The organism is Vibrio sp. J1-1 (assembly GCF_021728395.1).
Taxonomy (GTDB): domain Bacteria; phylum Pseudomonadota; class Gammaproteobacteria; order Enterobacterales; family Vibrionaceae; genus Vibrio.
In genome coordinates, this window is sequence record NZ_JAKKCM010000008.1 from 1 (window position 1) to 57,671 (window position 57,671).

At 43.8% G+C, this 57,671-nt stretch carries 52 protein-coding genes and 1 pseudogene (1 of these 53 running past the window's edge); 28 read left to right on the forward strand and 25 right to left on the reverse strand.

Annotated elements, in window-relative coordinates; all coding sequences use genetic code 11:
• Positions 1–274 precede the first annotated feature (274 nt).
• Positions 275–520: a hypothetical protein gene (locus L3V31_RS13955; protein WP_237316621.1), complete on the forward strand. Its 246-nt coding sequence runs from the start codon at positions 275–277 to the stop codon at positions 518–520.
• A gap of 109 nt (positions 521–629) precedes the next feature.
• On the opposite strand, the gene L3V31_RS13960 is transcribed toward L3V31_RS13955, so the two are convergent.
• Positions 630–1,514 (reverse strand): LysR family transcriptional regulator, encoded by an 885-nt coding sequence (locus tag L3V31_RS13960; protein WP_237316623.1) that lies wholly within the window; start codon positions 1,512–1,514, stop codon positions 630–632.
• 117 nt (positions 1,515–1,631) lie between these two features.
• On the opposite strand from L3V31_RS13960, the gene L3V31_RS13965 reads away from it, so the two are divergent.
• The gene (locus tag L3V31_RS13965) at positions 1,632–2,303 is read left to right on the forward strand and encodes a type 1 glutamine amidotransferase domain-containing protein (RefSeq protein WP_237316624.1); all 672 of its coding nucleotides are present in this window, start codon (positions 1,632–1,634) and stop codon (positions 2,301–2,303) included.
• 198 nt (positions 2,304–2,501) lie between these two features.
• On the opposite strand, the pseudogene L3V31_RS13970 reads toward L3V31_RS13965, so the two are convergent.
• Positions 2,502–2,874 (reverse strand): annotated as a pseudogene (locus tag L3V31_RS13970) (ISNCY family transposase); the annotation flags it as partial.
• Positions 2,875–3,514: 640 nt separating this feature from the next.
• On the opposite strand from L3V31_RS13970, the gene L3V31_RS13975 reads away from it, so the two are divergent.
• Both L3V31_RS13975 and L3V31_RS13980 read left to right on the forward strand, forming a co-directional pair.
• On the forward strand, positions 3,515–3,994 hold the full coding sequence (locus L3V31_RS13975; RefSeq protein ID WP_237316626.1) for an Hsp20 family protein: 480 nt from the start codon (positions 3,515–3,517) through the stop codon (positions 3,992–3,994).
• A 390-nt stretch (positions 3,995–4,384) separates the two neighbouring features.
• Positions 4,385–4,570 (forward strand): hypothetical protein, encoded by a 186-nt coding sequence (locus tag L3V31_RS13980; RefSeq protein ID WP_237316629.1) that lies wholly within the window; start codon positions 4,385–4,387, stop codon positions 4,568–4,570.
• Between the two features lie 357 nt (positions 4,571–4,927).
• On the opposite strand, the gene L3V31_RS13985 is transcribed toward L3V31_RS13980, so the two are convergent.
• Positions 4,928–5,542 carry a 3'-5' exonuclease gene (locus L3V31_RS13985; protein ID WP_237316631.1) on the reverse strand — a complete coding sequence of 205 codons (615 nt, stop codon included), beginning with the start codon at positions 5,540–5,542 and terminating at the stop codon, positions 4,928–4,930.
• Between the two features lie 481 nt (positions 5,543–6,023).
• On the opposite strand from L3V31_RS13985, the gene L3V31_RS13990 reads away from it, so the two are divergent.
• From L3V31_RS13990 to L3V31_RS14000, 3 genes are read left to right on the forward strand one after another with little or no spacing between them, the layout of a single operon-like run.
• The gene (locus L3V31_RS13990; RefSeq protein WP_237316633.1) at positions 6,024–7,442 is read left to right on the forward strand and encodes an SLC13 family permease; all 1,419 of its coding nucleotides are present in this window, start codon (positions 6,024–6,026) and stop codon (positions 7,440–7,442) included.
• Between the two features lie 3 nt (positions 7,443–7,445).
• Positions 7,446–8,783, forward strand: coding sequence for an ATP-binding protein (locus L3V31_RS13995; RefSeq protein WP_237316635.1), 1,338 nt, complete (start codon positions 7,446–7,448; stop codon positions 8,781–8,783).
• Positions 8,770–9,243: a response regulator gene (locus L3V31_RS14000; protein WP_237316637.1), complete on the forward strand. Its 474-nt coding sequence runs from the start codon at positions 8,770–8,772 to the stop codon at positions 9,241–9,243. Before L3V31_RS13995 ends, L3V31_RS14000 begins: the two co-directional genes overlap by 14 nt.
• A 722-nt stretch (positions 9,244–9,965) precedes the next feature.
• Here L3V31_RS14000 and L3V31_RS14005 read toward each other — a convergent pair.
• Positions 9,966–10,904: a LysR family transcriptional regulator gene (locus L3V31_RS14005; RefSeq protein WP_237316639.1), complete on the reverse strand. Its 939-nt coding sequence runs from the start codon at positions 10,902–10,904 to the stop codon at positions 9,966–9,968.
• Positions 10,905–11,264: 360 nt separating this feature from the next.
• Between L3V31_RS14005 and L3V31_RS14010 the strand changes: the two genes are divergently transcribed.
• The 4 genes from L3V31_RS14010 (at position 11,265) to L3V31_RS14025 (ending at position 15,148) form a co-directional block, all read left to right on the forward strand.
• Entirely contained in the window at positions 11,265–11,867 is a 603-nt protein-coding gene (locus tag L3V31_RS14010; RefSeq protein WP_237316641.1) for a 2OG-Fe(II) oxygenase, read from the forward strand.
• Positions 11,868–12,257: 390 nt separating this feature from the next.
• Positions 12,258–13,463, forward strand: a complete 1,206-nt coding sequence (locus L3V31_RS14015) for an aromatic amino acid transport family protein (RefSeq protein ID WP_237316644.1) — start codon at positions 12,258–12,260, stop codon at positions 13,461–13,463.
• Between the two features lie 246 nt (positions 13,464–13,709).
• Positions 13,710–14,822 carry an HD domain-containing phosphohydrolase gene (locus L3V31_RS14020; RefSeq protein WP_237316646.1) on the forward strand — a complete coding sequence of 371 codons (1,113 nt, stop codon included), beginning with the start codon at positions 13,710–13,712 and terminating at the stop codon, positions 14,820–14,822.
• 107 nt (positions 14,823–14,929) lie between these two features.
• Positions 14,930–15,148, forward strand: coding sequence for a hypothetical protein (locus L3V31_RS14025; protein WP_237316648.1), 219 nt, complete (start codon positions 14,930–14,932; stop codon positions 15,146–15,148).
• A gap of 74 nt (positions 15,149–15,222) precedes the next feature.
• On the opposite strand, the gene L3V31_RS14030 is transcribed toward L3V31_RS14025, so the two are convergent.
• From L3V31_RS14030 to L3V31_RS14045, 4 genes are all read right to left on the reverse strand, one after another.
• A complete protein-coding gene (locus L3V31_RS14030; protein WP_237316650.1) occupies positions 15,223–15,771 on the reverse strand; it encodes a hypothetical protein in 549 nt (182 codons plus the stop codon).
• A 266-nt stretch (positions 15,772–16,037) separates the two neighbouring features.
• Positions 16,038–17,816, reverse strand: a complete 1,779-nt coding sequence (locus L3V31_RS14035) for an ABC transporter transmembrane domain-containing protein (protein WP_237316652.1) — start codon at positions 17,814–17,816, stop codon at positions 16,038–16,040.
• Positions 17,817–17,819: 3 nt separating this feature from the next.
• Positions 17,820–19,559, reverse strand: a complete 1,740-nt coding sequence (locus L3V31_RS14040) for an ABC transporter transmembrane domain-containing protein (RefSeq protein ID WP_237316654.1) — start codon at positions 19,557–19,559, stop codon at positions 17,820–17,822.
• 386 nt (positions 19,560–19,945) lie between these two features.
• Positions 19,946–20,632 carry a DNA-3-methyladenine glycosylase I gene (locus L3V31_RS14045; protein ID WP_237316656.1) on the reverse strand — a complete coding sequence of 229 codons (687 nt, stop codon included), beginning with the start codon at positions 20,630–20,632 and terminating at the stop codon, positions 19,946–19,948.
• Between the two features lie 86 nt (positions 20,633–20,718).
• Here L3V31_RS14045 and L3V31_RS14050 point away from each other — a divergent pair, with 86 nt between their 5' ends.
• Positions 20,719–20,913: a hypothetical protein gene (locus L3V31_RS14050; protein WP_237316658.1), complete on the forward strand. Its 195-nt coding sequence runs from the start codon at positions 20,719–20,721 to the stop codon at positions 20,911–20,913.
• A gap of 86 nt (positions 20,914–20,999) precedes the next feature.
• Here L3V31_RS14050 and L3V31_RS14055 read toward each other — a convergent pair whose 3' ends face one another.
• The 3 genes from L3V31_RS14055 to L3V31_RS14065 are packed head-to-tail and all read right to left on the reverse strand — an operon-like array spanning position 21,000 to position 26,459.
• The gene (locus L3V31_RS14055) at positions 21,000–23,825 is read right to left on the reverse strand and encodes an Hsp70 family protein (protein ID WP_237316659.1); all 2,826 of its coding nucleotides are present in this window, start codon (positions 23,823–23,825) and stop codon (positions 21,000–21,002) included.
• A 55-nt stretch (positions 23,826–23,880) separates the two neighbouring features.
• Positions 23,881–25,827, reverse strand: a complete 1,947-nt coding sequence (locus L3V31_RS14060) for an Hsp70 family protein (RefSeq protein ID WP_237316661.1) — start codon at positions 25,825–25,827, stop codon at positions 23,881–23,883.
• Entirely contained in the window at positions 25,827–26,459 is a 633-nt protein-coding gene (locus L3V31_RS14065; protein WP_014231770.1) for a DUF2760 domain-containing protein, read from the reverse strand. The genes L3V31_RS14060 and L3V31_RS14065 overlap by 1 nt, the downstream gene beginning before the upstream one ends.
• A 438-nt stretch (positions 26,460–26,897) precedes the next feature.
• Here L3V31_RS14065 and L3V31_RS14070 point away from each other — a divergent pair, with 438 nt between their 5' ends.
• A complete protein-coding gene (locus L3V31_RS14070; RefSeq protein ID WP_237316663.1) occupies positions 26,898–27,428 on the forward strand; it encodes a 3'-5' exonuclease in 531 nt (176 codons plus the stop codon).
• 182 nt (positions 27,429–27,610) lie between these two features.
• On the opposite strand, the gene L3V31_RS14075 is transcribed toward L3V31_RS14070, so the two are convergent.
• The 3 genes from L3V31_RS14075 to L3V31_RS14085 all read right to left on the reverse strand — a co-directional run bounded on the left by L3V31_RS14075 (position 27,611) and on the right by L3V31_RS14085 (position 30,508).
• Positions 27,611–28,051 carry a TerB family tellurite resistance protein gene (locus tag L3V31_RS14075; RefSeq protein WP_237316665.1) on the reverse strand — a complete coding sequence of 147 codons (441 nt, stop codon included), beginning with the start codon at positions 28,049–28,051 and terminating at the stop codon, positions 27,611–27,613.
• 162 nt (positions 28,052–28,213) lie between these two features.
• Complete coding sequence (locus tag L3V31_RS14080) at positions 28,214–30,154, reverse strand: alkaline phosphatase D family protein (protein WP_237316667.1); 1,941 nt, start codon at positions 30,152–30,154, stop codon at positions 28,214–28,216.
• Between the two features lie 9 nt (positions 30,155–30,163).
• The gene (locus L3V31_RS14085; RefSeq protein WP_237316669.1) at positions 30,164–30,508 is read right to left on the reverse strand and encodes a hypothetical protein; all 345 of its coding nucleotides are present in this window, start codon (positions 30,506–30,508) and stop codon (positions 30,164–30,166) included.
• 445 nt (positions 30,509–30,953) lie between these two features.
• Here L3V31_RS14085 and L3V31_RS14090 point away from each other — a divergent pair, with 445 nt between their 5' ends.
• Positions 30,954–31,268 carry a hypothetical protein gene (locus L3V31_RS14090; protein WP_237316671.1) on the forward strand — a complete coding sequence of 105 codons (315 nt, stop codon included), beginning with the start codon at positions 30,954–30,956 and terminating at the stop codon, positions 31,266–31,268.
• A 117-nt stretch (positions 31,269–31,385) separates the two neighbouring features.
• On the opposite strand, the gene L3V31_RS14095 is transcribed toward L3V31_RS14090, so the two are convergent.
• A complete protein-coding gene (locus L3V31_RS14095) occupies positions 31,386–31,970 on the reverse strand; it encodes an FMN-dependent NADH-azoreductase (protein ID WP_237316673.1) in 585 nt (194 codons plus the stop codon).
• Between the two features lie 186 nt (positions 31,971–32,156).
• On the opposite strand from L3V31_RS14095, the gene hrpA reads away from it, so the two are divergent.
• The 6 genes from hrpA to L3V31_RS14125 all read left to right on the forward strand — a co-directional run bounded on the left by hrpA (position 32,157) and on the right by L3V31_RS14125 (position 40,966).
• Complete coding sequence (hrpA, locus tag L3V31_RS14100) at positions 32,157–36,128, forward strand: ATP-dependent RNA helicase HrpA (protein WP_237316675.1); 3,972 nt, start codon at positions 32,157–32,159, stop codon at positions 36,126–36,128.
• Positions 36,129–36,312: 184 nt separating this feature from the next.
• Positions 36,313–36,792 carry a porin family protein gene (locus L3V31_RS14105; protein WP_237316983.1) on the forward strand — a complete coding sequence of 160 codons (480 nt, stop codon included), beginning with the start codon at positions 36,313–36,315 and terminating at the stop codon, positions 36,790–36,792.
• A gap of 215 nt (positions 36,793–37,007) precedes the next feature.
• A complete protein-coding gene (locus L3V31_RS14110) occupies positions 37,008–37,523 on the forward strand; it encodes an outer membrane beta-barrel protein (protein WP_237316677.1) in 516 nt (171 codons plus the stop codon).
• A gap of 348 nt (positions 37,524–37,871) precedes the next feature.
• A complete protein-coding gene (locus L3V31_RS14115) occupies positions 37,872–39,455 on the forward strand; it encodes a BCCT family transporter (protein ID WP_237316678.1) in 1,584 nt (527 codons plus the stop codon).
• 119 nt (positions 39,456–39,574) lie between these two features.
• Positions 39,575–39,964 carry an ATP-binding protein gene (locus tag L3V31_RS14120; RefSeq protein ID WP_237316680.1) on the forward strand — a complete coding sequence of 130 codons (390 nt, stop codon included), beginning with the start codon at positions 39,575–39,577 and terminating at the stop codon, positions 39,962–39,964.
• Positions 39,965–40,123: 159 nt separating this feature from the next.
• Positions 40,124–40,966 (forward strand): DNA ligase, encoded by an 843-nt coding sequence (locus L3V31_RS14125; protein WP_237316682.1) that lies wholly within the window; start codon positions 40,124–40,126, stop codon positions 40,964–40,966.
• Positions 40,967–40,979: 13 nt separating this feature from the next.
• Here the strand turns inward: L3V31_RS14125 and L3V31_RS14130 are convergent, their stop codons facing one another.
• Both L3V31_RS14130 and L3V31_RS14135 read right to left on the reverse strand, forming a co-directional pair.
• Positions 40,980–41,987, reverse strand: coding sequence for a DUF3080 domain-containing protein (locus tag L3V31_RS14130; protein WP_237316684.1), 1,008 nt, complete (start codon positions 41,985–41,987; stop codon positions 40,980–40,982).
• 111 nt (positions 41,988–42,098) lie between these two features.
• Positions 42,099–43,469: an MATE family efflux transporter gene (locus L3V31_RS14135; protein WP_237316686.1), complete on the reverse strand. Its 1,371-nt coding sequence runs from the start codon at positions 43,467–43,469 to the stop codon at positions 42,099–42,101.
• Between the two features lie 284 nt (positions 43,470–43,753).
• On the opposite strand from L3V31_RS14135, the gene L3V31_RS14140 reads away from it, so the two are divergent.
• Positions 43,754–44,374 (forward strand): riboflavin synthase subunit alpha, encoded by a 621-nt coding sequence (locus tag L3V31_RS14140; protein ID WP_237316688.1) that lies wholly within the window; start codon positions 43,754–43,756, stop codon positions 44,372–44,374.
• A gap of 51 nt (positions 44,375–44,425) precedes the next feature.
• Here L3V31_RS14140 and L3V31_RS14145 read toward each other — a convergent pair whose 3' ends face one another.
• A complete protein-coding gene (locus L3V31_RS14145) occupies positions 44,426–44,620 on the reverse strand; it encodes a CPXCG motif-containing cysteine-rich protein (protein WP_237316690.1) in 195 nt (64 codons plus the stop codon).
• Between the two features lie 231 nt (positions 44,621–44,851).
• Positions 44,852–45,718, reverse strand: a complete 867-nt coding sequence (locus L3V31_RS14150) for a fructosamine kinase family protein (protein WP_237316692.1) — start codon at positions 45,716–45,718, stop codon at positions 44,852–44,854.
• Positions 45,719–45,942: 224 nt separating this feature from the next.
• Here L3V31_RS14150 and L3V31_RS14155 point away from each other — a divergent pair, with 224 nt between their 5' ends.
• The 3 genes from L3V31_RS14155 (at position 45,943) to L3V31_RS14165 (ending at position 48,389) form a co-directional block, all read left to right on the forward strand.
• Positions 45,943–46,917, forward strand: coding sequence for a response regulator (locus L3V31_RS14155; RefSeq protein WP_237316694.1), 975 nt, complete (start codon positions 45,943–45,945; stop codon positions 46,915–46,917).
• A complete protein-coding gene (locus L3V31_RS14160; RefSeq protein WP_237316696.1) occupies positions 46,917–47,879 on the forward strand; it encodes a diguanylate cyclase in 963 nt (320 codons plus the stop codon). The genes L3V31_RS14155 and L3V31_RS14160 overlap by 1 nt, the downstream gene beginning before the upstream one ends.
• A gap of 165 nt (positions 47,880–48,044) precedes the next feature.
• Positions 48,045–48,389 (forward strand): DUF3802 family protein, encoded by a 345-nt coding sequence (locus tag L3V31_RS14165; protein ID WP_237316698.1) that lies wholly within the window; start codon positions 48,045–48,047, stop codon positions 48,387–48,389.
• Between the two features lie 52 nt (positions 48,390–48,441).
• Here the strand turns inward: L3V31_RS14165 and L3V31_RS14170 are convergent, their stop codons facing one another.
• On the reverse strand, positions 48,442–48,933 hold the full coding sequence (locus tag L3V31_RS14170) for an NlpC/P60 family protein (RefSeq protein WP_346014853.1): 492 nt from the start codon (positions 48,931–48,933) through the stop codon (positions 48,442–48,444).
• A 140-nt stretch (positions 48,934–49,073) separates the two neighbouring features.
• On the opposite strand from L3V31_RS14170, the gene L3V31_RS14175 reads away from it, so the two are divergent.
• On the forward strand, positions 49,074–51,080 hold the full coding sequence (locus L3V31_RS14175) for a methyl-accepting chemotaxis protein (protein ID WP_237316700.1): 2,007 nt from the start codon (positions 49,074–49,076) through the stop codon (positions 51,078–51,080).
• Positions 51,081–51,393: 313 nt separating this feature from the next.
• Entirely contained in the window at positions 51,394–51,774 is a 381-nt protein-coding gene (locus L3V31_RS14180) for a hypothetical protein (protein WP_237316702.1), read from the forward strand.
• Positions 51,775–51,809: 35 nt separating this feature from the next.
• Here L3V31_RS14180 and L3V31_RS14185 read toward each other — a convergent pair whose 3' ends face one another.
• Positions 51,810–52,643 carry a sterol desaturase family protein gene (locus tag L3V31_RS14185; RefSeq protein ID WP_237316704.1) on the reverse strand — a complete coding sequence of 278 codons (834 nt, stop codon included), beginning with the start codon at positions 52,641–52,643 and terminating at the stop codon, positions 51,810–51,812.
• 139 nt (positions 52,644–52,782) lie between these two features.
• Between L3V31_RS14185 and L3V31_RS14190 the strand changes: the two genes are divergently transcribed.
• Both L3V31_RS14190 and nagK read left to right on the forward strand, forming a co-directional pair.
• Positions 52,783–53,532, forward strand: a complete 750-nt coding sequence (locus L3V31_RS14190) for a tRNA-uridine aminocarboxypropyltransferase (RefSeq protein ID WP_237316987.1) — start codon at positions 52,783–52,785, stop codon at positions 53,530–53,532.
• 175 nt (positions 53,533–53,707) lie between these two features.
• A complete protein-coding gene (gene nagK, locus L3V31_RS14195; protein ID WP_237316705.1) occupies positions 53,708–54,616 on the forward strand; it encodes an N-acetylglucosamine kinase in 909 nt (302 codons plus the stop codon).
• 81 nt (positions 54,617–54,697) lie between these two features.
• On the opposite strand, the gene L3V31_RS14200 is transcribed toward nagK, so the two are convergent.
• The 4 genes from L3V31_RS14200 to L3V31_RS14215 form a co-directional block, all read right to left on the reverse strand.
• Complete coding sequence (locus L3V31_RS14200) at positions 54,698–54,964, reverse strand: DUF2960 domain-containing protein (protein ID WP_237316707.1); 267 nt, start codon at positions 54,962–54,964, stop codon at positions 54,698–54,700.
• 147 nt (positions 54,965–55,111) lie between these two features.
• Complete coding sequence (locus L3V31_RS14205; protein WP_237316709.1) at positions 55,112–56,890, reverse strand: bifunctional molybdopterin-guanine dinucleotide biosynthesis adaptor protein MobB/molybdopterin molybdotransferase MoeA; 1,779 nt, start codon at positions 56,888–56,890, stop codon at positions 55,112–55,114.
• Positions 56,887–57,474 (reverse strand): molybdenum cofactor guanylyltransferase MobA, encoded by a 588-nt coding sequence (mobA, locus tag L3V31_RS14210; protein WP_237316711.1) that lies wholly within the window; start codon positions 57,472–57,474, stop codon positions 56,887–56,889. Before mobA ends, L3V31_RS14205 begins: the two co-directional genes overlap by 4 nt.
• Positions 57,452–57,671, reverse strand: partial view of an energy-coupling factor ABC transporter ATP-binding protein gene (locus tag L3V31_RS14215; RefSeq protein WP_237316713.1) — the end only. Its footprint extends 500 nt past the window's final position; only the last 220 of its 720 coding nucleotides appear in the window; the start codon falls outside the window, past its right edge; its stop codon occupies positions 57,452–57,454. Before L3V31_RS14215 ends, mobA begins: the two co-directional genes overlap by 23 nt.

The following is a 57,671-nucleotide window of genomic DNA, read 5'->3' on the forward strand; positions in this document are numbered from 1 at the left end:
GATTTGAAGAACATTTTTAGCTAAGTCTATAGCAATAACATTGTTGGTTAGCATGTTGGAATCCTCAGGTTTTATCTCATCCCACTAAGTTTAGGTTGGCTGGGGAAGAGTGGATTCCATACATCAAGGTAAGCCGTACCTGATTAGATGCCATTGGATTACTGTATTTGCATTGGCTTTTTATGGTTAAAATGCCTTATGTTATAAACGATGAAATTATAAATACTTGCGGCCTTGCCACAGAGATTCCCGATTTTAAACGAAAAGACTTACTATGAATTTTGATATCAATGCACTGAAACACCACCAACTGGTCGAAGATGGTCAACTAGAGGGGTATTACATTCATCAGCCTGTCCAGGGCAGTCAACAAGACGACGAAGCTGTTTTGGCAGAGCGTCAAGCGCTGGAAAAGATGGGGTATAAGGTGTTACAGGTTCAAGCTAAAGGCGGGATAACAACGTTTTCCGAGGCTATGCAGAAGCTTGCGAAGAAGACTGGTCACCTGCCCAAGGAATAAGCGAAGGGGTAGAGGAGGTTATAAAGTTCGGTTCGGGTTTTACGAACTGAAAAGCTCTTGTCTCATTCCAAACTTGGGTACCCGCTACTTATTATGTAAATGAGAGGTGTCACTCCTGCCATTCTGCAAAGTGCTCGAGTAGAAAGTCGATGGCCAGTCTCGCTCTTAATGGCAGAAAGTGGCGATTTTGATAAACAATCCAACTGCTGTTGCCGCTCCCCCAATAAGGCTCAAGGACTGGGATTAAACGACCGGACGAAATGGCATCGTTAAAGCTGCTTTTGGGTAGGTACGCTATGCCTAACCCCTCTGTACAAGCTTGCAAAACGGTGTGGACATTATTGCTCTTCCATCTTCCTTGTACTTTTACACCATCTAAGGGCTTCCCATCCTTTTCAAACAACCAGACATCTTTGTTGGCGATAATACAGCTGTGCCGCTTTAACTGCCTAGGGTGAGTCGGCAGACCATGCTCATCAATGTAGTTCTGACTAGTAGCCGCTGCCATTGGACGGTCTACGATCTTTCTCGCGACCAAGCCTGAATCGCTTAATCTTCCGTAACGGATAGCAAAATCAAAACCATCTTCAATAAAGTTCACCATGCTAGTGTTGAAGTTGATTTCTACCGTGAGGTTGGGGTGTTGTTTGGCGAATTCCATCAAAGCTGGCGCTACGTATTTTTCAGAAAATGCGCCAGCCGCGCTCACTCTTAACGTGCCACTCAATTGTGTTTGCCGCGTTGTAAGTTGCTCATTGGCTTGTTGAAGCCCAATCACTAACTCTTTGCACTGCTGGTAATACGCTTGTCCAGCTTCCGTTAAGCTCACCATCCTTGTCGAACGCGCTAATAAGGCGACGCCTAATCGCTCTTCTAATCTTGTAACTTGGCGACTAACGTGACTGGTGCTGCAACCTAATTGTTTTGCCGCTGCGGAGAACCCTAGGCTCTCAGCAACCGTAACAAACTCGTTGATGCCTTCAAAACTGTCCATAACCACCTTTGCTATATAGCAATAATATTTTGTCAATTTGGTGTATTGTCACTTATTTGCTTAGCAATTAGTATGGAGGTGTTCAACAAATATACATAAGCCAATAAGGAAACCATCATGAAGAAAGTACTCATTATTGTGACAAATCATGCGACACTTGGTGAAACGGATCAAGCGAACGGAACTTACGCGCCAGAGCTAACTCATGCGCTTAGCGAACTGCTTGTTGCTGGCTTCGATTACGACATTGCTTCTATCAAGGGTGGTCAGGCACCACTCTACGGAATGGACATTGAAGGTGATGTGATAAACAATAGAATCTTAGCTGATGATGATTTTCAGAACCGCATTAACAATACGATTCCAGTCTCGCAAATCAACGGTGACAAATACGATGCGATCTTCTATCCGGGTGGTTTTGGTCTTCTTTCAGACCTAGCGAGCAACGAAGATTTCGCAAAAATCTCAGCAAAACATTATGAAGATGGGGGCATTGTGGCGGCTGTTTGTCATGGTCCGGCTGCTCTTCTTCCTATCACGCTAAGCAATGGCGAGAAGCTGCTTGCGTCTAAATCGGTGACAGGTTTCACTCGTGAGGAAGAAATCGATTTTGGCACTATCAAAGACATCCCGTTCCTATTAGAAGAGTCTCTTGCACGTGGCGCAGCGCGCTACTCTAAAATGCAACCATGGAAAGAGTTTGTGATTGTCGATGACCGAGTAATCACAGGTCAAAACCCAACCAGCGCACACGGAGTCGGTAAAGCCATTGTGGATCTATTGGCCTAAGCGATAATTAGGACCAAACTCCTATCTCACAACGGAAATAAGTCTGCCAAGGATTTGTCCAGTACCTTTACGGTTGGTACTTCGTAACTCACGAGTATCCAATGACGAATCAGAGCGATCTGCTTGTGATTACCAAGGGAGCTTGACGGGATAAATCCCAAGCGACTTTGCCGTTCACCTTTAAGTCTAGCCCACAGGCTAGGCTTCTTTATTTAATGCCACTGAGCGTTGTATTCTCAGCTCTCTGGTATTCAGAGCCTCGCGCTTTCAGATATTTCGTATCGTGCAACTGCTGACGGTGATGTTGTACTCATTCTTTAGCATGGTTCTCAACTGTACTGAGGTTTGATACGTCAGCTCGAAAATTTTGTGTTCGGTTTCTTCAGGTATGCTGTTTTTGCTTAGGTGCAGCGGTTTGTTAATGCGCTTAAGGCCAAGTATGCCTTCCTCGGCTAATACCTTTTGATAGTTATAGATACTTCGGCGTGAGCAACCGGTAGTCCGAGTCATAACCTAAGCGTTCGGCAACATCCAATTTACGCTGGACTCCCATCTCATACTCACTTCGTCTTAAACGCTTTGTTATGGCTGTTCTGATAGTTGTAGAAAACATGTGCCACATCAATACCCGAGTGTTTCACTAAAGTATTATCTAATTGTATTGAGCTAACCCATTCCATAATTAAGGAACTTACCAATGACTTTCTCAATAAAGAAAATTTTCAGCAAAAAAGACTCTGATTCAAAATCAGCCGGAAACAATACTACAAAAAATAACGAAGAGTCTCAAAGCCGCTCACCAAAACAAGAAAAGCACGATAGTCCTACTGGTTGCTGTGGTTCGTGCTCATAAGCCCGCTTATCAATAGCCAATCTTACTCTAAGGTTGGCTATACCTTCAAAAGCCATAACGCTTGTTAGGCAGTGGTTTCAGAACGTGAAAAAGATAAAGAGTTGACTGATCAGTTCTAACTAAGACCATAAATGAGTTATCAAGTGCCCGCTTATTTCCAAGATGTTCGAGAGTGACACTAACAATATGGTTTTATAATAAATCGATATTTTAACATTATGGTTAATAAACATCTTTTATATAAATTCAGTTGAAATCGTCGCTCTGAAATACTATTAAAAATTGAAAGGTTGTCTGAATAGAGACCTTTTTATAAATATTGTTTTTGTTATATGTTGCTTCTTATGGAGGATATATTATGAACTCAATTGACCTATCTCCACTATATCGCAGTAGTATTGGTTTTGACCGTTTGGCATCGTTAATTGATCATGCCTTAACCAGCGAAACCGCTGTGAGTGGTTACCCACCATATAACATTGAAGTTCTTAGTGAGAGCCGCTATGCCATTACCTTGGCAGTAGCCGGGTTTGTCCAAGAAGAACTTGATATTCAAGTAGAAAAGGGTGTGCTGACGGTGAGCGGCCATAAGAACACTGATGAAGAGCGTACTTATCTTTATCAGGGGATTGCCAATCGTACATTCGAGCGTAAGTTCAATTTAGCGGACTATGTGGAAGTTATTGACGCAGACCTTTCTAATGGATTGCTAACGATTACTTTGGTGAAAGAAATTCCTGAAGCTATGAGGCCTAAATCCATTGCCATTAACCAAAATGGTCAGGTTTTAGAGCATAAAGTTGAAAAGGCTAACACCAAAGATGGCGAAGCTGCCTAAATTGCATGAGGGTGTGAATCCGCACCCTCTTGATTAATGCTTATGAATATCACCCATATATGGGAGGATTTTTATGAACATCGAAAAATTGAAACCCTGAAACTGGTTTAAACATGAAGATGACTCAGAAAACCTAATTCCGGTATCTAAAAATGAAGTTTCTTCTAAAACTCGTGCTGGCGGCAATACCATCATATCACCACAGCAAAGTGCGGGAGCTGGTATAGTGGTTTAGGTATTGAAGGGTATGGAACTTTATACAGACTAATCTATTAAGCAACCCAGGTAAAAAGCCTTGACCGAGAATAAACCTATACTTCTTCAGGTTAACAGGATAAAGGGTGCACTCTTTATTGTGGTTCAATAAATGATTCTTATGGAGGTAGTGCCATGGCTACACATAGTGGTGAAAACAAGTCGTTGAATAACGTTTTGCTGATTTGTGAGGCAAGCACGAATACTGAAGGATTCACACGCTTGTTCGATAGTTATGATTTTTCAGTGGATATTCGCCATGACAACTTGCAAGACAATATGGAGCTATTGTACACATTACAAACTCCTCTGAGTCCTTGACAGCACTATTAGGCCGTAGAATCGAGTCAGTAAAAGATGAAGAGTGGATCTTAATTTCTGGCGATGATGACGACTTGCATTGTACCGTTCAGCTTAATGTTCTCGCATCGGAGGAACTGAAACTGTACATAAGGACTTTGTGGGCCAACTTTAATATCACGTAACGTTGTGTTAAAGCCGCGTTCAATTTAACTGCAGGCTATTGAGTTGTGTGACTCAGCCCGGATGTCCTCTCTTTCTGATGATTTAAAATGTCCACTTCCTTTCACAAACGGCACCTCGTGCAGTGGTGCCACTTGGAGATTTAGGATACAAAAAGTTATCCGAAGGGTAGAAAAGAGCTAGAGTAAGACTGAGTTAAGCTCGACTTTTAGCCAGTAGTAGGTTCACTTTCCCTTTTGCCGTCTTACTAACGGTTTGCATAAACTCAAAGCTTGGCTTGGCAATTCCTGAATGTTCTAAATCTTCTACCATTTGAAGCCAAAGTTTAGCGGTCATCTGTGCATCAGCTAATGCTCGGTGAAAAACACCGTTGTTATCGATGTTTTTGTAGCGAACAAGCTCACCGAGTTTGTGTGATGGTGCATCTTGTATCAGTCGTCTTGCCACCAATAGGGAACAAGCGAACTCTCCCGAATAACCACTATTGATTCTCTCAAGCTCTGCGTCTAAAAATCGTTTATCGAACGACGCGTTGTGAGCGATAAGGTTCTCATCGGCAATGAACTCACTAAACGATGCCATCACCTCGTCACAGCTTGGTGCTGTACGCAGCATGTTATTGGTGATGCCAGTATAACTTTCAATAAAAGAGCTCACTCTGAAGCCTGGATTCATTAGTTGCTGAAAACTATCGACGACTTCACCATCAACGAGTTTAACTGCTCCGATTTCAATTGCTCGGTCGCCAAGGTTAGGAGAGAGGCCTGTGGTTTCAAAGTCGAGCACGACCACGGAGTTTGCTTGAGGCATGAAGTTTTCCAACTAAACAATAATGTGCGAGAGTATCCTCGAAAGCGATAGAAAAAGAAAGATGATGTCGTCTAAGCTCGCTTTGCTTGCCAATAAGTGACTTTGCCGTAGCAGTTGGAATTAAGTCCTCTAAAACTACAGAAATATCAATAGGCCGACGAAAGTCGGCATTATTATTTTCAGAGGATACGCTGCATCTCTTTGTGGTGAATTATCACGAAAATTATTATTTATGACTCGCAATTAGTGAGGTTGAACACATCTCACGGATGTTTTCTTATGTGAATACAAGTTCATTGATCTAACACCAAATTTCTGCCCCTTAACAGTGCGCATAATTCCGCATCGGAGTAGTGAACAGCTACGTTTGCTTATTTCGGATTAACAGCATCAACAAAGCTCGTATTCGAAACAGCAAAACGTCCGTTTATTAATGAAACTCCTTACGTCTTAACACCGTCTCAGGAAGAGAAGTAGCACTATGCGTCCTTATCTTAAATACATCATTCCAACGATAATCCCGTTACTTATTTGGCTGCTGCCTTTGTCTGCGTTTCCATTTGATGGCATCACCATTATTCAACAGCGCGTCATCGCGATTTTCTTGCTGGCGGCATTATGTTGGGTGTTCGAACCTATTCCAATTTACGCGACTTCGGTGGTGATTATCGTTCTTGAGCTATTGCTTGTGTCGAACAAAAGTATCGTTTTGTTTCGGGCACAAGAAGGGCAGGCGCATTTTGGTGAGTTGTTGCAATACAATGAGATCATGGCGACTTTTGCCAGCCCAATTATTATGCTGTTCTTGGGCGGTTTCTTCTTAGCGATGGCAGCAACCAAGTTCCGCTTAGACGTGAACTTAGCGCGAGTACTGCTGAAGCCGTTTGGACAAAACCCCAAGTACGTTATGTTGGGATTGATGCTGATTACCGCTATTTTTTCCATGTTCATGTCTAATACGGCAACCACCGCAATGATGTTATCTATCCTGACTCCTGTCATTGCTGTGTTCGGACCGAAAGACCCGGGTAGAATCGCCTTTGCTTTGTGTATCCCAGTTGCGGCGAATATTGGCGGTATCGGAACACCTATCGGGACACCACCAAACGCGATTGCACTTAAATATTTAGTCGGCGAGAACCTGATTACTTTTGGTGAATGGATGATGTTTGGCGTGCCGTTTGTCGTGATTATGATGGCTCTAGCTTGGGTACTTATCGGCGTGATGTACAAAGCCGAACAAACCACGATCGATTTGAATATCAAGAGCAAGTTCCTGAAAACGCCGAAAGCGATGATTGTGTACATTACGTTTGCCGGTACGATTATCCTTTGGTTAATGGGCTCAGCGCACGGCATGAACTCATACACGGTCGCATTGATTCCGGTCGCGGTTTTCTCCTTAACTGGCATCATCAACAAAGAAGATTTAAAGAAAATTTCCTGGGACGTGCTTTGGTTGGTTTCTGGTGGTATTGCCCTTGGTTTGGCACTTGATAAAACCGGCTTGGCGAAGCTAGTGGTACACAGCATTCCATTCGATCAATATTCACCTTATGTGGTGTTGTTTGGCGCGGCATTCCTTTGTTTAGCGATGGCCAACTTTATGTCACATACGGCCACAGCTAACTTGTTGATGCCCATCATGGCAGCGCTAGGCACATCGATGACATCACTCACGCCACTCGGTGGTGAAGTGACATTGATTCTCGTGGTGACGTTTGCCGCTTCACTTGGTATGTCTCTGCCTATCAGTACACCGCCTAACGCGCTTGCTCACGCTACCGGGCATGTACAAAGTAACCAAATGGCGCGGATTGGTGTGGTACTCGGTGTCGTAGGTGTGCTGCTAAGCTTTGTTATGGTTTGGATACTGCACTCTGTGGGGCATATTGGTTAATCCATGTATGAAACTAAATTAGATGCGTTGGTAGAGCGCTATTTCAATCATGTCGAACGCCGAATCAATGTGGCGGCAGGATCGGTACTGATTGAGCAAGCTGGCTATAACGACCGTCTGTATTTCGTGATCGCGGGCGAATTAACGGGCTACTACGCGGAAGACGACAAGAAGCCGATTAAAGTTTTCTCTGCCTCGGAAGGGGCTTTTATCGGGGTGCATAGTTTCTTTTCTGGTACATGGACGGCGTCTTCAACGGTGATCGCTCAAACCGATGCAGAGCTAGCTTGGATAGAGCGCAGTACTCCTGCGGTGCAAGAGGCACAATTTGGCCCTCTGACAGCGCAATTTATGCCAGTAATGGTAAATGAGTTATCTCGCCGTCAGCACCGAGCAATGGAAGAAGCGCTCGCAAAAGAAAAGGCATTGCAAAAGCTTCATACCGCAGAACAGATGACGACGTTAGGGCAATTGGCCGCAGGTATCGCCCATGAGCTTAACAACGCCATTGGGGTGGTAAGCAGCAAATCAGAACGTTTAGAAACGGTGATTATGGAGCTGTTAGAGGAAGTGCATCCGGAGGCTAGCCAGTTTTTTGATTTTGGCTTGCTTCAGGGACAAAAAGTCGCCTCCAGTGAGGCACGTAAACGAGGCAAACATTTTGAAAAGTATTATGGCCTACCGAGAGACTTAGCGAGGGACTTAGCTCGCGCAGTACCAGAAGATTATCTTACGGAGCATTGGTTGAAACGCCCGGAAGAAGCCATTAGATACTGGCAGATGGGAAGAGACCTGCATGATTTGCGTTTGGCTTCTAAGCATACGGTTGGCATCGTGCGCTCTGTCAAACAGCTGGGACGAACCGATATCGATCTGGATGAGGCTTTAAACATTAATGATTCGATTAACCGAGCGGTTGCGCTATTACAAAGCGATTTAAGGCGAGTACAAGTTCGTTTTAGCCCCGCGGAACTTCCTTTGTTTATTGGTTCTCAGACCGAGCTTGTGCAGATTTGGGTGAATATCTTAAAAAACGCTTGTGATGCGCTCATTAGCATAGATTCGCCAATCATCGAGATTCAAACCCGAGCCAGTAAAGGGAAAATTCTTGTCACTATCGCGAATAACGGCCCGGAGATAGGTGAAGCGACGCGCAGAAAGATTTTTCGGCCTAACTTTACTACCAAGAAAGGTGGGTTGTCTTTTGGGCTGGGTTTGGGATTGTCGATAGTTAAACGCATTGTAGCAGGGTATGGCGGCTCGATTGTGGTGAAGAGTAACAGTGACAAAACTATTTTTAGAATCAAATTACCGATAGAGGGTGAACATGGAGAAGCTTAATTTAATTTGCGTTGATGACCAACGAGAGGTGTTAAGCGCGGTTTTACTTGATCTAGAACCATTATCTCAGTGGCTAAACATAGAAGATTGTGAGTCCGCAGATGAAGCTCTGGAATTGATGGACGAACTTGATGCAGAGGGTGAAATGATTGCTTTGATCATCTCGGATCACGTTATGCCAGGAAAAACTGGCGTTGAACTCTTGGCTGAAATTTCAAAGGACAGTCGTTTTACTCATACTCGAAAAGTCCTTTTAACCGGGCAAGCAACACACACAGATACCATTAATGCGATTAACACTGCAGGAATTGACCGTTACTTTGAGAAACCGTGGCAGGCCAGTCAGTTGGTTGAGTGTGTGAGAAATTTGGTGACAACATACATCTTTGATAGGGGGTTGGATTATACGCAATACCATGAACACCTTGATCAAAACGTTGTCTTTGAAAGGCTTAGGTAACGCATAACATAGTTATTTTTCACGGCTATGAGTTCAAAATCGTAGCCGTTTTAATTCCCACGTCTAGAAATAGAAATCTATACCACCTCTGAGTCTTTTAATTTCTGTTATGGAAATATGTCATACAGTTCCTACGATAAAGCCACGGTGAACTAAGCTCCTAGATGTAATCAGTAATTTAAATTATTTGCCTGACGACTTAGCTACATCACAAAAGGCTTCTTCGTTGCGAATGGTGTGAGAGGAACACATTTTTCTATTATTTAACTACTTATCACGCCTCTTGGTTATAGCTTATTTTATTTCGTGAAATAACGGGTAGTGTTTTGAAAGTTACAGTCTAGAAGAGACAAATCAAGATTGTCGATTTAACTTGAGTAATAACTTGCTAATTTAGCTGTACCTTATTTCCTTTTTGGAAATGAGGCGTGCGGGATTTTTCATTAGTTGCAAGTCGTTGGCTAGAGTAAACTCTGCGCGTGGTTCGACAAAACAACAACGTTGTTTGGCTTAGAAAGGAGTGAACCCACTGCGTTCACCGTATTAGAGATAGACCAGTACAATCCAAATTAAAAAATGGCTAGCTACTCTATAAATGCGGTGGGCGACTTGATGATGTTAAGACGTTTACCTGCGTAGTGACGACATCCGGTGGGGAATCTTCGTCAGCTCTCAAGACAACAACCCCACCTTTATTACCTGCTTCTTCATAATGTTTGTCGTCAATATTCGCAAGCGCTAAGCACTTTACATGCATCAAGTAATTGCTGCTGTAACCAGCGTAAAGCAGGATCATTCAAACTCGCTTTATTCCAGACCAAACTGTAAGACACTTGCCCAAAATCGAACGGAAGAGGTTGCTCGACCAAATCTTTCGTTTGCAGCGCGACTCTCGCCCAACGCTTGGAGCAGGTAAACAAATAGTCTGTATGGTGGCACATGACCGCTGCGGAGCCGAAATCTGCGACGCGTATAGCAACGTTTCGTTTGTGGTGCCTTTGTCGCAGATTTTGCTCAAAATACGGTCGAGAAAGATCTTTGTCATGAATGCCGATATGCCGAGCTGACAGGTAACCTTCAATAGTCAATGGTTGCTTGGCCAGTGGATTGGATTTGCCCATCAAGCAGATAAGTTCATCTTTTAATATGGTTTGCCAAACGAGATCTTTGTTATGAGTCGGTGGCTGACTGAGATCATGGGGCAGCAACAAGAAATCAATCTGACCTCTGATTAACGCATCAAAACTCATCTCATCTTTAGAATGGACGTTTAAATAAGCATGGTTACCGAGCTGTTGTGACAAGTGAACCAACACTGGAGCAAACAGTTCCAACGAGCTTTCACGCATGGCAATGGAAAAATCGCCCTGATAATACGCAGGATTGAATGACCCTTGGTGCAATAAGCCGTTCATACTAGACAAAATGCCGTGAATAGAGGGACCTATATTAATTGCAAATGGCGTTGGAACTAAACGGGTACCATCACGATAAAAAAGTTCGTCTTTTAGAGTTTCGCGAAGCTGGCTAAGTATTTTACTGACACTCGAAGGTGTAACACAGAGTTGCTCTGCAGCTTGAGTGACACTGTGTGTTGTCAGCAACATGTGTAACACGGTGAGGTGTTTCAAACTGATTCTAGAAAGAGTGATATAGTCCATAAGTCAGATTCGTTCTTTGTTTTATTCGAGAATAACAGTAATTATGTAATTTATCATGTTATGAAAATAAACATATTCAGTATTTATCACTAGTGTTGTTGGCTGTGGAAAATATCTTTCGTCCCATCTCGTCCAGTTTGAGTGTTGTTACCGATGAAATGTTGATAGGCGGTTTGCGAACAATCTTATTAGTAAAGCAGAGGCTTCTGTTTTCGTAAGGCTTAACAGGTAACACAGAGCGGAAATGAGAAAGGATGAGTTATAAAACTAAATAGTTGTCGTCTCGACAAAATATCGCATTTGTCGTTGTTGGTTGAATTACATATAAGACGCTTCCAACCACACGATTGAATAGATTAAATGAACGAACTGATCGATGCTATTGCGACTCATGGATATTATATTTGGGACGACTTTCTTTCAGAAGAAGAGGTTGCTCACTTAAGAGCGTGTGTCCCTGACAATTGGAAAAAGGCGCGCATTGGTCGTAATGAAGATGTTACACGCATAGAGTCCATTCGCAGTGACAAAATTCAATGGCTAAAACCTGATATGGGCGATCCGATAGCATCTTACCTTAACAAGATGGAAGACATTCGCGAAGCGGTTAACCGTCATCTATATCTCGGTCTGTTTGAATATGAATCTCACTTTGCGAAGTACGAGAAAGGCGATTTTTATAAAAAACATCTCGATAGCTTCAAAGGAAATGAAAATCGTCGTTTGACAACCGTGTTTTACATGAATGAAGCCTGGAGTGAAGAAGACGCTGGCGAACTGGTCGTTTATGACCTCAATGACAACGTAGTCGCTAAGATACCACCGCGAGGAGGGCGCCTTCTTGTTTTCTTATCAGAACAATTTCCACATGAAGTATTACCGACTAATGCAGAGCGATTTAGTATCGCAGGTTGGTTCCGTATCAATGGTGTCAGAGGTAACTTGTTAGATATTGCAAGCTAACTGACAGGTTTAAACCCTTTTTTTTCTTAACATCAGGTGAGGCGTAATCTTTACGTCTCGCTATCGCCCTATACCAGAACGTTTCTAACTAAGTTCTGAATCCTCTTTCGTCACATCAAATTCTCCATAACAAACTTACCAAAAATCAATTTATTAAGTTCTATCTTGAAAGTAGTGACGACTCTTATCTGATAATAATGGGAGCTCTTCGTTTGCATATGTGGTGTAAAATTAAATGTACACGTATGGGTTTTTATTCTTACACTTTGCTTGATCTTATCGTGAATATGCTACAGTATCGTGTTAATAACAAAATATGGTGTCATGTAGGGTCTCTATTACCTGATCTGGTGCTACTAATATTCAATAAGATGTAAAGAATAATATACAATGAGTCGTTCTAAAGTGTTTGGTAGTACCCTAATTATTGCAGGGACTACAATTGGTGCCGGTATGCTGGCGCTTCCTCTTGCCTCTGCTGGTATCGGTTTTTCTACTTCCCTCGTGATTATGTTTGGTCTATGGGCTTTAATGGCATTCACGGCCTTATTGATGCTCGAGCTTCATCAATATGCTGAAAGCAGTGCAACACTCCATACTCTGGCTAAACAAATACTTGGCCAGAAGGGGAAATGGGTTGCCAGCTTTGCAATGCTATTTTTGTTCTACTCTTTGTGTGCGGCATACATTGCTGGTGGCGGTGCTCAATTTGGCGAACGTTTAACCCAATGGTTTGAGCTTGATATTTCCGGCTCGACTTCAACCATCATCTTCACACTGATAGTGACTTTGGTTGTTACTATCGGCACAGGTACTGTAGATAAAGTTAACCGTATATTGTTTGGCATGAAACTTCTTACGATGGTAGCGGTGCTGTCATTTTTAGCGCCAAATGTGACGCAGTCTTACCTGTTAAGTATGCCAATTGGACAAGGTCTTATTGTGGCGGCGATTCCAGTGATTTTTACGTCTTTTGGTTTTCACGGCAGTATTCCTGCTATTGTGAACTACTTAGACGGAGACACTGCTTCATTACGTAAAGCCGTGATCATAGGCTCTACCATTCCACTAGTGATTTACATTTTCTGGCAAGTCGTAACGTTAGGCGTGGTCAGTCAGGATATATTGATTGAAAATGGCGGATTGAGTTCACTTATTGGCCAGTTGTCACTGACGGTTCACCAATCAAATCTGGGTAACATAGTTGGCATGTTTGCAGATTTGGCTCTGTTAACATCTTTCCTCGGTGTGAGCCTTGGTTTATTCGAGTTCTTGGGTGATACGATCAAAGGAAGCAGCGATAAGCCAAACCGTTTGATTGCCGCGTTGATCACATTCACTCCTCCGTTAGGCTTTGCTCTGTTTTACCCGCAAGGTTTTATCATGGCATTAGGCTATGCGGCTATCGCTCTGGCTATTCTGGCGATATTTTTGCCGCTGGTGATGGTGATTAAAGTTCGTCGCTCTAACGATTTTACTGGAGATTATCGTGTTGCTGGTGGGCAAGGAGCGTTAGTGATCACAGGTATTGCTGGTACGGGTATCATCGCTGCACAGATATTAATTACTCTTGGAGTTTTGCCAGCCTTAGGTTGATCATTCTGTTTAGAATTAACCATTTTTAAAGCCAATGGGTATTGCTCATTGGCTTTTTTAATCTGGATCAGGTGAGTTGGATATATCCGTTAAAAAAGTTGGCGGATGTCTGGTTTTGTTTTGTACACTTATATTGTGGTATATCAAAAATTTGAGTTGAAAATAGTTGCTCTAATAATTTACACAATAAACTGATAATAATGAGCTTTTTCGCTTAGAACCTAGTTTGTCTGGGAGAGTGGAAGTATGACACACCGTAGTTTTTATCCGTTTGCAAAACCGCTTAATGAGCAATTGCAAGCGTTGAAAAATAGGATGCAGGCACATATGCCGTGCATTGATAGGGTGTCGTTCGCAAAATATCACCCCAGACAAGATATGCTGAGATCGTTCGCTGACACTGAGTTTGATAACTGGGATTTAGCGCATTATGAAGCGCCTCTTCGTAAACTCCCCAATCTATATGCTGCTGCTCAAAACGGCACACCTCGTATCGTTGATGATCTCACCGAAATTATCGATAGCGATCGTGTTAAAGTCTTACTTAATCACGGTTATCGCTCCTCTGCCGCAATTCCTTGCTATGAAAACAAAGCGTTTACTGGTTTTGTCTTTTTGAACTCTGTTAAACCCAACTCATTTGAGTTAGAAGCGCTGGATGTGCTCAAACCTTATTTTGATATGGTTGAATTTGCAGTTGAGTCGGAAGATCACGTTGTAAATGAGATCGAAAGGCTTTCTGAGCGCAAGCTATGTTCTATGCCAGACTATTGTCCTGAATGTTACGCACATACCAAGCGCATGCGCCTATACGCTCACTTGCTTGGTGTTCATCTTGCAGAACGGCATAAGTTGACAGATGAAATAGTTGAACAAATTGGTATTTTCGCCCAGTTTCATGCGGTGAGTGATATTCAATTACCCGTTGAAATTGCTTGCCGTCGTAGTCATTTTAGCAAAGAGCAAGAGTCAATAATCATCCAACATATTGAGCAATGTATCGAGTCAGCAGATGACACCGTTGCCCGTATTGGTAATCCCGTCCACCCTAGTGTTGTCCTATTCATGCAGATGGTGACTTATCAGTATGAAAATTTAAATGGGTCGGGATACCCACATGGATTGGAAGAAAAGGATATTCCAATCGCCGCTCAAATTGTTGCTGTTGCGAATTCATTTGACGTATTGACTACGCACCACCCAAACCGCCAGGCATGGTCTATCCCGTATGCATTAATTGAGTTAGAGAAATGGGTAAGTGACGGTTTATTGTCTGGTGAATGTGTCAACGTCTTGCGGGATAACCAGGTTTATCTAAAACAAATTATCCATAAGTACCCAGAACACTGCTCTTTATAGGGACATAGTGAGCATTGAAAGAGGTGAAAATTTGACTAGGAGGATTTTATAAACAATACTGTGTTTATATACAGCATTGTGGTTTCGATTAAGTTTGGAGGTGAAGTATGTTGTGGGAAACCCTTGAAAGAGTAAACCGCTTACGCCAACAAGCCCTTGCGAACGCTGAATTTGTTCAGTCGGCAAAAGAGCATGAACAAGCATTGCAGGAACAAGAATATCATTACCAACCAAAGAGCGCGCGTTCAGCCAAAGACAGACAAGGTAAAAAGTCGCTGGCTGATGTATACAAAGAAGTAGAGTTTAGCGCGGATTCTCGTCATTAATCCTTTTCATCGCTGCTGCGGCTTACACATAATAAACGCCGCAGCGCAATTGCTTTTGCATTAATTGTGGGCTCTTAAAAATCCGCTTTGCGTACGTAGTGCGGGTTTTTATATTTCTTTGCTGGACCAAATGCAGAAACCACTAGTTTATTCCACAGTGCTTTATCAAACTCACCTTTAGGTATAGAAGGGTAGAGGGTCTCTTCTTCTTCTCTGGAAAAGTTCATGTACTGCTTTTTCTTAATCTGGTTGTACTTTTTCGCTATCTGATTGTGCTTTCTTACCCATTCTAATTTGTATTCACGAAGGACTTGTTCACCTTTGTCTTCGCTCATACGAGAAAGGAAAAGCCTTTTATAAGAAACTTTCCTGTCCAGCATGGTTCTCATGACAGTCTGAATATATTTGCCATGATGCGTTACGGTGATGTCATTTTCATTAATAGGAGTAATACACCAGCCTTTGGGTAGAAAGTCTGGTTTTTTAAATTGTCTGTTACGTTCCATTAAAGCTTGATGCAAAACCAAATCTGAGGTTCCGCGGAACGTTTTTTGCCATTTACCAATGCGAATTTGAATCGAACCCGGCAAACGATAGATATTAGTAAACTTATCTTTATCCATGGGCTTCAGTCATGAGAACAATATGAGAATGCGATAACCAGCCCATCGTGTAGTAGAAAATAAATAGGCTGAATTTAATGTCGATTTTACAACGACATCGCGTTAATTAGCGAGTGGTTATGTCAATTATCGGTGAGGAAATAGAAAATTATTGTAGTTTGTGATCGGTTGTAACGTTAAATAACGTCAAAATGCAGCGTTTGGTTTTGATGATACGATTACTGCACCAAAATAGTACGCCCGTAAACAGTGTACGGGCGAATATATTAGACCGCTTCTTCCAGTAGGCTGGCTTCTTCTTCCTCGATTTCTTGTAAATGTCTGCTTGCTTGTTGCAACTGATACATTTGCGCATAGCGACCATCTTGTGCCAAAAGCGATTTATGGGTACCTTTTTCAACCAAATCACCATGATGAAGAACGACGATCTGGTCTGCGTCCAAGATGGTAGATAGGCGGTGAGCAATCACAATTAAGGTCATATTTTGACGTAAGACCGCGAGGCTCTTTTGAATCAAAGCTTCTGTGCCTGAATCAATGTTCGCCGTCGCTTCATCTAAGATGAGAATCTTTGGTTTTGCCACCAATACACGTGCCAACGCGAGCAGTTGCTTTTGACCCGCCGAAAGGTTGGTTTCGCCTTGACCCAACTGAGTATCCAGCCCGCTCGGGTAGCGATGGATTTGTTCCGATAAACCTACCTTATCTAATGCATCCCATATTTCAGTGTCGTTAACGGAGCGACCCAGAGAAACGTTCTCCCTTACTGAGTCCGGAAGAATATGTGGGTCTTGCTGAACCATCGCCACGTCTTTACGCAGCACATGTTTTGCCAGCGATTTCAGTGGACGGCCATCAATCAGCAATTCGCCAATGTCTGTTGGATAAAAACCCATCAGCAGCGAGGCGAGGGTACTTTTCCCGCTTCCTGTGTGACCAACTAGAGCGATAAAGTCTTGATGCGCAGCGTTAATTGAGATGTCTTTTAGTACGTCTTGTTGACCATCGTAGCTAAACGTCAGGTTTTTAATCTCGATAGAGCCAGTTTTAAGTTCTACTTGATCATCGCCATACGTCTGCTCTTTTGCATCTATGAGTTCAAATACTCGCTCGCTTGATACTAATGCCTGTTGCAACAAAGCGAGTTGCTGTGTCATTTCAATCAACGGCTCAGTAACACGACCCAGGTAACTGATGAACGCATAAAGCACACCGACACCTATCACCTCGACACCATTGAAACCAAAAATAGCGACTAAACTCAACAAGGCAAGGCCTGCTAGCAGGTCCATAAGAGGGCGTAATAAATATCCGTTTAGTCGGATGACTTTTTTAGACGCAACCAAGTGCTCGGCTGTGAGTTCGTTAAACTGCTCGTTAAAACGTTTTTCCTGTTGCATCAACTGAACGACACTCATGCCTTGGATTGATTCGCTTAAGTTGGCGTTAATGTCAGTGAGCAGGTCTCGCATTCTGCGGTAACTTTCTGTACTGAGCAGTTTAAACAGGTACATAAAGCCAATCACGATCGGCAACAACACCAAAACAACCAGCGTCAGTTGCCAACTCATAAAGAACATGACGCCGATCATCACGAGGATCATCACGGCATTTTTAACCACAGTCGCAATCAAAAGCTCATAGAACTGCTGAAGAGACTCGGTATCATTGGTGATTCGTGAGACTAGCTTACCCGCTGGTGTGTAATCGAAGGCAGAAAGCGGTTGTTTGATTACGCCGGAAAACACTTGTTTACGAATCATTTTAATGGTGTTGGTTGCCACTATACTGAACTGTAATGACTGGAGGTACTGGAAAGTCGCTGAAATCACCTGAAGTGCGATATAACCAGCGGCCAAGGTGAGCAAGACACTTTGCGAGTAATCCCCTTTAGTGATGTGTTCATCGATAAAATACTGAATTAACCAAGGGCCACCAGCGCTCGCTAACGCAGCAATAAACAGTAAACCTAATCCCTTAAGCATCGGTTTTGGCTGTGACAATGGGTAAGACAGCAACCGCTTAAATGTACTCGTCTGTTTCATCTATTACTCCTCCATTGCCTGTTCTAGTTTTTGGTACTGCAACATTTCCGCGTACCATCCTTGGTTCTGCTCTAATAGATGATGACGACCACGCTCTGTAATGTGACCTTGATTTAGGACGATAATCTCATCTGCAGATTTGAGTGCTGTTAAACGATGAGCAATGACAATTAAGGCTTGGTCACGATAGTGTGTTTCTAGGTTCTTCAGAATCCGGTACTCAGTGCGTCCATCGACGGCAGATAATGCATCATCCAGAACTAGGACTTGAGCATTGAGTAACATTGCTCGCGCAATCGCAATACGCTGTTTTTGGCCGCCAGAAAGCGTGATACCTTTTTCACCTACTTCGGTGTTGTAGCCGTCTGGAAACTTCTCTATGTCTTCGTGAATACAGGCCAGTTTTGCTGCTCGGTACACTTCTTCTTTAGACGCATTTGGGTTACCTAATGCGATGTTGTCAAAGATCGATTTTGAGAACAGGAATGGACTTTGATTCACGACAGCGAAGCGATTTCGCCACTGCGGTAGCTGGGAATCTTTAATCGATACATCACCAAATTTAATCGTGCCATTTTCCAAATCATGTTGACGGAAAAGTAGCGTCAATAACGTTGATTTACCACTCCCTACTGGGCCAGCAATACCTAACATTTTTCCAGGATCTAACGTCACATTAATCTCTGCTAGGGCAGGAGGTAAATCTCTCGACCAATGAAATGTCTCGATATTGATATGCAGGGGTAAAGGGTTATCTGGAAGTGGTGTGTCTCCACTGACAATTTCAGGCTGCTCATCAAAGATTTCTTGCAGACGATTCCATGCCGCCGAGCCGCGCTCCAAGATGTTGAATAGGAAAGCAAACGCCAGCATTGGCCAGATCATAAGACCTAAATACATCGTGAAAGCGGTTAAGTCACCAAGAGAGATTTCACCCTTGTCGACGAGGTATGCACCTGCAGCGACACTGAGCAAAAAGGACAGGCCAATAGTCAGTTGGATAGCAGGGTCAAAACGCGCATCCACACGCGCAACCGCGATATTCTTCGCGCCTGTGTCGTCAACAACATCTTCAAAGCGTTGTTGTTCTTGCTTCTCTAATCCGAAAGCACGCAACATGCGGACACCGTTCAATGACTCTTGAGTCATATCTGACATCGTAGAGAAAGCTTCTTGTGCTATACGGAAGCGTTGGTGAAGGATACGCACAATATAGAAAATGATGATGGCGAGAAACGGCATAGGCAAAAGCGCCATAACCGTTAACTTCCAGCTAACTTGTGTCACCATGACGATAAGAACCGCAATGCCTGTAATTAATGAGTCTGCGGCGGTAAGCACACCTTCACCAGCAGTCATGACAATGTTTCTGACATCATTGGTGCCGCGCGCCATTAAGTCGCCGGTTTTGTAACGTTCGAAGAAGCGAGGTGGTTGGGTTGAAAGGTGATGGTAAAGCTTGTTACGCAGGATGGTTCCTAATTCCCAACTCGCACCAAATAACCATATCCGCCACAGTATTCTGCAGACATAAATCGTAATGAATATTGCCGTAAGACCTAACAACCACATAATTAACGTGCTTGTTTCTAAAGTGTTATCGACAACACCATCTACAATCACGCCCACCGCTTTAGGTGGTATTAGTTGGAGGACAGAGATCAGTGCCAATAGTAAAATAGAGCCAACGTAGTGTTTCCATTTCTGCTTGAAATACCAACGTAGCTGCCAGAAAATTCTCATTCCGCCTCCCAACTTAACTAATTGAAATTATTATGGAACCATTATTAGGCGAAATGAAAAGTTTACAAGCACAAATTTTGAGCAATCATGAATACGATATTTTGTATTGATTTTGAATATATGCTCTATCGAATTTCTCAATTTATTACTGCAACCAGACAATGTAACAAGATTATGTGAAATTCATGTTAATTGCGTGGTTTTGGCTCTTAAGAGCTTAACAATGGCTTAAAGCGCTAATACACTGCTTTCACTGAGTTTAATCAAAGCTTTAAACCGAAAGAATCTTGTTTTTCGAGAGGAAGTAGTGGGTTGAAATTAATCCCATAGAGCGTTAATAATCAAGCTAAGCTCAGCCTACTCAAGTTTAAAACATAACTAATATGCTAAATTCGATTATCACCCGTGCTAAATGCGATGATTTGACTGATTTCCGTTAGACTTCTGCCACTCTCTTTTTGCCACTGAATAAAGGCTTTGTTGGCTGCATCCAGGGACTTCTTAGTGTCTTTTCCACCTTCAATGATCTTGCAATTGCGCAGGTAAGACTCAACATCGTTAGAGATGATGAATGTGTCGGCCCCCATCTGGCGTAAGGTATATGGCCCGGTATTACCGCCTAGTCGTTTGCCGTGTTTTTTTAAGTAAGCCCAAAGTTCAGTGATATTCTCTTGGGGCCAATCTGCGACCATTTTACCGAATGAGCCGTATTCAACCCTGGCTTCATGAATCATGCGAGCGTTAGCGGGAATCGACATCACTTTTGTCAGGTGGCGAATGATACGTTCGTCCGTCGCTTTTGCTTCCCACTGTTCGTCAGAGAGCATAAGCAAGGGTTCAATTTTAAAGCCAAAAAAGACCTCTTCAAAGTTTGGCCATTTTTTACGTACCACACTCCATGAAATGCCACTCTGAAATACTTTCATTGAAAATGCAGCTAACCAACGGTCATCCGGTATTGCAGCTAACTCTTCTTTACTTAACGGGTGAGTAAGCAGGGCTTCAAGTTGGTCTATACCGCCTTTACGCTCGGCGGCGCGTTGGTAAATAGCATCAAATTTTTCAATGGTCATAAAAGAAGTTAGCCTTAGTTGATGTCGATGTTTGCCAAACATACTACGCTTAAGTTGCTGAATCGTAAATTGATGGAGTGTCACAAATGAAGAAGGTCACATTAACGTTTGTTGGAGAAGGTTCGGAGCGCATCGCAGAGAAATTTTATACTTGGTTAGCCGATGGCGGATTAGAAGACAGCATAATCGAGACTCTATCTGACAGGGAAGTCTCAGTGGTTGGCATCAGTGATATGGATAATGAAACGCGCGATGTGGTGATTACGACTGAAATGAATTAATGCGTTCTTTTAATAAAATCAGATAAAACAAAGCCCTTCAACGAAGGGCTTTGTGCATTTAATATGCATTTGCTTGGAGAAAAAGCTTAGTGATGAACCAGCGTTAAGCCGCTTGGGAGTGCATCCCCAAAGACACGTTTTGATTCACTATCAGACAGTTCTTTGACTTCTTCAACCAAAGAAACCCAAGAATCAGGCACTTTACTTTGTTTCAGTTTAGTCAGAACCTGCTCGCGGTAGTCGTCTGAAATATCGAATAATCGATCGCCTGTTTTGCGACAAATCATTACTGCTGCAAACGCGATCATTGGTTCTTTTTGCCAGTTTTGCTCTAACAGTTTCGGAAGCCACTGTTCTGCTTGCTCACGGGGGATGACATTGTGCTGGCTGCCGTATAGCGGAGTACGTGAAGCAAGTCGACCCATTGCCCACCAGTGTGCTTGTTGGAATTGACTATGGTTAATGGCTTTACTCAGGAACCACGTTGCTAATAGCACTTTATCTTCAACTTCCAGATGTTCCAGCGAAGCTGACAGGCGCACCATTGACTCGTAGCCCATGTCTTGCGCTGTTTTGGCGGATTGCGGGTTCTTCATCGCACCTGGGTGCAAGTATTTCGCAATGTCAGCCAAAATCGTTTCTTGCTGTTCTTGGTTTAAGCCACCAGCAATACGACGCCAGAAAACCCACCAGTCTGTCCATCCTTGATGGTTTTTAAACTGAATGTTTTGCTGGTAAAGTCCCCAAATTTGTTCGATACGCCAAGAATCGGTTGGGTCACCAAACCCCGGGCGCAATGCAAAGCCCGCAAGTCGAAGCCAGTTCTTTTCATGTTGCTCTGAGCGACGGCGGCGCTTTCTACCTTGAGCAAACGCATCGAAAAGCTGACGAAGAGTCGTGAAGTCCCATTCGTCACGCTTACCCAGTTTCTTCTCAAGATCTTTGGCTAATGTTTTGATCTCTTTACTGTCCGCGCTTTTTTTATTACCGCTGTAGAGACGAGCGACAAGCTCCTTACACTCATTCAATTTTGGATGGAGCTGTACTTCTTCGTTGTCGTCAGCTTGTTTATTACGAACTTCAAACTCTAGCGCCCAACGTTTACTGTCATCTTCTGCGCTGACACATTCCATTTTGAGTGTGCCCACTTCAGTTAATTGGCAAGCGAGTTGTACCTCGACACGTTCTTTTTGGTTCGCATGCAATTCTGCGCCTTCGCCTTCTAGCGTGGTGATGTACGGTGGAAGTGGAACAAAAATGTCAGGGTCTACGTCAACCATCACACCATTTTGAATCGCGGTGTTGTTGGTCAGCGTATCGTGAGTTGAGGTAAGAAGATTAAATCGAACTGGCTCGCCAAGTGTCAGTGAGAATCGACGACCACTTAAGCGAATCTCATGGCCTTCTTCTGTGCCTTTTGCGAGTAAACAAAGGGCTTTACCCATTTTGTTTTTCTCTTGCAGGTGCAGGAAGTAAGAACGAGCAGCACCACCACCGATTTTTAGCTGTGCTCCACGTCGTGCTTTACCATAGGCGACGGCGCCAAGTGCAACGGACCAATCTGGATGTGGGTTATCTAAAACAGTGACAGGAGCGCCGCGCCAGTCAGAGAGTAGGGTAGTGACACGTTGTGTGACAAGGTCACTATTAAACACACCACCGTTGAGTAGTAAACCAACCGGAATCGCGTTTTGTTTTTCGTCTTCTATGCCAAGTGCAGATCGTGATACTTGCTGGTGCTGAGTTAGGAACTCGGCAACGTGTTTACTTACTGCAGGGTCGGCGACGTAAGGTAGCCCGAACTCAACAACCGCACTGCGTCGTTTGTCTGGGACTTGATTAAAATCAGACAGTGGGAAGAAGCCATCCAACGCAATTTGGTGCACTTCTTGTTTACTCAGCGCAATACTCTTGGTGCCACCAAGTAGTTTAGAGCCGCTCCCAAGCATGGTGATTTTCACTTCTTCCGGTGCGTTGGAAGAGAGCAGGTTCTCTTTCGCTTTACGGGTCTGTTGAATCAGTTTTGTCAGGCTCGCAGCAGTCAGCTTTTTATTTTGATTAAAGCGACTTTCTGCCAGGTGCGCCAATGCCAAATCGAGGTTATCACCACCCAGCATAAGGTGTTCGCCGACGCCGATACGGTCTAGCGCTAATTCATCATTGTTGCTGCCATTGCTTTCGACAAAGCGGGCTTCAATTAAGCTTAAGTCGGTAGTACCACCACCGACGTCACAGACAAGGATCAGCGGTAGGTCTTTAAGTTCGTCGGCAGCCGTTTTTTGGTGGCGTGCGTACCAGTCGTAACACACCGCTTGTGGCTCTTCGAGTAGGACGATTTTCTTCAACCCGGCAATCTCGGCCGCTTCAAGGGTGAGTTTGCGTGCGGTCTCATCGAATGACGCAGGAACAGTAACTACCACATCTTGGTCTTCCAGCTTGTTACTTGGGTGACGGTAGTTCCACGCTTGGCGGATATGGTTTAGGTAACTGGCGCTGGCAATCACTGGTGAGACTTTATCAACGTCTTGCGCGCCAGCCCAAGGGAGAATGTCTGAGCTACGATCGACAGCTTGATGTGATAGCCAGCTTTTCGCGCTTGAGACCTGTCGTCCTTCGACTTTCGCGCCCAGTTCACGCGCCCATTCACCGACAATGACGTTTTTAATATCGCCAGAAACAGGCTGATTCTCCCAAGGCAGGGTTAAATCTGACGGGGAGATTTGTCCCTCAGCTGGGTGGTAACGGAAAGAGGGTAACAGCGGTTTACGAACCACTTCACCGGGACCAATCAACTGGTCGATATCAAATAGGGATACTTCGGATTGTTCAAGGTTGTCGGTGATTTCACAATAGGCGACCACAGTATTTGTCGTGCCAAGGTCAATACCAACTAGAAAACGAGGAGATGCCATACAAACCTTCGTGTATTTAAAAACGGCACCCGATTGGATGCCGTTTGATTTCTATTTATTCTTCTTCGTTTGAGTCGCTTTTCGCGTCTTCGCGCACATCGAACTCAACGTGCCATTTTTGACCGTTATCGGCGGCAATCGCTTCTAAGTAAAGCGTACCAAGTTCGGTAACTCGAGAAGCCAGAGTAACCGGAACCACTTCGCCGTCACGACGACCTTCAGAAACGGGTAGCGTTACCTGAATCTCTGGTAACTCTTCAAGCTCTTCCGGTGCCCAGTGATCAAGGTGAGTACCTGCTAGGTCATCACGACGAACTGTTGAACCGAAGAACTGGAAGTTCACTGGTTGGCCGATGATCAAACCAAACTCCTGGCTTGGTACGTCAACGCTTGAACCTTCTTCCATACCGAATGGTGCCACACACAGTGCTTCCATTGGAGGAGCCATGCCCGGAATTGCTGGCATGGCGCTTTCGATACCTACGTAGTAAGCCGAAGCAATACCACCGCGAATACGAACGCCCTGACCACGACGAACTGAGCCGTAGTAAGCCGCACCGCTTGCTACCGCTAGATCCAAATCTACGCCAGTCAGACGTTTGGCCATTTCTGCATCTGCTTCAAGCAACCATTCGTTAATGGTGTCTTCTAAGCGAGAAGCCAGTAACGTTGATTTCAGCACACCACCGTTAAATAGAATTGCGGTTGGTTTGATGAAATCAGCTGACGGCGCAGTGTCAGCGCCCGGCATACCCGGCATATTTGCAAATGGGTTGTAGTCTTGATCTGGAGCCGATTCAGCGCCACTTTGTGCGTTTGCTTGCTTAGACAAGAAGGCAGCGATGTGACGAGTGATGCCCGCATCTTGTGCGTAAGGTAGGCCCATTTGCGTCAGTGCACCACGGTTACGCTGAACAGGGTGGTCAGTAATCGCAACTTGTGGGAAGAAACCATCAACCAGCGTTTGCTGTACTTCTTCTTGAGTCAGTTCGGTCTTAAGCGTTGCGCCAAGCAGTTTAGAGCCACGGCTAGGAACAACGATTGGTACAGATTGCAGCTCACTATCATTCAGTAACGCTTCTTTTGCATCACGGCATGCGTGTGTCATCGCCTGAACTTGCCACGGTTGTAGATCTTTGCCTTCTTGAGCAAGTTTCATCTTTAAGCGGTACGCAAGCGCAAGGTCCATGTTGTCACCGCCAAGCAGGATATGTTCACCTACTGCGATACGGCTAAGGCTTAGGTTGCCGTCATCTTCAGTGACTTCCACCAAAGAAAGGTCAGTGGTACCACCACCGATATCCACGACGAGAACGATGTCGCCGACTTCAACTTCGTCGCGCCATTTGTCGTTGCTATTGTCGATCCAGTTGTAAAGCGCCGCCTGAGGTTCTTCAAGTAGTGTCAGATGAACAAAACCAACGTTGCGCGCCGCTTCTGCCGTCAGGTCACGTGCCGCTGGGTCAAATGATGCAGGAACGGTAATCGTTACATCTTGATCAGCAAGCTTGTGATTAGGATGAGTGTGGTTCCAAGCGTCTTTCAGGTGCTCAAGGTACAGCTCAGTTGCGCGAAGTGGCGATACTTTTTCGACTTCTTCAGGGCTACCGGCTGGTAGGAAAGCATCACGACGGTTAACACCAGCATGGCAAAGCCAAGATTTCGCACTGGCAATCAAGCGGATTGGTGTTTTTGAACCCAGATTACGAGCAATCGCACCAACCAGTGCTTTAGGCTCGCTAGACCATGGTAGTACACGAGATTGCGGATTCATTTCATGTTCGTGTGGTTGGTATAGAAACGAGCCTAATTGGCTGCGAGTTTCCACTGTACCAGGTGCCGTCAATTGCGGGATTGGCATCACTTCTACACGAGCGTCTTCATCGTGAGCATCCACAAAAGACATCACACAGTGTGTCGTGCCTAAGTCGATACCAACGCTAAATTTAGGAGACAGTTGCTCTGAAGTCTCTTGGATGTTTTCTTGGTTCATGTGTTCCATTACAGCTCAACCTCGGCTGGAGCGATAACTGATGCATCGTAATTTTCAGCCAGTTTAGGCAAGTTCATTGATGTAGCCTTCCAGCCCTTGTGAACCAGGGTTCCGTGGAATGGCGCACTGCCTGTAACATTACCAGTTAGGCGAATTTCTTGTGGGTTAAAGTTTTCTTCAACCGTAATGCGAGTTTCTTCGTCTTCGTTACGTACGTGTGCAAGCGTTACGTAATCGCTTAATACTTTTTTACCACCAGTGTGGATAACGCGAGCGGCCGCGCCAACTTCTTCATCTGAGAAAGAAGTTAAGTCTTCTTGTAGGAAGTCAATTAGGCGAGCTTCTTGCTGCATAATAGATAGCAATTGCATTGCAGAGTCAGTAGAAGCTGTTGCGAGTTTTGATTCAACCTCAACGACCTTTTCAACCACTTTCTCTACTTCAACCACTTTTTCAACTTCTACGATCTTCTCAACAGGTTTTTCAACCTCGACGATTTTCTCAACCGGCTTTTCTACCACTTTCTCAATCACTTTCGATTTACGTGATACAGCAACCAGCAAAAGCAATACGCTCGAAGCAGCAAGACCAGCGTGAAGCATATCGAACGTTTGAGGAATTAGGTTCAAATCAATGTTCATGACGTTTTTTCTCTTTCTATTGATTCATTGGTGCATAGGCTCAATGTGTTTATTAAAATGATCGTTTTTGCGATCTTGCACCAAGTTTAGACACTAAAATGATGTCGGATGTTAGCATATTCAAGGCTTAACGCTGTAATAATTCGTAAATTTACCGCACGATTAGCGCGAAAAACCAACGATTGGAACATGCTTTAAAGACCATTGCTTGTTGGTAGCACGATATTTCCGCAATTAATGACACCTTGTCTCGGTTTTCGTCGGCCTTATATATTGCGTCTTTCTACGTCATTATATGAACCTATCAGAGTTATCACGTTACAAAATAGCGTTAACGTAGTGCAAGTGGTGATTAAATCGGCAAGCGAATTCGAGTTTTACATGGCATTGAGGTAGAATCTCTCGCTTTAAAATCTATGCTAGGAATCAAGACAAACTATGAACCATAACCGTATCGTCTGCTTCGATTTAGAAATGTGTTGCTGGAACGAAAATGGCGTTGGCCGTACTGGCGAGATCATCGAAGTCGGGTTGGCTGAAATAGATTTGTCCAAAGGTGAGATCGTTAAACGTGCTCAGTACTACGTTAAGCCTGAACACGATGAAGTCTCTCTGTTCTGCGCAGAGTTAACGGGTATTACCCCACGTAAAATAGAGAAGCAGGGTCGACCACTTGAAGAAGTATTGAAGTCTATGGTTAAGAACTTCGGCGGCCGCAACAAAATTTACGCCTCCTGGGGGCGAGATGACACGATTTTACTTGATGAGTGCAAACAAAAGGGAATTGAAGCGCCATTCACCGAGTTCATTAACCTAGCGACACTTTACCGTATTCAAAACCGCCTTAAAGATAAGCGTATTGGCCACAGAGCCGCTCAAGAAGCGAAAGGGATTGACTGGGAAGGCCGTCAACACTCTGGCTATGTAGATGCTTATAACCTAGCCAAACTTGCACTGACAATGCTTTAGTGTGGGTTTGTAATGAATTTTTAATTCAGCTTATATTTTTCTGTCATGGAATGAATTTAATTTACACTTTGTCAAACAAATTCAAATCTTGACCAGTATTAATAACAACATGTTGGCTTCTAAATAATAAAAACGCGCTTCTTTACAGCGCGTTTTTATTGGGCGTAGAACAGATGGTCTCTCTACTGCGACTGTAGTTTGGCACGGATAAAGTCTCTGTGGTCAACATAGAGTAATTCTGCAGTCTTACGGATGACTGCATCTTCAAGCGGGTCAATTTCCCCGTCAGAATACGCGACTTCCCACATACTCTTTATCAAGTTGTAACGCGTCTCTTGAGTTAACTCTCTTAATTGAGAAGTGAAGTCGTACAGAGATGTTGCATCCTTTGTTTTTAGCGCTGCCTGTTCCAGCAATTGTGTGGCCTCTTCCGAACTCAACGAAAGAAGCTTCATCAGCAAAGAATGTTTTGTTTGTCGCTCTTTTTCGTCCACTTGGTGGTCGGCTCCTGAGACTTCACACAGTAAGCATGCAATCGCCATATTGGGAGACAGAGTATTGGTCTGTGCCAGATCCTCGCCATCGAGAAGCTGTTTAAATAGAGATGTAAGAGAATTGAACATAATGAACACCAAACTGTAACTATCACTTAAACATGGTTATATGTGACTTAAATCTCAAGGGGTCGTATCTGAAATTACGAACTCTTTACATTAACTTTAGTGTGATACGAGCTTGTGAGCTATGGTGATCAATTTCACTACAGGATATTGTCTTACGGCGCATCACGTTTCTATTTTCGTTGGTGGGAAATGAACTTCTTGATTATCTCCCGTAAGTATACTGATTTGGCTAGGCTTGCCTTCATCATCGAGATATAACTCTCCGATCGCACTATGGTTAACCAAACGGTAGAAGTTATGGCTACTTGGCGCACGCTTATAAATTTTGAGTCGCTTACGCTTGGTGAGCCAGTTTAGTGGCGAGCGAGGGCTGTAGAGCATTCTATCCAGTGCATCACAGATCGTGAGTAACCGTGTCGGAAATTGATTCTTAATACCGCTGCAGGTGATTTGATAGATGTTAGGGCTGCTTTTTCGAAAACGTAATTTGATGTCATAGGCAAAAGAGTAATGGACATCGCCTGACAAAAGGACAAAGTTAGTGGGTGTTTTAGTATGAGTAAAAATACTGACGAGTGTGTTCGCACTGCCGGGATGTGCCATCCAGTTTTCGGCATCCACCAATAGTGGTTTACCAACCATGGTAAACACGCGTTGGAGCGATTCAATAAACTTCACGCCAAACATCGGCGCAGCCGAAACAATGATCACTTTATCTTCATGTACTAATTCTTGATGAAATTCAATCAAAGCTTCCCAATCCATCAGGCCAGACGGCTTATTCATTTTAGATTCTGAGCGCCAGCGACGCGTTCGAGTATCTAAAACCACGACTTTGGGGGAGGTTGGAATGGTGTAATGCCAATTCTCGAAGCGATAGAGATACTGAATCAAGTTATCTTGAGCGTCAGCAGAGCCTTGTTCAAGAAAGTCTTTTATGTGAGCCATAAACGGGTCATCGAACTTTTCTGGTGCGTTTCCCCAGCCCTGACAAAACCAATAGGCAATGAGGCTATTACCGATTATTCGTTTCGCAAAAACGTTCGTGTATGCCGCCTGTTCCCAACCAATGGTTAAGTTCCAGTCATCCGTCACATCATGATCATCAAATATCATGTAAGTCGGAAGATGAGCAAGTAGGCGTTGAACACGATCCAAACCGCTTACGAACTTGTCTATTTCAGCCTTTTCTTCACGCCACTTTTGTTGCCAGTTGGGTGAGAGCGCGCTGCCTCCGACATTGAATTGATTGTCTAGTAAGCGGTCACGCTTGACGAGTTCCCATAGCGTCGGCGACCAAGTCAATAAGTACATCGCAAAACATTCTGCAAAACTGATCAGGTGATTTTCACACTCTTTGGAGCTGAAAATAGGGGTGCCACGGTGAGGGAAAAACTGACTTAGCAGGCTGCCGTCATCGACGTAATGCGGCAGCAACTGGTCGCGTCCATAATAACACGCCGCGTGTTGATACAGCGCTTTAGTGTCGGCAATGGGGGCGTCTTGAAACTGTTCATCTGGCAAGCCCAGTAACTCGATTATTTGCTCAATCGCATCTAACGTTGGCCCGGCTACATGATCGACATAAACTTGATCTCCGCTCATGATCAGCATGTCTGGACGAGACTCTACGCTTTGCTGTGCCACTTTTGCATCTGCGGCAACTAAAGCATCGTCACTAAAATGCTGTGGGTTACGGCAAGAACCATGAAGGACATAATCGGCTTTTTCACTGATTAAAAATTCAATCCCTCTCTGCATGTGCTTATCATGCTCATAACTTAAATGAGGCAACAGCTCTGTCAGCAGACCATCTTGCGTGTGGAGCTGATATCGAAGTGGCTGATGAGTAGGAAAGTCGGCTTTTAATGACAGTAAACAGACCCAAGCTCGTTGACCAACCTGAAGTTGAGTGAGTTTCTCAAAGTCCTCAGAATGATACGAAATAGCAGAGTTTGCATCGTTGATTTCAATGAACCCTTCTAATGGTTTGGTAGTAACCAGCCAAATATTCACTTCTGATGCAGTCACTTTGCGGAGAATAGGGCCCGCAATAATAAGAGGAAGGTGAGGATGCTGGGTTTTGTCTAATGATACAGCCAAACTGGTTCCTTATTTGTCTGGTTCTTCTAATATTTCTATTACTTGAGCGCTACTCATTTCGTGACCCGCAAGAAACAAGCCTAGCATCGCTTCTGTCTTCGAAGCGTTGTCGCTGTTTTCGTCTAGGACCTGTCGTAAGCGAGTACGAATTAAGTCTATTTCATGGTCAACGAAACCTCGACCTTCGTCTCCCTGACACTCTTCTGGCGCATTGTCGAAGTTCAAAAATAACAGATTGCCATCGAGTTGTGTTTCCACCAACCTTTCCGGTAGCCATTCTTCCCCCATAACAATATCTGGGTCAGTGTTGGCCGGCAAATTATTAAGGATGGCAATGAGTTCTGATACTTTCACTTTTTATTCGTCATCGTTAGGGCTAGCGACATAACTGGCACAACTCGTTAGGTAATTCATTCTATTTCAACGAAATATGTTACCAATTTATCAAAGCATAAGATTTATTCTGTCACGTATATGACAACATTTCACATTGTAACGGCCCACATAGAAAGAACATAAGTGTAAAGTCGTAATTAATGAACGATTGCTTTTTTATCAACCAATTTCTTTGAAAACGCATGAAATGGATCCAGCAATGCTCCATTAACCCCATTGATGGTCGTTGGGTCATTTTGTTTCCAGCGCATACAAAATCAAAAGGTCGGATTTGTCTCCTCGTAAAATATCATCCATTCTCAGTGAGATGAAAACTAAAACTAAGACATTATTATCCCAGCTAAAATTTGTTTACCGCGCAAAGGTGAAAGCCGTTTGCAATGCGTCTGATGAATTTGATGGCATGAGCAAGATGAGTATCGATTCGTCATTCAATATTCAAATCGAGGGATCTAACTGTACCAATGACGAGTTCGCCAAGCGTTTCTTTGTGGTTCACGGAGAGGGGCATTTGGAGGGCGACGGATGGTTAGTGCTTTACGTTGACTCAATCGAGGTCAATGTGGGTGAGGAAATCGAGATACCCAGTGATGTCGCGTTTGATGCAATGGTAGAGCGCATGGTGCGCGAGGCCGAAGAAGTATTAGAGCAACTCTACGAGAACGCGTTAGAAAACATAGAGAAGGCGCCAGATGAAAATCCAACAGAAGGCTCATAACCGAACATTGTCGCGCATTCTAGTGAATGACTTTTGAATTAGAAAAGATAAAGTGAGTAAGAAAAAGGGATGGCTGTTTCGGCCATCCCTTTTGTGTCTATTCTGATTTACTCAAGCTCACGCTAGCGTTGCTAGTTGGCTCTGAGCTTCAGTGATGCCTTTTGTTGCCGCATCTTCACCCATGTTTAGCGCTTCAGCGTAAACAAACTCCACGTCAGCAATGCCTACAAAACCAAGTATCGTGCGTAGGTAAGGCGTGAGGGTGTCTGTTGGTGTATCTTTATGGATACCACCACGCGTTGTTACTACAATCGCTTTCTTATTTTCAAACAGGCCTTGAACGCCATTTTCTGTGTATTTAAATGTCACACCTGCACGAGCAATCAAGTCAAACCAATTTTTAAGCTGAGTTGGGATAGTGAAGTTATACATTGGCGCTGCAATCACTAGAGTATCTGCAGCTTTTACTTCTTCGATAAGCGCGTCTGATAAGTCGATAACTTGCTGTTGTTCTTGAGAAAGGTCACCTGCCGAGCGCAGTGCTGTCGCTACCGTCAGATCGAGTACTGGCAGTGGGTTCGCAGCCAGGTCACGAACAGTTAGTTTGTCTTGATCTACATTCTTAATGAATTCTTCAACTAATTTATTTGATTGTGAGTTGTCGCCAAGGATGCTTGATTTTAGAGCTAGTACACGAGACATAATGGTTATTCCTTAAATAAGTGCTTTCGACTATGTGATGCATTATAAGCAATGGTCTGACGTTCTAAACCTGACTTGTTTGCTTAAGATGTTCGAAAAAATTGAATAAGCTTTCAGTTGTCTTGTCTTGGCCCTGTTGTGATACAATTCGCGCAGTTTTATGTAATGAAAAGAATAGGAAACGCTTTGACTTCGTCACAGCCAACAAACAAAACCTCCGCTGAAGCGCAATCTGTGCCAGAAAGTGGAGCAAAGAAAGTTCAAGCGCCTCATGCTCAAGTGAACAATGCTGCCTCGCTACGCAAAGCACTTAATCAGTGCATGATGCGTGATCGTTTTCGTTTAAGTAAACGTATTTCTGGCGCAAGTAAAATTAAGAAAGACGTCTCGCGTAATGCAGTGTTTGATGAAATCGCTTTAGACATTGCAAAATCAATGATGGAAGTCGAGCAACGCGGCAGTTATCAGCCAAAAATCGAATATCCAGCGATCCTGCCTGTTAGTCAAAAGAAAGACGACATTGCAAAAGCGATCGATGAAAACCAAGTGGTTATTATCGCTGGTGAAACGGGGTCGGGTAAAACCACGCAGATACCTAAAATTTGCGCAGAGCTTGGCCGCGGCAAATTTGGCCTGATAGGTCATACTCAGCCTCGTCGTCTTGCTGCACGTTCCGTAGCAAGCCGTATCGCGGAAGAAATGGAAACCAAGCTCGGTGAATTTGTTGGTTATAAAGTTCGATTTAACGATCAAATCTCAGAAAACACCCAGATTAAATTGATGACGGACGGTATTTTGCTGGCAGAGATTCAGCATGACCGTTTCTTGAATCAATACGACACCATCATTATCGATGAAGCGCATGAGCGCAGCCTGAACATCGATTTTATCTTGGGCTATCTAAAAGAACTTCTGCCACGTCGTCCTGATTTAAAAGTCATCATTACGTCGGCAACCATCGATCCAGAACGTTTTTCCAAGCACTTCAACGACGCTCCAATCATTGAGGTATCTGGTCGCACATACCCAGTAGAAACGCGTTACCGTCCGTTAAGCGGCGATGACGACAATGATCGTGATCAGTTAGAAGGTATCTTCGAAGCCGTCGATGAACTGTGCGATGAAGGTTTGGGCGATATTCTGATCTTCATGAATGGTGAACGTGAAATCCGTGATACGGCGGATGCGCTTTCTAAACGGAATCTTAAGAGTACTGAAATTGTACCTTTGTATGCGCGATTGTCGGCTGGTGAGCAGAACAAGATATTCCAACCACACGCAGGGCGCCGCATTGTATTGGCAACCAACGTAGCGGAAACTTCGTTAACCGTTCCGGGCATCAAATACGTGATTGACCCAGGTACGGCGCGTATCAGTCGATACAGTTACCGAACCAAAGTACAGCGTCTTCCAATTGAGCCTGTTTCTCAGGCAAGTGCGAACCAGCGTAAAGGTCGTTGTGGTCGTGTCGAAGAGGGTATCTGTATTCGCCTCTACTCAGAGGAAGATTTTGAATCACGTCCAGAGTTTACCGATCCAGAGATCTTGCGCACCAATCTAGCGTCGGTAATCCTGCAGATGACGGCACTTGGCTTGGGCGACATTCAAGCGTTCCCATTTGTTGAAGCGCCAGACAAACGCAACATTCAAGATGGTGTGCGTCTGTTAGAAGAGTTGGGCGCGATTAACTCAGATGCGAAAGATCCGAAAAAACGCCTTACGCCAACAGGTCGTCAACTGGCACGCCTACCAATCGACCCACGCCTTGCGCGTATGGTATTGGAAGCGCCAAAGTATGGCGCGCTAAAAGAGGTGATGGTTATTGCGGCTGCTTTGTCGATCCAAGACCCGCGTGAACGCCCATCGGACAAACAGCAATCTTCAGATGACAAGCACCGTCGCTTCTTCCATGAAGAGTCAGATTTCCTAACGTTTGTAAACGTGTGGGATTACATACAGAAGCAGCAAAAAGCGCTGACGGGTAACCAATTCCGTAAACAGTGTAAGCAAGATTACTTGAACTACTTGCGTGTTCGCGAGTGGCAAGACGTCTACTTCCAAATTCACCAATCCATGCGTGAAATGGAATTTAAGCTTAACGACGAACCTGCTTCATACCACGGTGTACACAGCGCAATTCTGGTTGGCTTGCTATCGCACATCGGTATGAAAGATCAGGAGAAGAGTGAGTATCAAGGTGCACGTAATGCCCGTTTCCATATCTTCCCAGCCTCAGGCTTATTTAAGAAGCAGCCTAAATGGATCATGTCAGCGGAATTGGTGGAAACCTCAAAACTTTGGGGTCGAATTATTGCGAAAATTCAGCCTGAATGGATTGAACCATTAGCCAAGCACTTGATCAAACGCAGCTACAGTGAACCGCACTGGTCGAAGAAACGTGCTGCCGTTATGGCTTACGAAAAAGTTATGTTGTACGGAGTGCCAATCGTCCCTAAACGTCTGGTGAATTACGGCAACATTGATGCATCGGTCAGTCGTGAAATCTTCATTCGTAGTGCTTTGGTTGAAGGTGAGTGGGAAACCAAACACGCGTTCTTCAAGCAAAACCGTAAACTCTTGCAAGAAGTCGAAGAGCTAGAACATAAATCTCGTCGCCGTGACATTTTGGTCGATGACGATGAGCTATTTGATTTCTACGACCAACGCGTCGGTACTGAGGTCGTTTCTGGTAAACACTTTGATTCGTGGTGGAAAAAAGCGTCTAAAGAAAACGCTGAACAGCTCAACTTTGAAAAAGAGATGTTGTTCAGAGGCGATGCCAGCCACGTTACTGATTTGGATTACCCGAACTTCTGGCACCAAAATGGTTTAAAACTCAAGCTTAGTTATCAGTTTGAACCTGGCGATGATAGTGACGGTGTAACGGTTCATTTGCCGCTGCCAATTCTTAACCAAGTGGAACAAGCTGGCTTTGACTGGCAGATCCCAGGTCTACGCCATGAACTGGTTGTCAGCCTGATTAAGTCGTTGCCGAAAACCATTCGTAAAAATTTTGTGCCTGCACCGAACTACGCAGACGCATTCTTGGCTCGCGCTACGCCAATGGAAGCACCTCTACTTGATTCGCTTGAGAAAGAGTTGCGCCGTATGACAGGTGTAGAAGTTCTGCGTGATGACTGGAACCTGGAGCAGGTGCCGGATCACTTAAAAGTCACGTTCCGCGCCGTTGATCATCGAAATCGTAAGCTGAAGGAAAACAAAGACCTTCATGAACTGAAAGAAAGCCTGAAAGAGAAAGTTCAGGAGACGCTTTCAAAAGTCGCTGACGATGACATTGAGCAGCAAGGTCTTCACACGTGGAGCTTTGGTGAACTGCCAAAAGTGTATCAACAAAAACGTGGTGGATATGACGTTAAAGCGTACCCAGCCCTTGTCGATACTAAAGACAGCGTTGAAATAAAACTGTACGAAACGGAATACGAGCAAATCTCGGCGATGCGCGCAGGCCAGCGTCGTTTGATTTTGTTGAACGTGCCGTCGCCTATTAAATACTTGCATGCCAACTTACCAAACAAATCGAAACTAGGTTTGTACTTTAACCCTTACGGCAAAGTGCTGGACTTGATTGACGACTGTATCGCTTGTGGTGTCGATAAGCTTATCGAAGAGCAGGGTGGATTAGTTTGGGAACCTGAGAAGTTTGAAGCATTGAAAGAACACGTTCGTGCCGAGCTTGGTGATACCGTGGTGGAAATTGCTAAGCAAGTAGAAACCATTTTGACGACTGCCTTTAATATCAATAAGAAGTTGAAAGGTAAGATCGACTTTACCATGGCGTTTGCCCTGTCTGACATCAAAGCGCAAGTTGAAGGGTTGATCTTCAAAGGCTTTGCAACAGAGTGCGGTTGGAAACGTCTACCGGATATTCTGCGTTACATGCGAGCAATTGAGCGCCGTATGGAGAAGTTGCCGATCGATCCAAATAAAGATCGCCTGCACATGTTGAAAATCGAATCAGTCACGAATGACTACAAAGAGTTACTGAACAAGATTCCAAAAGGCATGGCCATTCCAGAAAACGTAAAAGAAGTGCGTTGGATGCTAGAAGAATTGCGAGTGAGTTATTTTGCTCAGCAATTAGGCACTCCGTATCCCGTGTCTGACAAACGAGTCAAAAACGCGATTGATGCTTGTTAGCTGTAAAGTACAATCGTGACAGTTATTTATATCAACGCTCGTGCGGTTACTGGTATGGTAATTGCTAGTATTTGACAAATGTGTTGTTTTTAGTTCTAGGGAGGCAATAGTTTGCCTCCCTTGTATTTGCAGTGTCTACGTCAGATTGATAAGACGTAGGAATGAAAAGAGTAAAAGGTAAATGATGAAAAAAACTCTATTAGCAGTGGCACTACTTAGCGCATCTTCTGCGGCAATGGCAGATTCTTGGATCTACGGTGGCGCATCGGTAGGTCAGTCTGATTACAAAGGCGAGACGGATACATCATACTCAGTACACGTAGGTACAGGTATTCTTCCAATTATCGGTATTGAAGCTGGTGTGACTCAACACGGTGAATTTAACGTTGACGGTCGCGATACAAAACTTACCTCTTACTACGCAGCGCTAAAGCCAAGCATCGATTTCGGCCCACTACACATTTACGCAAAAGGTGGTATCCACCAATGGGATAAAGAAGTGAAAGGTGCTAGCGACGATGACGACTTCGATCTAATGTACGGTGTTGGCGCTGAATACTTCATCTTTGGTCCACTTTCTGTGGGTGCAAGCTACATGAACTACACAGCAGATAAAGACGATATCGGTACGTTCTCTGTGAATGCATCTTTGCACTTCCTATAATTTTCGAACTTTTCGAAAGTTAAAAAACACCGGCATTAGCCGGTGTTTTTGTTTCTAGTGGACGCTCAGTCTGAAGTGATATCACAATACAACGAATTGAATATTAATTATTCATTCTTTGTTCTTAATTTCCCTATACCTTCCAATATATAGTGATCATTCTGCTACAAGCTAGGGGCGTGATAATACGCAGAATTACAAAGGATGGTATGACTATGAAAACAAAACTCTCAATATTGGCTTTGGCGTTGTGCTCAACGTCTGCGTTCGCTGATTCATGGCTATATGCTGGCGGGCAAGTCGGTCAGTCAGATATTGAAGGAGAAAATGATACAGCTTACGGCCTACACGTTGGTACGGGAATTTTGCCACTAATTGGTATCGAAGCGGGTTACTTTAACCATGGTAAAGTTGGTCTTTCTGTGGATGGCACCAAAGGCGATGGGGATTTCTCTTCACTCTATTTAGCTGTCAAGCCAAGCATCGATTTTGGCCCGTTCCATCTTTATGCCAAGGGTGGCATCAATGCTTTTAATGTGGACTATAAAGGTTCATTAAGTGCTATCGATAAAGATGATGGTGTCTCTTACATGTATGGCGTAGGGGCAGAGTACTTCTTGTTAGATAATATCTCAGTTGGCGCCAGCTATCAGGCTTTTGGTGTCGATATCGATGGAGACAGCGATTCAGTTAGCAGCTTTACCGGAAACGTTACTTTCCATTTCTTATAAAAATCTCTCCCATGTAAACTCACTTTCTAGTTTAGTGTTAGCAATTGAGTGGTGATATCCCATTAAGGAGAGCCACTTTTTTGTATCGCTTCTACTCACGATATGAGAGCGATAGTTATCAAAGCAAGAGATAGTCATTAGACATCATAGCTTTTTGTTTCTTGTTTATTTAGTGCCGCTGAAAATAATTTGTCTTTAAAATGCAATAAAAGCATCGATTTTGCATATTTTTGTGACTGATGTTAACATACGCCGCGATTAAAAACTTTAGAGTTCAAATTATTGGAGGGCGGTGTTGGAGTTCTTCTCAGTTGAGGAGCGTTTCAAATTAACGTTAAATTTGTATTTATGGATAAAGCTTCATTTAAAAAATATAGTATCGAGACCACAGATTATCAGGTAGGACAGGATAACGTACAAAAGTGGGGGTTTGATGTTCACAACCCTGTATTCGGAATCAGTGCCGGTCTTATCGTTTTATGTCTTATTTCACTTCTTTTAGTTGACCCAAATACCGCTCGTGACGCTTTAAACGGTGTCAAAAATGGAATCATCGAACAATTTGATGCGTTTTTCATGTGGTCAGCAAACTTCTTCGTATTATTTGCCGTTGTTTTACTGTTGTCTCCTCTGGGTAAGATTCGTCTAGGTGGTAAGGACGCAACACCAGATCATTCAAGAGTATCTTGGTTATCGATGCTGTTTGCTGCGGGTATGGGTATTGGTCTTCTGTTCTGGAGTGTTGCCGAGCCTACAGCGTACTTCACTGATTGGTGGGGAATGCCGTTAAATGCGGAGCCATACTCTGAAGAGGCGAAGTCCTTGGCGATGGCTGCGACTATGTTTCACTGGGGTGTTCATGGTTGGGGTATCTATGCCCTTGTTGCACTAGCTCTTGCCTTCTTCGCATTTAACAAGGGCTTACCACTGTCACTACGTTCTGCTTTTTACCCAATCTTTGGTGACCGTGCATGGGGGTGGTTAGGGCATGTCATCGACATCCTAGCGGTACTTTCGACTCTGTTTGGTCTGGCAACGTCTCTAGGTCTCGGTGCTCAGCAAGCGACGAGTGGTATCAACCATGTCTTTGGTCTTGAAGGTGGCATCGGTACACAAATGATCGTGATCGCCTTTGTGACATTCATTGCGGTACTTTCAGTCGTTCGTGGTATCAATGGTGGTGTTAAGGTGCTAAGTAATGTCAATATGATGGTCGCTTTTGCACTGCTGATTTTCATTACCTTCATCAGTTTCGACACCGCCTTTACGTCAATTTTTGATACGACAAAAGCTTATATCGAGTACATCATTCCTCTGAGTAATCCACACGGTCGAGAAGATGAAACTTGGATGCAAGGTTGGACTGTATTCTACTGGGCATGGTGGGTTTCTTGGTCGCCATTTGTAGGTATGTTCATCGCACGAATATCTAAAGGTCGTACAGTACGAGAGTTTATTTGCGCAGTTATTATTATTCCGACAGTGGTTACGCTAATCTGGATGGCTATCTTTGGTGGCATTGCGCTTGATCAGGTTGTGAATAAAGTAGGTGAGCTGGGTACGAACGGTTTGACGGATATTTCTTTGACTCTGTTCCATGTATATGAACAACTTCCGTACAGTTCGGTGATCTCGATTCTGTCTATTGGACTGATCTTGGTGTTCTTTGTTACGTCATCGGACTCCGGATCTTTGGTTATCGATAGCATTACATCTGGTGGTAAAATTGATGCGCCAGTACCTCAGCGAATTTTTTGGGCTTGTATTGAAGGTTCAATCGCGGCGGTGATGCTTTGGGTCGGTGGTAAAGAAGCCTTGCAAGCATTGCAGTCCGGCGTTGTCGCAACAGGCTTGCCGTTTACGCTCGTTCTACTGTTGATGTGTGTGAGCTTGGTTAAAGGCTTAAGAACAGAACTCTCTGCTTATAAATAGTCAAACTGACATAAACAATCTCAATGCCGAGCGTTATAAGCTCGGCATTTTTATTTGTTCTTTCCTTTTTAAAAAATTCATTTAGAGTTTGAGCGTAGTTAACTTCAAATTTGTCAATCATGCCTATCAACAAACTCATTCTAATTCGTGGTCTTCCAGGGTCTGGAAAAACAACACTTGCTAAACAGCTAGTACAAACGCTCGATGCTAAACATTTTGAAGCGGACATGTACTTTGAAACAGAAAGTGGGGAATACCATTTCAATCCGCAACAACTTTCTCAAGCCCATGAGTGGTGCTTCCGGCAAACTCGCAAATGGTTAAACCAAGGTAAAACCGTCATTGTGAGCAATACCTTTGTTCGACATTGGGAAATGAAGCGGTATCTGGATTTCTGCAAAAAGAAGGGGATCGAGGTCGAGATAAAAGTTTGTAACGGCGAATACCACAGCATTCACGATGTCCCAACGGAAACGATCGAGAAGATGCGCCACCAGTGGCAGGAGTAAGCATTAGGGAACTATCGAACATCCTTCTAAAACAACTTTTAAAGTTGCAGTGAATTACTGACAATAATTGTTATGAGTCGAAGAATAATTACTGATAAATAGGTAATCGAGGAAAGTTGCGCTTCAATATGGGAGCTTTTTTGAACAAGGTTCCTTCCTATGCCCGTAAAAATGACATTGATCGCACTCGCCGTTATGGCAACCACGCACGTTCAAGCCGAGCCACCTTTAGCGCCATTAGTCTCTCTCGCCGAAACCTATCAAGATGGAATTGATGTATCGGAATATTGGTACAGTGAGAAACTGGATGGTATTCGAGCTTACTGGACTGGGCAACACCTTGTAACACGCAATGGGAACAGGATTCACGCGCCGAAGTGGTTTACAGAGCCATTACCAGATTACCCTCTGGACGGTGAGCTCTGGGCCGGACGCGGTAATTTTCATTTGGTCCAGCAAACAGTGCTTGATAAAGCGCCTGTAGATAGCGCTTGGAAGAAAGTTGATTTTATGTTGTTTGATATGCCTTACTCTGCGGGTGATTATCGTAAGCGCTATTACAATATCCAAAATTTGGTGTTTGAACTGGACGAGCCACACATTAAGTACGTTGAGCACATGGCTATTCAAGATGAAGGTCACTTACTTAGCCAACTAGACAAAATCGCGTTAGCTGATGGTGAAGGTGTCATGTTACGTAAGGTATCAAGCCTTTACCAAGCAGGCCGGGGCAGTGATTTACTCAAGTTAAAACATTTCGCCGATACAGAAGCTCAGGTGATCGGCCATAAGCCTGGCACTGGTAGGTTGTTTGGAATGATGGGATCAATTCTGGTTCGTATGCCTGATGGTACTGAGTTTTATATCGGTAGTGGATTTACAGATGAGTTGCGTCGAAATCCACCACAATTGGGTTCCACTATCACATTTAGATACAACGGGGTTACTCAAAACGGAAAACCCAAGTTTGCCCGATTTTTGCGAGAGCGTTCGAAAGAGTAGCCTCGCTTAATTTTTACTTATCGACAGTTCCGACAGTCACACCACAACGCTTAAAAAGACCCTGCCAGAACTGTATGTGTTCCAGGGTTCTTTTTCTGAACATGTTGTGAGCATCTATCAATCCGTATGACTCTCCATGAAGATCCATTCTTTTCTCAACTAACATAACTCCGCTGTTTAGGCGTTGATATGTACTGTCTAAATAGGCCAGATATGGTTGTACTTCTTTTACGTAAATGGATTGAAATACATTATTCAAGTAACGAAATGTTGTGATATCGCGATTCTTACCGCAAATAATCTTACTTTGGTTTGTGTCTAGTAATTGGGTGATTTCATGCAGCCAATGGGAAGCGTTTACGAGAGAATAGTAAAGTCGGCCCACAAGGCGAGACTTCTCCAACACTTCTTGGTATTGCACCATGCGGATATCCGGTAAGCGAGAGATAGTTTTTTGAGGGGTTTCATACATATCATTTAGAGCGTTAAAAGCATCGCTCACGAGGGCAATTTGGTTTTTATTATCGACGGATAGCCAATCAGAAGCAGTGAGCTGTTTTTGCATGGTCTCACTAGCAAGTAGCAGGTTATCAAGGCGAGTATGAAGGTGACTCCATTTCTGTCCGTACAATAGTGCTAGAGTGTCTCGTTCATCTTCACTAATTGGAAAGTCATTCAAGCATGAGTTCAAAGTCCTGAGTAACGATGTCTGGTAATCTAAATCGTGAAAGGCATCCTGTACTTTACCTAGCAGCGAGTTTTTGTTTGCCAATAGATTAAACAAGCCACACTGACGAAGTTGATAGCTTTCCAGAAGCCCGAGTGTCAGTCTGGGTAATGAAAGAAATAGCTCTCTTCGAGGAGGTATCGTGATGGCCGATAAGGGCTCTATCTCTGTTATTGAAAGATCCATTACATTCGCCAAGCGTTGGTGGTATTTCTCCAGCAGCGCTTGCTCTGGGTTGAATAAGTCAGTACAACCAGAGAGTAGTATTGTTGAGAACAAAAGGGTTAGACGCACACCGATCCTTTCTAATCACTTAGCTGGGTTGGTATAAAAGTATACCTGACTGAGATTCGGTTCGATCAAAAAAGCCAGCGATTGCTGGCTTAGGTATCCAAATGAATTTTTTTACTGGACCGAAAAGTTCAACTGAACTTCTGGTTTTTGGTGGTGCATCCAACGCAATCTGACGCCTAGTAACAGAGCGGCAGTGGATAGGCCAATAATAAAACCGATCCAGAAACCTTGCGCGCCCATTGGTTCAACGATCCAGTTGGTACGACCGAGAATGTAGCCCATTGGTAAACCGAAAATCCAATAAGCAACGAAAGTACGATTAAAGATAGCACGCATGTCTTTATATCCACGCAACGCACCTGCCGCAATAACCTGGATAGCATCAGTAAACTGGTAAATAGCTGCGAGCAGTAATAATTCCATTGCAAGTTTGATAACTTCTTGGTTACTGGTATATAGCTCTGCGACAAATTCACGGAATACCACAGTTAGAAATGCAGTAACAACAGTCATCGCCGTACCAACCATGATTCCGACACGCGATGCCACTCGGGCACCAGCTACACTTTCTTCCCCAAGTTTATGTCCGACTCGAATGCTAACAGCGGCACCAATACTCATTGGCAGCATAAACACAAGAGTCGAAAAGTTAATTGCCACTTGGTGAGCTGCAACAATAATTGGACCAAGAGGGGACACCAAAAGTGCAACGACAGCAAACAGTGTTACCTCAAAAAATAGCGCAGCCGCTACAGGAAAGCCGAGCTTGAACAAACGAATTTGCGCTTTCAATTGTGGCGGATGGAATTCAGCAAAGATATTGATGTTCTTTAGTCGTTCCGAGGTAATCACATAAAATAACAGCAGCGCAAACATAATCCAGTAAACGATTGTTGTTGCGACACCACAACCAACACCACCAAGTTCTGGGGCACCAAACTTGCCGTAAACGAAAATCCAGTTCAATGGAATGTTTAGCAATAAACCAATAAAGCCAATAACCATGGCAGGTTTAGTGAGTGACATACCATCGGTAAAACTTCGTAAAGCCTGAAACAGCAGAAAAGCCGGCACCGCTAAAATTACCGCGTGAATATAGCCGATGGTTTTTTCAGCCATCAACGCTTCTATATCCATGAACCCAAGAATCAGTTGAGTTTGCAGTAGAACCACAATAATAGGGATGCTAACAAATAGCGCCATGGCGATGCCTTGCTGAATCTCGAAAGGTATTTTAATCCGGCGACCAGAGCCGTTAAGTTGTGCAACAACGGGTACCAACGCCATCAACAAGCCGATGCCAAACAAAATCGATGGAAGCCAAATGCTTGAAGCTACAGACACAGCTGCCATGTCAGTAGCACTCACGCCACCTGCCATTACAGTGTCAACAAAACCCATGCCTGTTTGAGCGACGGAAGCTATCAATACAGGGGTAGCCAATTTTATAAGGCTCGACGCTTCTTCTTTATAGTGCTGCACGAAATACTCCAAGGCGCAAAGAGAGATTAAAAGAATGAGAGAGCTCGAGAACAAAAGATGTGATGGACTGATCTAGTGGTTGATCTTAACCATGATAAGGTGGAAAAATGTCTCAGAGAGCCTCCGCGCAAATGATAAACAATTGTATCTTTATATGCCATACCTTTAACTGCATATTAACTTGAAAACAGTTTATAGTAGTTCAATAGACGAAGGGTAAACGCGTAGAAATAAACATCTCTCTAGTGTTGTTTTAATAGAGAGCAGATAAGTAGGTATAACCAATGTTTACTGGAATAGTACAGGGCACGGCAAAAGTCGTGAAGATCGAAAAGAAAGAGCGTTTTCAAACTCATGTGATCGAGTTAGATGGCTCCCTTCTTGATGGGTTAGAGATTGGGGCTTCTGTAGCACATAATGGTTGTTGTCTGACAGTAACTCAAATCGATGGGAAGCACATAAGTTTTGATTTGATGCAAGCAACGCTAGCATTAACTAATCTTGGCATTCTTAGTGAAGGAGATAGTGTCAATATCGAACGAGCGGCTAAGTTCGGTGATGAAATCGGTGGCCATAATATGTCTGGCCATATCAGCTTGATGGCGACTATTGTTGACATTATTGACACACCAAATAACCGAGCAATCTGGTTTGAATTGCCAAAAGATTCAATGAAATACGTATTAGCCAAAGGGTATATTGGCATCGATGGTTGTTCGCTAACGATTGGCGAGGTAGAAGACAATCGTTTCTCCGTACATCTGATTCCTGAAACGTTACAGAGAACACTGTTTGGCGCTAGGAAAGTGACTGAACGTGTCAACATTGAGTTCGATCCACAAACTCAGGCTATTGTCGACACAGTCGAACGTATGCTGGCAGAGAAACATATTTTAATGCAGTGATCTTTGCCACGATTTAAAAAGGAGCGTTAATGCTCCTTTTTACTTTTTTGTTTATTCGTAGTTATCGTCTACGAACAGCTCTACTTTGTCATTTAGTTCATCCACATGCATATTGAGATGAATCGCGTGACAACAAGCAGGGCAGTCATCATAAAACTCTTGGTCACCATTACTGGCGTCTAAAGTAATTCCTATTGAGTGCCCACAATGCGGACACTTTACGTGTCTTTCAGTATAGTTTTTCATACAACAACTCCTCGTATTGCAGGGCTTTTAAATTGATAGCTTGTAGAATCGCAGCCCTAACACTTACTTTGTTCCAACATCAAGAGATACTTAAATATTAAGTGTAGTTGTTGCTATTTGAATCGAAATAAGTACAAAACTTGACCCCAAACTCAACCCTGAATCTGGGGCTAATTTCCAGAGTGACATGACTCGTAAATTTACATTATGCAACGTTTAAAGTATTTCATATCAGACTGAAATAATTTTGTTGATTGTTAGCTGTGCTTGCTCTAAATAATGACCACCAAACAGATTACAATGGTTAAGGACATGGTAGAGGTTATAGATCTCTTTGCGTTCCTCATAACCAGATGATAGCGGCGTAACTGATTCATATCCTTGATAAAACTCAGGTTGAAAGCCACCAAAGAGTTCGGTCATCGCAATGTCGCACTCTCTGTCACCCCAGTAGCACGCCGGGTCATAACAAATAGGCCCAACAGGCGTCACAGCAGCATTACCATTCCATAAGTCACCATGTAACAAAGATGGCTCAGGCGTGTGATTGGACAAAAGCTGTTTCACGACGTTAACAAAGTCCTCAATATCGACCAAGGTTACGCCTTTCTCTTTCAGTAACTGTAGTTGCCATCCGATGCGCTGTTCCGCAAAGAACGTGCACCATTTTTTATGCCATTGGTTAGGTTGTAGTGTGGAACCCAGGTAATTGTCAGTATCAAACCCAAACTCTTTCTGTTCACCCCATTGGTGTAATTGAGCAAGCTGTTGGCCAAATAAGAAACTATTGTGCGCATCCTCTAATGGCTTAGTCGGAAGGTAGTTCAGGATTAAGAAAGAGTTATTTTTTGTTTTGCCGACCAGTACGACCTCAGGAACAAATACGGTGGAAGTTTCACGTAACAGATGCAGACTTTCAGCCTCAACTTGGAATTTAGAGACAAAATCACGATCATTAATTTTTACGAAATAGCGTTGCTCGCCATCATTGATCATATAGCTTTCACTGATATCTCCACCAGAAAGGCGAACTTTTTCGATGATCTGATATTCAAATAACAGCGTATCAGAAAGCTGTTGCGATATTGCTTGCCACATACAAAACCTCGCGAATCTGTTTGACCACCAATAGTTTAGGATAAACGACGAGAAATTGGCGCGTAGCTGCGCATACTTGAACAATAAATTTCTGAATCAGCTAACGAAATTTACATAAATGTGAATCGTGTCGCTTATAAGTTTATGATTTATCGCCCTATCAGATGGTTATGTACTTACACAACATGTATTATATTTTTTTTGACTTTGGTTCCATTGATAGCATGAAAGTACTGATATGTGATGACTCAGCAATCGCAAGAAAACTGATTATACGAACAATCGTGCAAAGTTCATCAATGCAGCTGATCGAAGCCCAAGATGGGTATGAAGCGCTAACGATTCTGGCGGAACAAAATATTGACATTATGTTCCTCGATCTCACTATGCCTATCATGGACGGTTTCGAAGTTCTCAAGTCATTACCCGTAAGTCGATACAAAACCCAGATAGTGATCATCTCTGGCGATGTCCAACAAGAAGCTCAACAGCGCTGCATCGAGTTAGGTGCGAAAGCATTCATTGCTAAACCATTGTCTGAAGAGCAAGTGGCCCCACTGTATGAACAACTGGGAATACAATACGCTTATAAGCCTATTGTTGAGCTCAGCCCCAAACAGCAAGTATTCGATGATCTATCTTCACTTGCAAAGTTTCGAGAAGTCGCGAATGTTGCCCTAGGGAAAGGGGCCGCCATTATGGCCGATCATTTACGTGAGTTTATTCAGTTGCCTGTTCCTCACGTAGGGCCGTTAACCTATGGCGAGCTCCATATGACTCTGGTTGATGTCATTCGGCGTGACGGTTCGATAGCGGTCGCACAACGGTTTGTTGGTGGTGGTATCCATGGTGAAGCATTAGTCTGCCTCAGAGGAAAACACATCGACCAGATTGGAGAAAGGCTAGGCTTTCAACTGGAATTCACCTCCTATAACGAAATCATTCTTAATATTTCTAACTTGTTGGTGTCTTCGTTCTTAACGTCACTAGGTAGCCAGTTGGACAAGCGGTTTTCTCTTCGCCAACCGAGTATCATCGAAACATTACCGACTTATAGCGAGCAACAGGGTAAAAAAGGGGAGCTCTTTACGATTGAATATACTTACATGGCGGAATCACTGGACTTTGAATGTGAAGTGCTCTTTCTGATAGACAAGTCATCTGTAGAAATCATTTATGAAATCATGGAGTTAATCTGATGTCCGAAATCACGCTGGACATGGCTGACTTTCACTGGGTCACGCAAATCTTGGACACAATGGATTCTGGCCTTATTGTCCTGGATCGTCAAAATAAGGTCTGCGTCTGGAATAGCTTTATGCAATCTTACAGTGGCGTACTGTCTCAAGACATTCTTGGTGAGTGTTTATTCGACCACTTTGAAGACCTGCCTAGAGCTTGGCTTGAAACAAAGTTAAAAACGTCAGCTGACTTAAAAACTCGTTCATTCTCTAGCTGGGAAAATCGTCCTTACCTTTTTAATTTTACTAACTTTTCTCCAGTATCGAACAGTAGCACATTTATGTATCAGGATATCGTGATTACGCCGCTGCGCTCTCTTTCCGGGGAAATCAGCCATATCGCCATCCAAATAAATGATGTGTCTGAAACAGCACGAAGCCGTATTTATCTCAAAGAAACCAACCAACACCTTTCAGAAATCAGTCGCAAAGACGGGCTAACTGGTTTATTTAATCGCGCTTACTGGGAGCAATCACTCAAAGAAGAATTTACCCAAATTAAAGTCATTGATGGGTCATGTTCACTGGTTATTTTTGATATTGACAATTTTAAACAGGTCAATGATACCTATGGCCACCCCGTAGGGGATGAAGTGATTCGCAGAACGTCGGGGTTGTTGAGAAAAACAGCCCGAAGCAGCGACATGTGTGGTCGTTTTGGTGGGGAAGAGTTCACGGTGTTATTAAAAAACACAAACCAGGAACAGGCCAGCTATTTTGCAGAACGGTTACGTAAACGCGTAGAACAAGAGACCGTGAAAGTTGAAGATTTTCTGATTAACTACACAATCAGTATCGGCGTATGCGAATACCAACCTCACTTTGAAAACCATATACAATGGTTAAAAAGTGCAGACTCCGCTCTGTATCGCGCCAAAGAAAATGGGCGAAACCAAAGTTGTGTATATGGCGACGAGTGAATCAGAAAATCAAGACTCATTTCTATATTGTTGGTTACTCGCTGTCCAGTTGATTCGTAAATACGTATTTCTATGACATAAGTTAGTGAAATTTCTTAGTAATGTCTTACTATTGATACAGCCTTGCTTCCAGCTTTCTTGTCTTGACATTAATGGAGAAATACAGTGGTTGTAGAAACGGATGGTTACCTTGCTCTTATCGAACACTTGTCGCTTAATCTAAATATCTTTACCACCGAGCGCGGCGATACAGGTTCGGAAAGTATCGAAGACGTGGTTACCGATATGGTGGCATCAAATATCATGATGATTTTCGAGCAAAACCCAGAACTTCATTCCAGTGTGCGTTTTAAATTATTAAAAGAAGCGGATGCCGTAGTAGAAGACTTGGGTGAAGTCCTCGCTGGAGTTTGGGGTAAGAAGGCGACCAATGAACAGATTACTTTTCTGGAAGAGTACGTCGCATTGGTGAAAAATCTTTTTGATAACGCAGTAGCAATTTACGACTAGAGGCTCATGTTGTTTGAGTCGCTATTTTTTATCGATCAAAACTATCATGACGTTACAGTGTCACTCTTCTGATTTGCCAAAATTTTGATGCCCAGTAGGGGTTGTCAATCCTAGAAATAATGACCCCTTTCGATGTGGACGCGTGCATAAACTGCTTGTTCCCCAAATAGATACCAACATGATATGTTGTTCTTCTGGTTTTAAAAAAGACAAGGTCCCCTTGTTTGGCCTCATTCCATCTTAGCTCAATACCTTGTTTAGATTGTTGCTTAGTCGTTCTTGGCAAAGCAAGTTGATACGCTTCCACAAATGCTTTTTGCACGAAGGCAGAACAATCAATACCTGACTTTTGTGTGCCGCCTAATCGGTATGGGGTGCCGTGCCACTCGTTATAAAACTTCAGTAACTCCGGTTTGCTAGCCAAAGTTTTCGCAGGGGGAACTGTCACAGCCACGGCTTGGTCTGCGGGTTCAGGACCCGACGAACAAGCTGTCATAAGTGTGCTGATTATCAAAGGGAAATAAATACTACGCAAATCATCCACCTACCATTCAAGTGACTAATACATGAAATATTATTGTCATAATCAATCCATACTATTGAACGCCTATCACGGTTTTATCAACTTTATGTGATGGAAACACAGTAAAACCGTTCAAACCTAAGAAAGAATAAAAATTGATTATGGCAACGCGCAAACGCTCACGCTTTTCACTCTCACTGATTCAGACGATCAGTGCAATATTTTTAACTATCATTGCACTTGTTATAGCGCTTTCTGCTTCAAGTTTCAAAGGAATGGGACAGATCGGAGAACAATTTGAAGAGCTGTCTCAAAAAGCATTACCTATGGCAATGGCCAACGCCAAGTTAACCAGAAATGTTCTCGAGATCGTTAAATTGCTAAACCATGGCATGCAAGTTACCGAACCTAAAGAACTCCCTATAATCGAATCACAAATAGAAGCGTTAGCTATTCAATCTGAGGGTTTAACGGAAAAAACCTCTGGTGTTGCGGTTTCGCTTTCAAATGAATTAAAAACCAAAATCGAAAAGTTACACAACATCACTCAAGCGATATTGCTAAAGCAGAAGGCAGTGATCCAGATTCAATCAGACATAAATTCTGCGGTTGGTGGGTTTCGCTACGGTCTAAGCTCTATCGGCCCGGAAATGAACCGCATCAGCTCTTTTCTGAGCGCAGACGATCCTCAATCAAGTGACGCTGCCAACCGGTTTATTGCTTCAGCAAGTTCGATGGAAAGCACTTTTTTAATGATGCTGACGCATACTGACCTAACAAAAGCGGAAAAAGAATACCGTGAAATGCGAAACCGAATCGCAGGGATTAACCTCGCATACTCAGATTTCCAAGCACTGCACCCTGAAGTCGGTGACTATGCCAGTCTAACCGCGCCTTATGAAATGGTAAAAGCAGGCTTTACTGACAAAGGTATCCTGCATTTGATTCTTGCTAAACTGGAACAAAGCGAACAACAACGAACGGAATTTAAACAAGCTTCCCAGCTCGCTGACGAGACGATGCTGTTACTTGACCAAGTTTCACTTGCGGCTTCTGATTTGATTGATGAGAGAGAAAACGTGGTAAATACGACGATAGAAACCGTTAGCTTAATGGTCATTATCGCCGCTGTGGTTATCTCAATTATTATTTTCGCAACCTTGATTGGCCTAAGGAGCTGGACGAATCGTGGACTACAATCGGTCCTTAGCCGATTATCGGCACTGACCGAACACGATTTCCGAGAGAAAGCCGATGAGGTGGGACCTGAAGAACTGAAAGAGGTGGCGCGTAAACTGAATTTGGTCATTGATTCCACCTATGACTCCATCTCTACGGTGACTCGAAATTGTGAGACGCTTTATCAAACGGCGGAAATCAGCCATACCGCCGCAGAGCAGACTAATGAAGGACTCAGTAAACAAAATGAAGCCTTAGTGAGTATGGTCACGACCATCACACAGTTGGAAGCCTCGATACGAGAAATAGCCATGGTGACGAACGCTTCAGCCGAAGATGCTCTTGTGGCGACAACGCAAACCGAAAAAGGGGGTGAAGTTGTTGAACTAAATCGCGCTAGACTGGAGTCACTAGAGACGTCATTTACTATGAATGAACAGTCCATACTGGATCTCGATGAGCGCGTGAAACAGATCCGTGAGATGGTCGATATGATCAGCGGTATTGCTGACAACACTAACTTATTGGCATTGAATGCAGCGATTGAAGCGGCGCGTGCAGGTGAGCAAGGACGTGGTTTTGCGGTGGTAGCAGATGAAGTGCGTAAACTCGCCAGCGATACGTCTCAACAAACGACCAATATTCGGGCAATGATGAATGAGTTGACGACGGCGGCAGAGCGTTCTCGACAAGCCGTGAGCGATTCCCGGGAAGAAATGACACATGCACTAGTATCGAGTCATGAAGTTAAATTGGTATTTTCCGACATCAATAACGCCGTTAAGCTCATTCAAGAACGTGTTGAACAGATCTCTGTCGCGACAGAAGAGCAGGAGCGCGCAACCGCTGATGTGTCACAATCCATCGCACAAATATCGGAACAAGGCGAGCAAACAAAGCTGCGACTTGAATCTATGGTTGAAAGCTCGGAACAAGTGGCAGAAATTGCTGGTCATCAACAAGCTATGCTTCACAAGTACGACCTGTAAACCATAAGTAAACCGACGACAAGCCAAGGTCGAGTCTATGGACTGCCTTGGCCTTTTTCTGCCAGTTTCGCATCCCAAACATGCTTACTGAACCATGCAAGTCAAAGTTATTCGGTGATACATGCGCTCTCAAGCGTGCGAATTTGATAACAAGTAACTATCCTTGCAGTAGCAGCATGTTCGTAACCGAATACATCTCCACAAGCTTGGTCATGCACAAGGACATGGTCGGTCCCAAAAATTGCCACAAAACTATAAATTATTCGATTAGTTCTTTATGCTCTTCGCTATTAACTAAAGTAAGGAAACGATGATGGATAAATTCGTAGTGTTTCTCTTATGCCTTCTTTTGACGATTGGCGGTGTTGTTCACATTTATGACAACATTGCCGATGGTTTATTTCCTTATGATTTTGCCCCGCGTTGGTTAAATATCTACTGGAGTTTATTGGGCATTTTCGACCTGTTGGCAGCTTACCTTTTGATTCGATACCGCAGGGCAGGTCTGGTATTGATGTTGATGATCTTGTTGACCAATGTGATTTTTAACTCTCACGCACATTACTCGTTGGAAATATTAGATAACAACACGGCCTTACAGATGAAGACGCTATTTTTAGGTTTTGCTATGGGCGTATCTATATGGCTTTGGAACGCTCGGAAGAATCGACAGTCGCGCCAGATTTTCCGGTAATATAGTCAAAATCAGTTTTTGAGGGAATGCGAGTGTCATTCCAAATCAATGTCATTTTTTGTCTTAGCACGATAGCGGAATGGTTGGGTAAGAAGCTTATCCAGCCTTTGCTCTTGTTCATCTCTGATGTCAAGTGAACCAATGACAATATGTTCATGCCCACGCTCTGGCTGTGCGCAGTACGTCGAAAACATTCGATCCCACACAGATAAAAAGAATCCAAAGTTAGAATGCGTTTCTCTTGGAATGACAGAGTGATGCACTCTATGCATATCCGGAGTAACAATCGCTTTCCTTAGCCATGCATCTACAGGTAATGCAAGCTTCGCATTACTGTGATTGAACATCGCACTTGCATTTAGAATGATCTCAAACGCAACAATGGAGATTGGAGAGACACCGAGCATAAACACCGCACCGATTTTAATCACCATAGAAATCAAAATCTCAATCGGGTGGAAGCGTGCACCCGTCGTGACGTCAATATCCATGTCAGCATGATGCATACGATGCAGTTTCCACAATATCGGGATACGATGGAATATAACGTGTTGCAGATAAATAACAAAGTCGAGCAGTATGATCGAGAGAAGTACGTTTAGCCAAATAGGAAATGACAGTAATTGAAATAATCCCCACTGATTTTCGGTCACAATGATACTTGCTTGGAATGCAGCGATAGGCATGACTAACGCGATAACAACACTGTTAAGCGCGACGAGTGAGAGGTTGTTAACCCAACGAAAAGCGCGAGACACCGTTAATACTTTTCTGGGTAGTGCGTTTTCCCATAACGTGCAAAGCAATAACACACCGACAAAGCAACCGAGCCTTATCCAAGAGGGGTCGTTAAATGCTGTTTCTGTCACAGAAGTTCCTCTCAATTATCGATTCTGTCTGAACAGACCAAATTCAGTGCCAATTTCTTTCGCTATCTATACCTTACCTTGAGGCTTAGCGGTTATGCCAGTAGAATCGCGCTCTACTTTTTATTTGGCATTGCTACTCATGAGAATTCACGCTTTTCACCGTTTATATCAGCACCGTCAGTCTATTTCGACAAAGACTTTTAACGCGCGAGGCTGTAAAGTTATTCGCTGTCAATATTGTCAGGTCTCACAACAGCACTGCCTGTGTGAACTACAGCCAAATATCAAATCCAACCTCGCTTGTATGTTGATTGTATCGGAAAACGAAGTGTTTAAGCCGAGCAATACGGGTCGCCTGATTGCCGATACCATTGAGGAAACCTATGTATACCAATGGAACCGGACGGAACCTTCCAATGAGATGCTCGCGCTATTAAAAAGTGATGAATATCAGCCAGTGATCATATTCCCCGCAGATTATGTCGATGACACTTCACGATTAATGGACAGCCTGAGCCCTGAGATATTAAGAAAACCGGAAAGCAGCAACAAGAAATGGCTTTTGATTTTTATTGATGGCAGTTGGCGTGAAGCGAGGAAGATTTTCCGCCGTTCTGACTATCTACAATCGTTACCCGTATTATCGATACAACCAGAAACACTCTCTGAATACATCATGAGACGTTCTGAGAACGAACAGCATCTCTCCACGGCTGAAGTTGCCACTTTAGTACTTAAACAGGCTGGTGAGCACCAAGCTTCAGAGTGTCTTCAATTGTGGTTCGAAGCTTTTAGAGAAACCTACATGTTGACCAAAACGCGGGTCAAAACGGATCCCAGCCGTCCGCATCTACATCGTTTCAAAGCGTGGGCAAAAACTGAGAACTGACTCTAAGGAATGAGTTTTTGTTGATCGCTTGTTGTTCAACTGGCTTAAGTGAGAGGATAAATCTGGATTTGGTCACGGTTTGTAGGCGTATAGATATGGATAATGCCAGAAGTTTATCTTTTTGACTCCAGTACTGTTTTTGGAGTCGTTTTAGCACTTTTTAGGAGAGAATTGCATGTATTATGGCTTTGATGTCGGTGGTACAAAGATTGAGTTTGGTGCATTTAACGAAAAGCTAGAGCGTGTAGCAACTGAACGTGTACCAACACCAACGGATAACTATGAACTGTTGGTTGACACTATCGCTGAACTTATTAGTAAGTACGACGCTGAATTTGGCTGCGAAGGTACAATTGGCCTAGGTCTTCCGGGAATGGAAGACGCTGATGATGCGACCGTATTGACAGTAAATGTACCAGCTGCGAAAGGCAAACCACTACGTGCAGATCTTGAAGCGAAAATCGGTCGCTCTGTGAAGATCGAAAACGACGCAAACTGTTTCGCGCTTTCAGAAGCTTGGGATGAAGATCTACAAGGTGAACCATCTGTACTTGGTTTAATCTTGGGTACGGGTTTTGGTGGCGGCTTTATTTACGATGGCCAAGTATTCTCCGGTCGTAACCACGTAGCGGGAGAGGTTGGCCATATGCGTCTTCCTATCGATGCATGGTTCCACCTAGGTGACAACGCACCACTGCTTGGTTGTGGTTGCGGTAAGAAAGGTTGTCTAGATAGCTACCTATCAGGCCGAGGTTTTGAGCTGATTTACGCGCATTACTTCGGCGAGCAGAAAAAAGCGATCGATATCATCAAAGCGTATGGCGAGGGTGAAGTTTCAGCAGTTGAACACGTTGAGCGCTTTATGGAACTGCTAGCAATCTGTTTGGGTAACATCTTTACCGCAACAGACCCAGATGTTGTCGTGTTGGGTGGTGGTCTTTCTAACTTCGATCTCATTTACGAAGAGATGCCAAAGCGTATTCCAAAACACCTGCTTTCTGTAGCGAAATGTCCAAAGATCATCAAAGCAAAACATGGTGACTCGGGCGGTGTTCGCGGTGCAGCGTTCCTAAACATCAAGTAAATAGCTAGCTTGGCTTAAGTACCCAGATTTAATAAAAGCCCTGTTGCGAATTGAGCAACAGGGCTTTTTGTTTATTGCAACTTATTTATTCTTTTTACCGACGCCCAAGTTTTCTTTTTGAGCCAGAGTGATTTTAGTAAAACCAAGCTTTTTAAAGTGGTTATCACGGTAGTTTCGAACGGCTTTGGTATCAGAAATAGCTTCAATTTGCTGTTCCATCTTTAGGTATTCAGAAATATCTATACCTTCTGCTTCAGCAACGGCTTCATGAATATTGCGATGTTGCTGGTAAGAGAACGTCAGTTCTTTGTCTTCGTTCTTGTATGTGTAAAGAATGGTGCGAGCCATAATAATCTCTCGAATAGTGTGTTAATGCTTTCAGTGAAATTGAGCCATGCCTACCGTAAGCAGCGAAGGATAAACCTCAAACTCCACTAAAAACGAAAGGCCAGCACAGCTGACCTTTATAAAATCGTTGCTAGTAACCTATTGGGGCTAGATTCTGCCTTGAAGAGGGATGATTGTCACGTTTTCTCCCACTTTAACTGTATCGATAGCAGGGGATATTTCGATTAGACAATTCGCTTCACTCATCGAGCGCAAAATGCCGGAGCCTTGCTTACCTGTCGTGCGAACGGTGAGGCGGCCGGTTTCGTCTAGCTGATAGAATCCGCGGCTAAACTCAGTTCTGCCTTGGCGAGAGCGTAAGTTTTCCGTTGCAACCGCCTTGACTTTTAATGGTTGCCAGCCTTGTTCTCCCTGCATTTTTCGGATTGCTGGCTCAACGAAGTTGATGAACGACACCATTACGGCAACAGGGTTACCCGGTAAACCAAAAAATGGCTTACTGTTTATTTGGCCAAACGCAAGTGGGCGACCAGGGCGCATGTTGATACGCCAAAAGTCAATTTGTCCCAACTTTTCCAGAGCTAACTTAATGTAGTCCGCATCACCAACAGACACGCCACCAGATGTCATTACCATGTCTGCTTGCTGGGATGCTTGATCCAATGCTTCGATCATCTGTTGTTCATTGTCTTCCAGAATACCGAAATCCAAAATCTCACACCCGAGCTGTTCAAGCATACCCATAATGGTAAATCGGTTTGAGTCGAAGATTGAATTAGGCTTCTGCTTGGTTCCTGGCGCTTGCACTTCGTCACCGGTTGAGAAGACTGCGACTTTGAGTTTACGAAAGACACTTGCGTGCCCGAAACCAAGAGAGGCGATCATCCCCATTTCCGGAGAGGCAAGGCGAGTACCAGATTTAAAAACGTTACTGCCAATTTCCAGATCTTCACCAGCTTGACGAACGTTCTGACCTGCTTTTATGCCTGAAGCATTAAACGTTACCTTGTCACCAGTTTGTGTAGCCTGTTCGCGCATCACCACCGTGTCACCATTAACCGGTGTGGGTGCTCCCGTCATGATTTTAACCGCTTGCCCCATCTCCAACGGTTTATCGTAAGCATGGCCAGCGAGGACTTCAGCCATCACTTGATAGCTATCTCGTGCAAGATCGTCACTGCGAATAGCGTAACCGTCCATTGCCGAGTTTGTGTCTTGAGGCACATTAACCGGAGAAACGATATCATTGGCTAATACTCGTCCGTAGCTGCACTCGACTTCGCAGGCTTCAACGTCAGTCAGAGGATGAACTAACGACAGAATTTTCTCCTGGCCTTGTTCCACAGATAGGAAAGCAGGGGATAAGGTGTCACAACACGCTGCTTCTTTTTCTTTCGCTTTCGGTTGTTTAGCTGCATTGACATACTGAAGAACAAACTCTGCGATAGCATCCAGATCGTTTATGCTCATTTGTGGTAATTCGGATTCCAGCTCAACACTATCGGAGGCAATCGCAATAATGTTCTCGTCGTGAGGGTGAAGCCACGGCTTACCAACTTCCTCACGGTGAAGTTCAATTTTTGGAAAGGCGATATTTTTACAGCCTTCTACCAGAATGACGTCCAGTTGGTCTTCATCAAAACGAGTCAACAGGTATTCGAACTCTGCCTCAGCATCCGGAGTTTCAGTCATCAAAGCAAAACGATTTCGGGACGCGATCAACATTTGCGAAGCGCCAGCTTTGCGTAATCGATAGCTGTCTTTACCTGGCTTATCGACGTCAAAATTGTGGTGCGCGTGTTTTAACATACCGATACGTAAACCCGCGTCGGTCAGTTTTGGTAACAAGGCTTCCAGTAACGTGGTTTTACCAGTACCAGAGTAAGCGGCAAAACCAAGAATAGGGATATTTAGCGAGAGTTTCATGATTCTAATTGTCCAAATTGCGCCAGTTCTTGCGGAGTGTTTAAGTTGACGAAACAGTTTGGTGAGTCACTGAAATCAACGTAGCTGGTGTGACACTCTTTATAAAGCAAAATGATCTTTCTATCACCACGCTCCAAAAATGCCGTCAATTTTGGCAATACGCGTTTGTGATACATAGTGAAAACTGGTTGCTGGTGATCACCATCATGCGCGACCAAAATATCAGTGTCATCTTTGACTTCCTGACAAAAACGTTCAACTAAATCGGTATTAATTTGTGGGCTGTCACATGGAACAAATCCAACCCAATCCGTTTGGGCGTGCACTAATCCAGCATGAATGCCACCCATCGGGCCCGGATAATCTTTGAATTGGTCACTGAAGACGAAACCAAACTGACGGTATGCGTCTTGGTTTCGATTAGCATTGATTAAAATGCTTGGTGTTTGTGGTGATAGACGTTCAATGACATGTTTAATGAGTGGCTTCTGATTTAGCTCTATCAGGCCTTTATCTTTTCCACCCATGCGGCTGGCTTGACCACCAGCTAAGATGACCCAACTAGTTTGTGTTGGTTGAAGCATATGCATTCTCTTGGGAGTTTTCTTTTGGTATGACATATAACAGTGGTGACTCTACCAAAGTCTTGTTTTTAATCCACCACTGTTTTTTACATAAATCGGTTAGCGCGTTGGTTTGATGGCTCGTGATAACAATACTAGAGCCACGATTCAACAGATCTTTGGCCATCACGACTAATCGCTCGATCGATTCTGCGTCT

Coding starts and splice junctions, on each gene's coding strand:
- L3V31_RS13955 (WP_237316621.1), top strand. CDS start 275: ATGAATTTTGATATCAATGCACTGAAACACCACCAACTGGTCGAAGAT.
- L3V31_RS13960 (WP_237316623.1), bottom strand. CDS start 1,514: ATGGACAGTTTTGAAGGCATCAACGAGTTTGTTACGGTTGCTGAGAGC.
- L3V31_RS13965 (WP_237316624.1), top strand. CDS start 1,632: ATGAAGAAAGTACTCATTATTGTGACAAATCATGCGACACTTGGTGAA.
- L3V31_RS13975 (WP_237316626.1), top strand. CDS start 3,515: ATGAACTCAATTGACCTATCTCCACTATATCGCAGTAGTATTGGTTTT.
- L3V31_RS13980 (WP_237316629.1), top strand. CDS start 4,385: ATGGCTACACATAGTGGTGAAAACAAGTCGTTGAATAACGTTTTGCTG.
- L3V31_RS13985 (WP_237316631.1), bottom strand. CDS start 5,542: ATGCCTCAAGCAAACTCCGTGGTCGTGCTCGACTTTGAAACCACAGGC.
- L3V31_RS13990 (WP_237316633.1), top strand. CDS start 6,024: ATGCGTCCTTATCTTAAATACATCATTCCAACGATAATCCCGTTACTT.
- L3V31_RS13995 (WP_237316635.1), top strand. CDS start 7,446: ATGTATGAAACTAAATTAGATGCGTTGGTAGAGCGCTATTTCAATCAT.
- L3V31_RS14000 (WP_237316637.1), top strand. CDS start 8,770: ATGGAGAAGCTTAATTTAATTTGCGTTGATGACCAACGAGAGGTGTTA.
- L3V31_RS14005 (WP_237316639.1), bottom strand. CDS start 10,904: ATGGACTATATCACTCTTTCTAGAATCAGTTTGAAACACCTCACCGTG.
- L3V31_RS14010 (WP_237316641.1), top strand. CDS start 11,265: ATGAACGAACTGATCGATGCTATTGCGACTCATGGATATTATATTTGG.
- L3V31_RS14015 (WP_237316644.1), top strand. CDS start 12,258: ATGAGTCGTTCTAAAGTGTTTGGTAGTACCCTAATTATTGCAGGGACT.
- L3V31_RS14020 (WP_237316646.1), top strand. CDS start 13,710: ATGACACACCGTAGTTTTTATCCGTTTGCAAAACCGCTTAATGAGCAA.
- L3V31_RS14025 (WP_237316648.1), top strand. CDS start 14,930: ATGTTGTGGGAAACCCTTGAAAGAGTAAACCGCTTACGCCAACAAGCC.
- L3V31_RS14030 (WP_237316650.1), bottom strand. CDS start 15,771: ATGGATAAAGATAAGTTTACTAATATCTATCGTTTGCCGGGTTCGATT.
- L3V31_RS14035 (WP_237316652.1), bottom strand. CDS start 17,816: ATGAAACAGACGAGTACATTTAAGCGGTTGCTGTCTTACCCATTGTCA.
- L3V31_RS14040 (WP_237316654.1), bottom strand. CDS start 19,559: ATGAGAATTTTCTGGCAGCTACGTTGGTATTTCAAGCAGAAATGGAAA.
- L3V31_RS14045 (WP_237316656.1), bottom strand. CDS start 20,632: ATGACCATTGAAAAATTTGATGCTATTTACCAACGCGCCGCCGAGCGT.
- L3V31_RS14050 (WP_237316658.1), top strand. CDS start 20,719: ATGAAGAAGGTCACATTAACGTTTGTTGGAGAAGGTTCGGAGCGCATC.
- L3V31_RS14055 (WP_237316659.1), bottom strand. CDS start 23,825: ATGGCATCTCCTCGTTTTCTAGTTGGTATTGACCTTGGCACGACAAAT.
- L3V31_RS14060 (WP_237316661.1), bottom strand. CDS start 25,827: ATGGAACACATGAACCAAGAAAACATCCAAGAGACTTCAGAGCAACTG.
- L3V31_RS14065 (WP_014231770.1), bottom strand. CDS start 26,459: ATGAACATTGATTTGAACCTAATTCCTCAAACGTTCGATATGCTTCAC.
- L3V31_RS14070 (WP_237316663.1), top strand. CDS start 26,898: ATGAACCATAACCGTATCGTCTGCTTCGATTTAGAAATGTGTTGCTGG.
- L3V31_RS14075 (WP_237316665.1), bottom strand. CDS start 28,051: ATGTTCAATTCTCTTACATCTCTATTTAAACAGCTTCTCGATGGCGAG.
- L3V31_RS14090 (WP_237316671.1), top strand. CDS start 30,954: ATGAGCAAGATGAGTATCGATTCGTCATTCAATATTCAAATCGAGGGA.
- L3V31_RS14095 (WP_237316673.1), bottom strand. CDS start 31,970: ATGTCTCGTGTACTAGCTCTAAAATCAAGCATCCTTGGCGACAACTCA.
- L3V31_RS14105 (WP_237316983.1), top strand. CDS start 36,313: ATGAAAAAAACTCTATTAGCAGTGGCACTACTTAGCGCATCTTCTGCG.
- L3V31_RS14110 (WP_237316677.1), top strand. CDS start 37,008: ATGAAAACAAAACTCTCAATATTGGCTTTGGCGTTGTGCTCAACGTCT.
- L3V31_RS14115 (WP_237316678.1), top strand. CDS start 37,872: ATGGATAAAGCTTCATTTAAAAAATATAGTATCGAGACCACAGATTAT.
- L3V31_RS14120 (WP_237316680.1), top strand. CDS start 39,575: ATGCCTATCAACAAACTCATTCTAATTCGTGGTCTTCCAGGGTCTGGA.
- L3V31_RS14125 (WP_237316682.1), top strand. CDS start 40,124: ATGCCCGTAAAAATGACATTGATCGCACTCGCCGTTATGGCAACCACG.
- L3V31_RS14140 (WP_237316688.1), top strand. CDS start 43,754: ATGTTTACTGGAATAGTACAGGGCACGGCAAAAGTCGTGAAGATCGAA.
- L3V31_RS14145 (WP_237316690.1), bottom strand. CDS start 44,620: ATGAAAAACTATACTGAAAGACACGTAAAGTGTCCGCATTGTGGGCAC.
- L3V31_RS14150 (WP_237316692.1), bottom strand. CDS start 45,718: ATGTGGCAAGCAATATCGCAACAGCTTTCTGATACGCTGTTATTTGAA.
- L3V31_RS14155 (WP_237316694.1), top strand. CDS start 45,943: ATGAAAGTACTGATATGTGATGACTCAGCAATCGCAAGAAAACTGATT.
- L3V31_RS14160 (WP_237316696.1), top strand. CDS start 46,917: ATGTCCGAAATCACGCTGGACATGGCTGACTTTCACTGGGTCACGCAA.
- L3V31_RS14175 (WP_237316700.1), top strand. CDS start 49,074: ATGGCAACGCGCAAACGCTCACGCTTTTCACTCTCACTGATTCAGACG.
- L3V31_RS14180 (WP_237316702.1), top strand. CDS start 51,394: ATGGATAAATTCGTAGTGTTTCTCTTATGCCTTCTTTTGACGATTGGC.
- L3V31_RS14190 (WP_237316987.1), top strand. CDS start 52,783: ATGAGAATTCACGCTTTTCACCGTTTATATCAGCACCGTCAGTCTATT.
- nagK (WP_237316705.1), top strand. CDS start 53,708: ATGTATTATGGCTTTGATGTCGGTGGTACAAAGATTGAGTTTGGTGCA.
- L3V31_RS14200 (WP_237316707.1), bottom strand. CDS start 54,964: ATGGCTCGCACCATTCTTTACACATACAAGAACGAAGACAAAGAACTG.
- L3V31_RS14205 (WP_237316709.1), bottom strand. CDS start 56,890: ATGAAACTCTCGCTAAATATCCCTATTCTTGGTTTTGCCGCTTACTCT.
- mobA (WP_237316711.1), bottom strand. CDS start 57,474: ATGCTTCAACCAACACAAACTAGTTGGGTCATCTTAGCTGGTGGTCAA.